This window comes from Bacillota bacterium (assembly GCA_012842395.1).
GTDB lineage: Bacteria > Bacillota > SHA-98 > UBA4971 > UBA4971 > UBA6256.
Genome location: DUSX01000004.1, coordinates 173,015 through 227,463 on the forward strand (window position 1 = coordinate 173,015; position 54,449 = coordinate 227,463).

The following is a 54,449-nucleotide window of genomic DNA, read 5'->3' on the forward strand; positions in this document are numbered from 1 at the left end:
TTGACCTCGCAGCCCATAACCGCAACTCTAAGAGGAGCGTCGATTGCCGCCACCCTTGCCTCAACCTCGCGGACCATGCGCAACAAATCCCCGTGGCACCGGCCGCAGGTGGGACAGGATACCACCTCCACGCCGAACCGGCGGACCCCCACGGACGAGAGAATGTCCCTCGCGACCCTCACTTCCTCCTCGGGCTCCGCGGTGAGGGAGACGCGGATCGTGTCGCCGATCCCCTCCAGCAGCAGCGCGCCGATGGCCACGGCGCTCTTGATCGTGCCCGACCTCGGGCTGCCAGCCTCGGTGAGGCCAACGTGGAGCGGATAGTCGGTCTCCCTCGAGATGGCCTCGTACGCTTGCACAGTGGTGGCCACGTCGGAGGCCTTTATGGATACGACGATGTCGCCGAACCCCTCGTCCTCGAGCAGGGCCGCGTTCCGCTTCGCGCTCTCCACCAATGCCTCCGCGCAGGGCGCCCCGTATCTTGCGAGCAAGTCCCTCTCGAGCGACCCCGCGTTCACGCCTACCCTGATGGGCACGCCTCGCTCTTTCGCAGCCCTCGCGACCTCCCTGACCCTCTCCCTGCCCCCGATGTTGCCCGGGTTTATGCGCAGCTTGTCGGCACCAGCGGCCAGCGCCGCGAGGGCCAACCTGTAGTCGAAATGAATGTCCGCCACGAGAGGCAGCGGCGATCTCCTCTTTATCTCCGCAAACGCCTCTGCCGCAGCGGCATCGGGGATCGCGCACCGTGCGATCTCGCAGCCCGCCTCCGCGAGGCTGTGCAGCTGGCGCACGGTCGCCTCCACGTCACGGGTATCGGTCTTCGTCATCGACTGCACCGTGACGGGCGCGCCTGCGCCGATCCTGATGCCGCCCACCACGACCCCTCGGCTTTTCCGTCTCTCCAACATCTATCGCCAAGCCCCCACGCCATCCCCTGTCATTCGCGGCGGCGACTCAAGCGCACCCTGTGGTGCGGCCGCTGCACGGCCACCGCAGCCAGGTGGATCCGCACGCCCCAGGCTGTGTGCCGAATCACCACGGCGACGCCGCGCCTCGACCGCAGCCTACCCTAGCCGCGTGCCGAGCCGCGCGATGTCCGAGAACGTCGCGAACGCGATCAGCAACGCCAGGATGGCCATGCCGACCATTCGTGCGAACGCTTCCTGCTCCTCGTTGAGCGGCCGCCTCCGCAGCGCCTCGATACCTAGAAGCACGATCCAACCGCCGTCCAAGACCGGTATCGGAAGGAGGTTGAGGAGCCCGAGGTTCACGTTGAGAAGCGCCGCCAGATACAAGAGGTTCACCATTCCAAGCCGGGCTGTCTGGCTCACAGCTTGCGCTATGCCGATCGGTCCCGCCACCTCAGGCTTCACCCGTCCCGTGATCATCCGGCCCAGCATTACGAGCAGGCCTTTTGAGATGTCCACGGTGAACGTCGCCCCGGCGCGAAGCGCACGGAACACGCTGGCTCGCTGCCACGGCTCCGAGAGCAACACTCCGATCATGCCCTGGCCTGTCTCAGGATCCTTGGACGGCGTCACCTGGAGCGTCACCCGCGCCCCATCGCGCTCAACCGTGATGTCGATGGGTTTCCCCGGGTTGGCCGAGATAGCGTCCCTGACCTCTGCCACCGTCTCAGTGGCGGTCCCTCCCACCGCCACCACCTTGTCGCCTGCCCGCAGGCCCGCGGCTTGGGCAGGCATGCCCGGGTACACCTCGGACACAACCGCCACTGGAACGCCCGCCGCCACAAAGACCACACTGAAAAGGAGGAAGGCCATCACGAAGTTCATGAACGGGCCGGCAAGGATCGTCGCTATCCTCCATCTGAGAGGTTTCGCCCTGAAGCTCCTGGGGTCGCTCGCGTCCACATCGTCTTGGGGGTCGTCAGGGCGGTCCAGGCCAGCGAACTTCACAAAGGCGCCGAGAGGCAGCGCCCGCAGGGAATACGCTGTCTCACCGCGCTTCCTCCGCCACACCAACGGGCCGAAGCCCACGGCGAACTCGTACACTTTCACCCCCGCGGCCTTGCCTACGATGAAATGTCCGAGCTCGTGGGACAAGGCAAATGTCGCGAAGACAAATGCAAATGCGACCACCGTAACGACAACGGTTTCAACCACTGAAGCGTCCTCCTCTTTCAGCCACACGCCGCGTCACACGCCGTGCGACATGCTCCCTTGCCCACCTGTCGGCTTCGAGGACGTCCTCGATCGTCCGCGGCTCTACGGGGTCGCAGCTCGCCATGGCATCCTCCACCAGAGCGGGGATGTCCATAAAGCCGATCCGGCCCTCCAGGAAGAACCTGACTGCCTCCTCATTGGCCGCACTCAAGACGCAAGGAACCGTCCGGCCCGCGCGTATCGCTTCGTATCCCAAACGCAACGCGGGAAACCTCCTCACATCCGGAGGCTCGAAGGTCAAGGCGCCGAGCCGGGCCACGTCGAGCGTCTTCGCGCGGCTAGCCCCGCGGGCAGGGTATGTAAGGGCGTATTGGATGGGGAGCCTCATGTCGGGCGGGCCGAGTTGGGCGATGATCGACCCGTCCACAAGCTCCACCATCGAGTGCACGATGCTCTGGGGATGGATCACAACGTCGATCCTGTCAGGATCCACGCCGAAGAGCCACCTCGCCTCGATGACCTCAAGGGCCTTGTTCATCAGCGTCGCCGAGTCGACGGTGATCTTCGCGCCCATGGACCACGTGGGGTGACGGAGGGCCTGCTCCGGTCGGACATTCGCCAGCTCGCCTTCATCAAGCGTGCGGAACGGCCCGCCTGACGCGGTGAGGATGAGCCTCGCCACCTCGGAGGCGTCGCGTCCGGCGAGGCACTGGAATATGGCAGAGTGCTCGCTGTCCACTGGGACGATCCTCGCCCCGTGACTCGCGGCCTGCTCCATGACAAGCCTGCCCGCGGCCACGAGGGTTTCCTTGTTGGCCAGTGCTACGGTCTTGCCCAGTGCAACAGCGGCTAAGGTCGGCACGAGCCCCGCGATGCCCACGATGGCCGACAGCACCACATCTGCCTCCGGATGCGTGGCAACACGCTCCGCCGCTCGCGGGCCGGAGACGACCTCAACATGAAAACCGCCGCCGCGAAGCCGCTCCCGCAGCGCCCGGGCGGCGTCCTCGTCCACCACGCCGACGATGGACGGCGTCCACCGCCTGATCTGCGTCTCGAGCAGATCGATATTCTGCCCTGCGGCCAGCCCCACCACCCGCACGAAGTCGCCGAGCCACCCTGCGACCTCCAGAGCTTGGGTGCCGATGGACCCAGTGGACCCCAGGACCGCGAGACCACGTTGCAATTACCCCACTCCCTTGCGCGCGGGAGGTGCCTCGCCCCTTTATCGCCGAACTGCGCCCGGACGAACACCCGGCCCGAGCGGCCAAAACCGGCTCCAAACCGCCGCCTCGCCCGCACATTGACGGCGGCAAGCCGTCTCTTTCCGCGCTCGCACGATGCTCGCGACGTGCGACTGCTTTGACGTCATTCCTTGGGCGTGAGCGGTAACAAGCCTCCGCGCGCTATCGCCTTGACTATGATAACGATCAACGGGCCGATTATTATCCCGCTCGCTCCGAAAAGGCGCATCCCTACGTACACAGACACGAGGATCGCGAGAGGGTGGACTCCCACGTTGGCGCCGACCACTCTCGGCTCCGCGCCCTTGCGCAGCAGAAACTGCACGGCCATCAGCGCCGCTATGACCACGGTCTCGAAGAGCCGCCTCTTGAAGAGATAGTATGCGATCATCGGCACGTAGAGCGTGCCTGGCCCCACCACCGGGATGAGGTCGAGGATGCCGCAAATGATGCCAAGGAGCCACGCGTACCCGGTGCCGGCGATGCTGAACCCGACGATACTCACCACGGTGGTGATCATGATCAGGATCAACTGCGCCCTTATGAACCCCAGAGCCGCTGTCATCACCTCGGCCCTCATGGCCTTCGCCTTCTCGCGCCACCTGACGGGGGTCAGGCTCACAAGGAAGTCAGATATCTCTTTCTTGTCGCGGCTCATGAAGAAGGCCGCGAAGAAGCTCACGACAAGGACGACCCCGATGTTGGGAAGCGCGGTGACGATCCCCGTTACTCTTGCCAAGATGGCCTCGATAGCGAGGTACAGCCTGTACTGGTTGTTCCTTATAGCCTCGATCACGGGCGCGGGAAGCTCGCGGTAAAACCTCTCCACGTCCTGCACGATCCTTGAGAGCATCTCTTCAAGGCTGACGTTGTACATGGGCAAGGCTCGCGAGAGCTCCTGGATTTCCAGGTAGATCCGGGAAACGCCCACGACGATGACAACACCGAGCACCATCACGAGGAGGCAAAGCATAAGCAAGACCGCGCCGCCCCTCGACAGCCTCGTCCGTCTCACGAGAAACTCGACCGGCGGGTCGATGATCGCCGCGATCACGAAGGCGATGATGAACGGCACGAAATACGTCAGCACGTATTTCACTATGAGGAAACACCCGACAAGGACAGCACCCCACGCGAGGAAATGCTTCCATGTCGCCGAAAGCCCGTGCAACCCCAATCACCCCGTAGCTCCGTCGTTTGGAAGACGAGGGAGGGCGCCAGCAGCGGAGCACCTCCAGACCGTCGCTCGAGGCCTCGCACATGACTCACATATGAAAAGCCGTTACGTAATAGTACGCTACGGGAATAGCAAACAACACACTGTCAATTCTGTCAAGCACGCCGCCGTGCCCTGGCAAGAAGGTGCCTGAATCCTTCACGTGAGCGTTCCGTTTCATGGCGGACTCAGCAAGGTCCCCTGCTTGGCCGGCCAGCCCAACCGCTAGGGAAAGCGCCACCGCGTGCGCGGTCGGCACCTGGGGCCACCACCCGAGGGCCACCCCGAGCGCCCTCGCTCCCACGCCCACGCACACTCCCGCCGCGAGGCCTGCCAGAGCGCCTTCCACGCTCTTGTTGGGACTCACTTCCGGCATGAGCTTGTGCCTTCCGAACGCGCTTCCGACAAAGTATGCCCCGATGTCGTTGGCCCAGACGGTCAGGAGGACGGTCATGACATGCCCAAGGCCGGCCGACGCCCCGCCCACCTCTCGCAAGAGAAGGATGAGGCCCACAGCCCACCCGATGTAGGCCGCGCCGAACACTGTCACGGCCGGGTTTGCAATTGCCGACTCGCGTCCAAGCTCAAGGGTCTGAAAGACAAGGCTCGCTATCACCATCCCGGCCAGGACCGCCCCGACCGCTATGCTCGAACCCGTGTAGCCTGCGGCAGCAAACGCCACCACTCCCAAGACCCCCACGGCTCGCGCCGGCTTGAGGCCCGCGGACCTGGCAAGCCTGTAAAACTCCAGAACGCCCCAGATGCCCACGGCCACGACCATCAACGCGAGCCACGGCCCGCCCACCACGACTACGGCCACCACCACCGGCACCGCGATGAGCGCGCTCAAGACCCTCTCCCGCACCATGCCATCCTCCTTCCACGGCGCATCCCTAGATGCCCCCGAATCTGCGAGCGCGGGCTTCGTACGCCCGAATGGCCTTCACGAACTCGTGCCGGGTGAAATCTGGCCACAGCACCGGGGTTACGTACAACTCAGCGTACGCAACCTGCCAAAGGAGGAAGTTGGAGATCCGCATCTCTCCTCCCGTCCTAATGAGCAAGTCAGGGTCAGGCAAGCCGGCAGTGTACAGCCGGGACTCAAGGGCACGCCCATCGATGTCGCTTGGGTCGAGAAGCCCTGAGGCGACTTCCTCGGCCAATCGCCTCGCTGCCCTGACGATTTCGTCGCGCCCGCCATAGTTGATGGCAAGGTTCACGAGAATGCCGCCGCTCTGCCTGGTCGCGTCCTCGACGTGCTCTATCGCGCGCACCACCTTTGGGGGCAACCCTTCCCGAGCTCCGATCACGCGAATGCGCGCACCGAAATCAATGAGGGCCTCGAGCCTCTTCTCGAACATCTCCACGAGGAGATTCATCAGGTTGTCCACTTCCTCCGCGGGGCGCTTCCAGTTTTCCGTGGAGAAAACGTACAGCGTCACGATCTCGATGCCCGTTTCGGAGGCGGCCCTCACCACATCTTCAGCTCTCTCCGCGCCGGCCCTATGCCCTGCCCACCTCGGGAGATTGCGTCTCGTCGCCCACCTGCCATTTCCATCCATGATGATCGCTACGTGCCGGGGCGGCCCGCCGGCTTGGCCCGTACAAGGCGGGCAGCCTGCCTCCTCGAGCGCTTCGCATGTGCCCCGCACTTCCTGATCCGTCGCATCAACTCGGACACGAGTCACAAGAGGCGTCACTCCCCCCGAAACCACTTCAAGGGTTCTCCAGGTTTTCTCCTTCGGAAAGGCGTCAAGGGGAGGGCCACCTCGCTGCGACCTCCCCTTGACCGTGTATCCCTGCGGGATTCACTCCTCTTCCACTATCGCGCCCGAGGAGCACTCCTCAGCGCACATACCGCAGTCAGTGCAGACCTCAGGGTCAATCACAAACTTGTCCTCTCCCTCGCTAATCGCCTCAAAGGGGCACACTTCTGCGCATGAACCGCACTTCGTGCAGTCATCAGTGATCACGTGGGGCAACGCGGCCACCTCCCTTCAGACTTCCATGATCTCGGCCTCCTTGGCCTCGAGGAGAGCATCGATCTCCGCTATGAACCTGTCGGTGAGCTTTTGGATGTCCTCCTGCCCTTTCTTGAGGTCGTCCTCGGTTATCTCCTTGTTCTTCTGCTTCGCCCGCAGAGCATCTATGGCCTCCCGCCTCGCGTTGCGGATCGCAACCCTCATGTCCTCCGCGACCTTTTTCGCGACCTTCACGAGGTCTCTGCGTCTTTCCTCCGTCAACGAAGGTATGGTTATTCGGAGAACAGACCCATCGCTCACCGGGGTCAGGCCAAGGTCAGACTTCAAGATCGCCCGCTCGATGTTGGGAAGCACTTTCCGGTCCCATGGCTGGATGACGAGAAGCCTCGCCTCGGGCACAGAGATGCTGGCGAGCTGGTTGATGGGGTACACGTCACCGTAAGCCTCGACGGTTACCCTGTCGAGCAGGGCAGGATTGGCTCTGCCCGTCCGGATCTGCGCGAACTCCCGCCGCGTCGCCTCCACTATCTCCTTCATCCTTTGCTCGGCCTTGGCGCGTTCATCGCCTGTCATGCTGCTCCCCCCCGACCTGAGTACCTATCTCCTCACCGAGGACCGCCCTCTTGACGTTGCCCTTCTTTGTCAGGTTGAAGACGACGATTGGGATGCCGTTGTCCATGCAGAGCGAGGCTGCCGTGGAGTCCATCACGCCTAGCCCTTGGTTGATGACATCTCTATAGGTCAGGCGCGCGAAGCGCTTCGCCGAGGGGTTCGAGCGGGGGTCGGAATCGTAGACCCCGTCTACCCTCTTCGCCATCAGGATTACCTCGGCCTCGATCTCGGCCGCCCGCAATGCCGCCGCCGTGTCAGTCGAGAAGTACGGGTTGCCCGTTCCGCCTGCGAAAATCACCACCCGGCCCTTTTCGAGGTGCCTGATCGCGCGCCTCCGGATGTACGGTTCGGCGATCTCGCGCATCTCGATCGCGGTTTGAACGCGCGTGTCAACCCCAAGCTTTTCAAGGGAGTCTTGAAGAGACATCGCGTTTATTATGGTGGCGAGCATTCCCATATAGTCGGCGGTGGCACGATCCATCCCGGCTTTCTGAGCCTGGACGCCGCGCCATATGTTCCCACCGCCGACCACCACGGCAACCTGCACGCCGAGCTCATGTATCTCTCTGATCTCCCCGGCGATGTGGTTCACCACATCAAGGTCGATTCCAAAGCCCCGGGACCCTGCTAGAGCCTCTCCCGACAGCTTCAGCACGACCCTCTTGAACCGAGGGCCTCCCCCAGTGTCGCCCATCGCGCCCCAACCTTCCTCGGGCTTTCCGCCAGCCCTAATCACCGTCAGTCCCGGCTAAGTATGTGGCCAAAAGTTCGCGCTCCCTTTCGACGGAGGGGTGCTGCTCAGGGTTCCCGGTGTTGCCCTCCGGGGACGGCGCGCTTGCGGCGCTCCTCGCTCGAATTCGGCGCGCAAGCCTGCCGAATTCTCCACGCCCCGTCGTGCAAGCACCGACAACCCTAGCGCCGTCAACAAAGGAGACGAAAACTTATGGTGCCATACTTAGAGCCTGTTGCATGCCGTTCGCCCTGCCCGGTTGCAGACCTCGGTGAAGATGGTCAGGCCTCACAGGCGCACGGCTTCTCGATGCCCTCTCCCAGCTCGAATCTGGCGAACCGTCGCACCTGGACCTTCTCCCCAGTCTTCGCTGACACCTCGGCCACGAGATCGCCTATGGTCTTCTCAGGGTCTCTGATGTAGGGCTGCTCGAGCAGGCAAACCTCGGTGTAGAACTTCTTGAGCCTGCCCTCAACGATCTTAGCGACGACCGCCTCAGGCTTTCCCTCGTTCAGGGCCTGCGCGCGGTATATAGCCCGCTCGCTCTCAAGAACCGATTCCGGCACATCAGCGCTGGACACGTAGAGGGGCTTGCTCGCGGCGACCTGAAGCGCGACTTCCCTTGCCAGGTGCCGGAAGTCGTCCGTGCGCGCCACGAAATCCGTCTCGCAATTGACCTCCACCAGCACGCCGATCTTGCCTCCGAGGTGGATGTATGCCTCAACCACGCCCTCGGCCGCGATCCTGCCCGCCCTCTTATGCATCTTCGCGAGGCCCTTCTCGCGCAGGTACGCGATGGCCTTCTCCATGTCGCCTCCGGTTTCCTCCAGGGCCTTTTTGCAGTCCATCATTCCGGCCCCAGTTCTCTCCCGGAGTTCCTTGATGTCCTCGGCTGTCACAGCCACAAGCGCTACCTCCTCGCAAGTCTACCGCTCGGTGTCGTCGTCGCGCACCGTGGCGTGATCGTCGTTGTCAACCTCTGCGACCTCGAGGTCCAGGGGCATCTCGACGACGTCTGTTGCGTCATCGGCATACTCGCCTTCAAGCTCGTGTTCGTGGATCTCCCCGGCCACCGAACCCTCCTGCGCCTCGGCCGCAAGCGCCGCGTCACGACCCTCAAGGCCCTCTATGACCGCGTCAGCCATCTTCCCGCAAATGAGCTTCACGGCGCGGATAGCGTCGTCGTTCCCAGGGATCACGTAGTCGACCTCGTCGGGGTCGCAGTTGGTGTCGACGATCCCCACGACGGGTATGCCAAGCTTCCTCGCTTCCTGCACTGCTATTCTCTCCTTACGCGGATCAACCACGAAAACGGCTCCCGGCAGCCCAGACATCTCGCGAATGCCACCGAGGAACCGCTCGAGCTTCGCTTTCTCCTTCATGAGGTGCATGACTTCTTTCTTCGGAAGGACCTCGAACGACCCATCCGCCTGCATGCTCTCCAGCATCCGGAGACGCTCGATTCGCTTTCGAATGGTCCGGAAGTTGGTGAGCATCCCACCGAGCCAGCGTTCGTTCACGTAGAACATGCCGCAGCGTTCGGCCTCTTCCTTGACAGTGTTCCGAGCCTGTTTCTTCGTTCCCACGAACAGGATGGTGCCGCCCTCTTGCGCCACGCGCTTCACGAACTCGTAGGCCTCGTCGATCTTCCTGACTGTCTTCTGGAGGTCTATAATGTAGATGCCGTTGCGCTCGGTGAAGATGAAGGGCTTCATCTTGGGGTTCCAGCGCCTGGTCTGATGGCCGAAATGAACCCCAGCCTCGAGCAACTGCTTCATGGTGACTACTGCCATTATCTCACCTCCTCCCCCACCGGTTATCCCTCCGCCCCGTTCATCCCCCGACAGAACCCGTGCAAACGGGCACCGTTGTCGGGATCCGGGAGCGTGCGTGCTCACACCAAGTCGTAGTATACCACACGACCATATCCATATCAACGAAGGCTCCCACGAAATTTGCAGGCCTGAATACGTGACGGCGGGCGGGGAATACCTAAATTACGAGTGCCGGTTGGGGCATGCCTGTCCACCAGTGCACCGTGTTTTCCATAAGGGCTAGCGGGGCCGTACGGCCAGTGGAAGCGGGCCAGGCCGCTCGCCTCGCTCGCGAAGTCTCGGCGACCACTGCCGGTCGGGACACCACCTTCGACCAATGTGAAGAAGGGCTCCGGCGCACCGGCAACTATCGGCACCGCTGGCAGGATCGGCGCAGTCACGCGCAGGGTGGCTTTCTTTGGACCGGAGGCCTCCGACGTTGAGCTTTCTTCGGAACATCTTGAACGAGATAGTGTCCCTCCTCTCCTTCGAAAACCCCGCACGCGAGGAGGAGTTTGTCCTCGACACGCAGCCGAAGCTCCCCGGGCTCACATCTGACGCGCCGCGGACCGGCGGCGCATCTCCAGGCGCGTCCGCAGGGCCGGACACGGGGCAGGGCAAAGCCCAGGGGCGGGAGCAAGGTACAGGCCAAGTCGGGAGGCGTGCGGCCCGCCGCGACCGGGCTCAACGGCTCTCGGCGGTCACAGCCCTCGGAGCAGCCCCGGAGCGCACCGCACGGGGGTTCCTGAGGCCAAAGAAGCTCTCCGCGGTCAGCGTCGGCGCCGACGCAGGCCGTGCCACCCTTCGGCGACGAGCGCGGAGCCCTCTTGAGATTCATGGCCCCGACGCCTTCCACGAAACGTCCGAGGAGATCCCTCCGTCGGTGAGCGGCGCGACACCGTCTCCCAAGGGGCAGCAGGAGGGTTCCTCCGAGGCCCAAGGCGCCCAAGGACAGAGCGGCGGGCAAGGGCAACAGGAGGGGGACAAGGCTGATGAGCTGAAGCCTCTCGCAGAGAACCTCCAGGCGAACCTCGGCGCGCTCAAAGAGGTCCTGCATTATGGTTTGAACTCTGATGTGATCGTGAGGGAGTTCGAGATACCTACGAGCCCGCCCACGAAGGCCGCCATCGTGTTCATGGAAGGCCTGGCGAGCAAGGACATCATCGACCTTGCGATCCTCCAGCCGCTCATGCTCATATCCAACCTGAACAAAGACCTTCGGGCCTCTGATGTCCTGGAGATCGTGGAGCGCCGTCTCCTGCCGGGCAATCAGGTATCACGCAAGCACAATCTGCGTGGCGTCGTCGAAGGGGTCATTGCCGGGACCACTTGTTTGCTCATCGAAGGATGTGCCACCGCTCTCGAAGTCGAAACCAAGTCGTGGGAACACCGGGGCGTGAGCCAGCCCACGGCGGAAATGGTGGTGCACGGCCCGCAGGAGGCCTTCAACGAGACGCTCAAGAACAACGTGGCGCTGGTTCGAAGGCGGATGCGCACACCCGACTTGGTTAGCGAGATTCTGAAGGTGGGCACGCTGTCCAGGGTGGACTGCGCTGTGCTCTATGTGGAGGGCCTCACCAATCCCAAGTTGGTAGCTGAGGTGAAACGACGTATCAACGCCATCACGGCCGACCACATACAGGACACGGGCGTGCTCGAGCAGTTCATCGAAGACCGACCCCTCGTGCTGGTGCCGCAAACGCTGTCGACCGAGCGCCCCGACAGAATGGCGGCCTTCCTAGCCGAGGGGCACGTCGGGCTCCTCCTGGATGGAAGCCCGTTCGGCCTCATCGTCCCGGTCACGTTCTGGTCGCTGCTACACGCCGCGGAGGACCATTTCCTGAGGTGGCCCTTCGGCACGTTCCTCCGCATCGTCCGGGTGGCTGCGCTTGGAGCGGCGCTGCTGCTGCCCGCCGTGTACATAGCTGTAACGAACTTCCACCCGGAGATGATCCCCACCGATCTCCTTCTCGCTATCGCGGCAACCCGCGAGAAGGTACCCTTTCCAACGGCGGTCGAGGTCATCATCATGGAGATGTCCTTCGAGCTCATTCGAGAGGCGGGGATCCGCGTGCCCGGCGTGATAGGACCCACGTTGGGGATAGTAGGCGCGCTCATTCTCGGTCAGGCCGCCGTCGCGGCGTCCATAGTCAGCCCGATCCTTGTTATAATCGTCGCCCTGACAGCCCTTGGTTCCTTCGCTATACCCAACTTCAACATGGCGTTCGCCGCGCGCATCACGCGGTTCGCCTACATCGCGCTCGCAGCGGCGTTCGGATTCTACGGCATCGCGGCGGGAGTGTTTGTTCAGATGCTCATATACGTGAGCACGAGATCTTTCGGCGTACCGTTCATGTCCCCCGTCGCCCCGTTCGCCCAATCCAGCGGCGACGTAGTCCTCCGGTACCCTTCGTGGAGCATGGAGCTGCGCCCGCCGTTCCTCCAAACCAGCCCGAGGGAGCGCCAACCCGAGGTTGCACGTGGATGGACCCAGGCCGGAGGAGTCGACGCACCCTCGCCAAGCCCGCCCCCCGTGCAACCTTCGCGAGGGGCCCGCACGAAAGCTGCGGGAACGCCGGCCCCGGCGGCCGAGCCAGGGCCGCAGGACAAGGGGGGCACGGGGCGTGCTTGAGGAAGGCAGGATAGGCACGAATGAAGCCGTGGCGGCCACCGTATACTTTCTCGCATCGAAGCTGTTCATCTCGTTTCCGCAGCAGATGGCGACGGTGGGCCTCACGGCCGCTTGGGTGATCCCAATCATAAGCTTCAGCACCGGGGCCCTCGGATTCCTCATCATTGCCGCCCTTCTGAAGCGATACCCCGGGAAAAGCATAGTCGAGATCAGCGAGCAGATAGCCGGCCCCGTGTTCGGGAACCTCGCCACGCTCGGCTACTTCGCATTCTTCTTCGCAGCCACCATCCTTGTCATGCGGCAGTTCTCCGAGACCGTGGGCACTGCCCTCCTGCCGCGCACGCCCCTGTCGGTGATCACGGCCATATTTGTGCTCGCGACCCTAATAGCGGTTTACCTGGGCGGAGAGGCGATCACGAGGGCCGCCTTTCTCGCAGCGCCGCTCATAGTGATCACCCTCGTTTTCCTGAACATCCTGTCGCTTCCTCAGGCCAACCTCGACGCGATGTTCCCAATCTTCGGCCCTGGGCCGGGCAAGCTCCTGTACCACGGGGTCATCCACTCGGCCATCGCAGGCGAGGTCATGTTTCTGGCGGTCGTCGCCCCACAGCTCAGGGACGGCCACAAGGTGAAGACCATGGGGCTCATCGCCATAGCCATAACAACCTTCTTCACCAGCGTGTCGGTGCTCGTCTTCGTCACCGTGTTCCCATACCCGCTGTGCTTGCATATCCCGTATCCAGGGTATGAAACGAGCACCCTCATATACGTGGGCCGGTTCTTTCAGCGCGTTGAGGTAGCGTTCGTGTTCCTATGGGTCATAAGCGGGTGCATCGAGTTGGCGCTCGGCGCTTACACTTCAACGATGATCCTCGCCCGGATGCTCAAACTTCCGATATATCGGCCGATCGTGCCCGCGGTTGCAATCATCGGCTATACGCTGGCATTCACGCCCCCGGACGTGCCGACTGCGACCAGGCTCGACTTCGAGCTCGTGAGGACGTTCGGGGGCATCGCTGTTTTCGTTGTCCCGGCACTCTTGCTCCTCGTCGCACAGGTGAGGGAGGCCCGGGGAACCAGGAGGGGGGAGCCGACGCGCGGTGCGTGATCTGGGAGGGCGAGGCACGGGACGCGTCAGGCTCGCGTTGTCGCTGCTGGTCGTGCTCGCGGTGGCGGCGTGCACCGCGGGATGCTGGGACAGGACCGAGGTGGACGACCTCGCGTTCGTCATGGCGATCGGCCTCGACGACGCGCCCAACGACATGCTCGCCGTGACCTTCCATATAGCCGTCCCCAGGGCTGTCGCGGGCGCGGGCGGGATCGGCGGAGGCTCCGGAGGCGGAGGGGGAGGGGGAGCGGGCCAGCAGTCGAGCCTCATCACGACGCTCGTGGGCCGCTCGGTTCTGAGCCTCCTTAACCTCCTGAGCACGCACGTGGACAGGCGCCCGAGCCTGGTTCACGGCAAAATGGTGGTCATCGGAGAGAAGCTCGCGAGGCGCGGAATAGCTCCGTACATAGGTGAGCTCGTCAGGTTCCGCGAGACGCGGAGGACGATGTTCCTCGTGGTGACCAGGGGCACCGCGAAGGAGTTCATCGAGAAGAACCGGCCTGTCCTCGAGCAGAACCCCGCGAAAAACCTGGAGCTTCTCGCGCTCGCCAATAGGCAGACGGGTTACATCCCGCCGTCCCAGATCCACCGGTTCCTCGTTGAGATGCAGTCCCTCGGAGAGGAGCCAGTCGTGATCCTCGCGGGCGTGAAGCAGGAAACGCCCGGCGGCAGGACCGAGGAGTCGCGGACAGAGGCACCTGGCGGTGCCTCCGGGGGCACGAAGGGTCAAGGCTCTTCAGAAACGGGATCCGGGGAAGGGCCCGTGAACGCGGCGAAAATGCTTCCCGTTGCCTCGCGAAGTGATTCCGACTACGTGGCAGGCGAATCCCCGTCAGTCGGCGGAAACCCAGTGGAACTCTTGGGCGGAGCGGTGTTTAGAGGCGACCGCATGGTCGGCGAGATAACGGGGCAAGACGTCCGGGCAATGCTGCTCCTGCGCGGCACGTTCAAGAGAGGCATCATCTGCGTTGAAGACCCGTTCGTGAAAGGCAAATACGTCTCGTGCGATATCCGCCTTGCCAGGCCTACCGAAACCACGGTGCGCAGGAACAAAGATGGGTTTCAAGTCAACGTGAAGATGATGCTGGAGGGAGAGGTCATCGGGAGCCAGAGTCTCAAGGACTACTCCAACCCCAAGAACCTTCACGCGCTGGAAAAACGGGTGGCGGACGACCTCAAGAGAGGCTGCCGCGACCTCGTGACGAAGGCCCAGACCGAGTTCGGCGCGGACATCTTTGCGTTCGGCAACAAGGCGAGACACCTCACGAGAACATGGCGCGAGTGGGAGGAGCTCGATTGGCCGAAGAGATTCCCGCAAGCGCAGGTGAATATCGACCTAAAGCTCGACCTGCGGCGCACCGGCCTGCTCTTCAGGCCGCCCAAGCCGAGCACAGATACGACATAACTTGCTGAAGGGGGGCCTCGTCGTGCGAATGAGCGTCATCCTCACCACCATGCCGGTTCCGGTTGCCGTGGCGATATACACCGCGAGCTTCGGGCTGTGGCTCTTGCGGCACGGCAACACGCGCGGAGCCGTCGGCGTCTTCATACTCGCGATATGCTCTGTGGCCGCGCCGCTCGTCTTGCTCTTCGCCGGCGGGTAGTCTCGGTGGGGAGGCTACCCGCGCGACGCTTAATGTCGTCTGCCGGGCTACCTCGCCCGCAATCTCTCGAGCTCGTCGAAGAGTTTGTCGTTGAGGACCCTGATGTACGTCCCCTTCATGCCCAGGGAACGTGACTCTATGACCCCGGCACTCTCGAACTTGCGCAGGGCGTTTACGATGACAGACCTCGTGATGCCGACCTTGTCGGCGATCTTGCTCGCAACAAGCAGGCCCTCGTCGCCGCCGAGCTCCCTGAAGATGTGCTCAACCGCCTCTTGTTCCGAGAAGGACAAGGTGTCCAGGGCCATTTGGACCGACGCCTTCTTCCGGGCCTCCTCCTCGATCTGACCAGTCCTCGAGCGAAGGATCTCCATCCCGAAGACCGTGGCGGCATACTCAGCTAGAACGAGGTCGTCATCGGAGAACTCTCTCTCGAACCTGGCCAGGACAAGCGTCCCCATCCTGTCCCCGCCCGCGTAAATCGGGACGACAGTCAGGAACTTCTCGGGGAACCCGCACTTCACCTCAGCCCCGAGGAAGCACTTTCCCGGGTCATGGCGGATGTTCTCGGACGCCTCTATTATCCTGAGGAGCCAGTCCGCGCACTCCTTGGGAAACGTCCCGCCGTTCCCCACATACCCGGCCGCAACGTCGCAATCAAAGCCCTCCATGAACCCGTATCCTAGGAGCTTCCCTCGGCGCGCAACCACGTACACGTTGGCCGCGACCTCTTCGGATAGCACCTTCGCAAGATCATTGAAATCGCTGGGAAAACCCGTGGACTCCTGTATGAACCGACTGATCCTTCGTGTCTTCTCCAGTAGCTCGCTCATCGATGTATCCTCCTTCAGTTGCCTTAACTTGCACAGTGAGGCTTCCCCCGCGCTGCGTCCTCACCTAGCGAAGACCCGTACCATTCGGGCTTGTCCCACCGCGAGTCCATCACCTTCAGGAGCCCGTTCCTCGTGGCAGGCGTCGCTGCGTGCCTGGCCTGCCCGCGGGCGGACCCCGGACGCGTGAGACTCTACAATATGAACCTGCTAAGGTCCTTGTCGCCCACTACGTCTTGCAGCTTCTTGCGAACGTACTCCCTGTCAATCTCCACCCTCCCCTTGGGCATCTCTGGCGCATTGAACGAGATGTCGTCCAACAGCCGCTCCATGACCGTGTGGAGCCTCCGTGCGCCGATGTTCTCCATCTCCTGGTTCACCCTGTCAGCGATCGCCGCGATCTCGTCGATCGCATCGGGCAGGAACTCGACCTCGACACCCTCTGTAGCAAGAAGGGCCTTGTACTGCTTGACAAGAGCATTCTCAGGCTCGAGCAGGATGCGTTTGAAGTCCTCCTTCGTGAGGCTGTCGAGCTCAACCCGTATCGGGAAGCGCCCCTGGAGCTCAGGAATCAAGTCCGATGGCTTCGCCACGTGGAAGGCGCCTGCGGCGATGAAGAGAATGTGGTCGGTCTTCACCGGGCCGTGTTTCGTGATCACGGTGGAACCCTCGACGATGGGCAGAATGTCGCGCTGGACGCCCTCGCGCGACACGTCAGGCCCCACCCCGCGCTCCCGGCCAGCTATCTTGTCGATTTCATCTATGAAGACTATGCCGGACTGCTCCGCTCGCCTCACGGCCTCCTGCTCCACTTCCTCCATATCTATGAGCTTTTGGGCTTCCTCCTGGGCTATGATCTTTCGGGCCTCCCTCACCGGCACTTTCCGGCGGCGCTGACGCCGTGGCAACAGTCCTCCGAAAAGGTCCTGCATGTTGATGCCCATTTCCTCGACGCCGGCCCCGCTGAAGACCTCGAGCATCTGCGGGCTCTGGTCCTCCACCGCAACCTCGATGATCATGTCTTCAAGCTCTCCGGCGGCGAGCCTGGCCCGAAGCTCCTCCCGCCGGGCCCTGGCCTCAGCCTGCTTCGCCTGAAACGACTCATCGTCCCGCACCAGACCCAGGCCTCCCATCAGGACGCTGAGCGGGTTTTTCTCCCCCTCGCGGCTGGGCATGGGCGCGATTATGTCCAGGATTCTGTCGTCCACCACGGCCTCCGCTCGATGGTAAACCTGCACCATCTTCTCGGCCTTGACCATTCTGATGGAGGTTTCCACGAGGTCCCGAATGATGGAGTCCACATCACGGCCGACGTACCCCACCTCGGTGAACTTGGTGGCCTCCACTTTGATGAACGGCGCGTTGACGAGTCTTGCCAGTCTCCGCGCGATCTCGGTTTTGCCTACCCCGGTCGGACCGATCATGAGGATGTTCTTGGGAACAACCTCGTCACGCAGGGACCCGGGCAGCTTCAGCCGCCGGTACCTGTTGCGCAAAGCGATAGCCACGGCCCGTTTGGCTTTGGCCTGGCCGACGATGTACTTGTCAAGCTCCTCAACGATGGCTCGGGGCGTCAGATCGTCCACCCTCGCGCCTCCTCTCACAACTCTTCGCAAGTGATCTCCTCATTCGTGTATATGCAGATGGATGCGGCGATCTTGAGCGCCTCCGTGGCGATCTCCTTACATGAAAGGTCAGTGTGCCGAATGAGGGCCCTCGCCGCCGCCAACGCGTACGGCCCGCCGGAACCCACCGCGACCACATCATCGTCGGGCTCGATCACATCGCCGCTTCCGGATATGACCAACAGGTGAGAGGCATCCGCCACCACCAGCAACGCCTCGAGTCGGCGCAACGCCCTGTCAAGCCTCCACTCTTTGGCCAGCTCGACAGCGGCCCTTGGAAGGTTGCCGTGAAATTCCTCAAGCTTCCCTTCGAACTTCTCGAAGAGCGCGAACGCATCAGCCGCCGCTCCAGCGAAGCCCGCGAGGACCTTGCCGTCGTGTATCCTCCTGACCTTCCTCGCCCCGTGTTTCATCACGGTGTTCCCGAACGTAACCTGTCCGTCACCGGCTACGGCCACATGGTCGCCGCGCTTCACGGCAACCACAGTCGTGGCGTGAAACATACGGTTCCCTCCTTCACGTCAAGCGCGGGGGTGGGCCCTGTCGTACACCAGCTTGAGCTTCTCCCTCGTCACATGCGTATAGATCTGTGTGGTCGAAACGCTCACGTGGCCGAGCAACTCCTGCACGGCCCGCAGGTCTGCCCCATGGTCGAGGAGATGGGTGGCAAAGGAATGCCGGATGGCGTGGGGGCTAACTTTCTTGTCGATGCTCACTTTCTTTATGTACCTGTCCAGCATCAGCTGTACAGCCCTGACAGAAAGCCTCTCCCCTCTATAGTTCAGGAAAAGCGCGCCCAGGTCGCATCGCGCATCGGAACGTGCCCGAAGGATCTGAGGTCTCCCCTTCTCCATGTATTCGCTCAACGCAGCCCTTGCCTGCGCTCCTATGGGAACGACACGTTCCTTACCGCCCTTCCCGAACGCCTTCACGAATCCGTGCGCAAGGTCGACATCCTCCACGTCTAGCCCGACAAGCTCGCCGACACGCAAGCCCGCGGCATAGAGCGTCTCGAGTATGGCTCTGTCTCGAAGCCCGAGAGGCGTGTCCTGCGGCGGCGCCTCCATAAGGCTTGCGACGTCCTCCTCATGGAGAAAACGCGGAAGCACCTTCGCGAGTTTCGGCGCGCTCACGCCTCGGGCGGGGTTGGTTTCGCATATTCCCTTCCTACACAGATACGCAAAGAAGGAACGTACAGCTGCGAGACGCCGAGCTATGGTTCGCCGCGAGTACTTGGCTTTCTGCAGGCTGGCGAGGTACGCTCTTATCTCAAGATGCCCCACTTTGGCAGGATCGTCGACCCTCTCAAGGACCTCGGCCAGAAAGTCAAGGAAACACCGTATATCGTGACCGTACGCCTCGACAGTGTTCGGCGAGACGCCCTTCTCCAGCTCAAGCTGCTTTAAGAACCCCTCGACCTCCGTCGCGAGCAACAGTGGCACACCCCCACGCCGGCTCAAGTGGCGGACCCACCCTCCCCGCGCCAGCCAGGCCGTTACCAACGGCATCTCCCGTCGCGGCGACGCGGCGGCCGCCTGCGGGCACGCGTTCGAAGGTCCTGCACCGAGTGGGTCGTCGTGCCCACCCAGCGCGAAATTGTAACATAATTATAATATTCCTTCAACCCCGGCGTGGAGTGTTTTCTCGAAATGTACCGCCGCCAGGAGGGCGCGGGTCGCAATTTGGCGCCTTGCGGCCCTGCCCTTGTGCTCTCCGCTTGGGCGTGGCATGATCCCGAAATTCGCGTTCATGGGCTGAAACCCGCTCGGGTGCGGGCTGCTTATGTAGCGGCACAGGCTGCCGTGGACGGTTTCCTCTGGAAAGACCACAGGCTCCGCGCCTAGGGCAACCCTGGCGGCGTTTACGCCAGCAACCAGGCCCGAGGCTGCGGACTCGAGATATCCTTCAACGCCGGTAAGCTGGCCGGCAAAGAAGAGCGTATCGCGCCGCCGGAACTGCAATGTGGGCTTAAGGAGCTCAGGCGAGTTTATGTATGTGTTCCTGTGCATCACTCCGTATCTCACGAATTCCGCGTGCTCTAGCCCGGGAATCATCCGGAAAACCCGACGTTGCTCCTCCCACGCGAGACGCGTCTGAAAACCCACCATATTGAGAAGCCGCCCGGCATCGTCTTCCCGCCTGAGCTGCACCACAGCGTAAGGCCTCTCCCCGGTTCGCGGGTCAACGAGCCCAACTGGGCGCAAGGGGCCGTACGCGAGGGCTTCCCGTCCCCTTTTCGCCAGGACCTCCACGGGCATGCACGCCTCGAAGACCTTGGTGTCCTCGAACCCGTGCACCGGCGCACATCTGGCGGAGACCAATGCGTCGTAGAAGCGGTCGTATTCCTCCTTCGTCATGGGGCAATTGAGGTAGTCAGCGCCCCCCCGACCATAACGGGATCCCCAGAAAGCCTTCGACATGTCACACGACTCTGCCGTCACTATCGGCGCAACAGCGTCATAGAAGTAAAGGTGCTCGGTGCCGGCCAGGCGCGCTATGGCCTCGGCCATTGCCTCCGACGTGAGTGGGCCGGTCGCAACCACGAGCGGTGCGCCATTGGGAAGCGAGGACGCCTCCCGCCTCACCACGCTGATGCTTGGACACCGCTCGATGTAAGCGGTCACGAGACGAGCGAAACGCTGTCTGTCGCACGCCAACGCAGACCCCGCGGGAACCCTCGACGCTTCGGCGCATCTCATGATGAGAGAGCCGAAGATGCGCATCTCCTCTTTCAACACGCCGGAGGCGTTGTCAAGACTGTCTGAGCCGAGGGAGTTGGAGCACACGAGCTCCGCGAAGTCGCCGGTGGTATGTGCAGGGGTCATCACCGCGGGGCGCATCTCGATAAGGGTGACCCGCGCACCCGCTCTTGCCGCCTGCCAGGCAGCCTCGCTTCCAGCGAGACCCCCGCCCACCACTATCACGTCAGCTAGCCCTGCATCTACCATGCTTCCCTTGCGCTCCTCGAAGCGCCCTTGCGGCGTACAATTGAATGAAGCAGAGCACGGAGGCTGGCCACGGCGAGTGAACTATGCTATGCTTGCTCCGGAGCCTCTCCCCCGCCGCGCCCGGGCTCGGCTTTCCCCTGCGCCTCCTCACGATAGTCGCACGTTTCCCTCACGCATGTGAGGACCCCGGTCCCCCTCCCTCGCTTCACGAGAAACGCTCCGCACTTGGGGCAGGTCGTGCCCTTCGCGGGAGTATACCACGTGGTGAACCGGCATTCAGGATACCTGCTGCACCCATAGAACTTCCTTCCCTTCTTCGTCCTTCGCTCTACCACGTCCGCGCCGCAATCGGGGCACTTCACCCCCGCCAGGCGTACCATCTTTTTCGTAAAGGTGCACTCCGGGTAACCTTGACACCCAAGGAAAGTCCCGAACCTACCGTGTTTCACCACCAAAGGGCGGCCACACTTAGGACACTTCTCATCCGTCACCTCGTCCGGGATCTTCACGCGCCCCATGTTCTCCTCGGCAGCGCTCACGGTCCTACTGAATGGTACGTAGAAATCGTCTACGACCCTCACCCAGTCCAGCTCACCCTCGGCGATCTTGTCCAGCTGGCTCTCCATTTCCGCGGTGAACGCCACGTCCACAACCTGAGGGTACACCTGTCTCAAGAGGTCCACCACCACGAATCCCAGCTGAGTCGGGTGGAACTTCTTGTCCTCAAGGACGACGTACCCACGTCTCAAAATCGTATCGATTATCGGCGCGTAGGTGCTGGGCCTGCCAATGCCGTTTTCCTCGAGGGCCTTTACGAGAGATGCCTCTGTATATCTCGGAGGCGGCTCCGTAAAATGTTGCGCGGGCTCCAGCCGCACAAGGGCCAAGGCGTCCCCTTCACTCAGCTCGGGCAGGCTCGCCTCGTCCTCTTTGTCGGCGTTGTCAGTGGCTTCTTGGTAAACGAGGATGAATCCGGGGAACACGATCCTCGAGCCGGTGGCCCTGAACGTGTATGCTTTCGCCTGCACGTCCACGCTCACAGCGTCCACAACTGCCGACTCCATCTGGCTTGCGATGAACCGCTCCCAGATCAACTTGTAGAGCTTGTACTGGTCTCGAGTGAGATGGGATTTCACCTGGTCAGGCAGCCTGCTCACCGAGGTCGGTCGTATCGCCTCGTGTGCGTCCTGGCTCGTGGCCTTCGCGCGGTACCGGCGTGGATGATCAGGCACGAATTCCGACCCGTACTCTTTCGCGATGAACGCCCTTGCAGCCTGCTCCGCCTCGACGGCGACGCGCACCGAGTCAGTGCGGATATAAGTGACGAGCCCGACGCTCCCCTCGTCTCCAAGGGGCAGACCCTCATATAGCTGCTGGGCCACCTGCATCGTCTTTCGAGCTCCGAATCCGAGCCTCCTCGACGCTTCCTGCTGCAATGTGCTGGTGGTAAAGGGCGGCGCTGGATTTCGCCGCCGCTCCTTACGCACGACGCGTACCACCTGGTAGGCAGCACCAGCGAGGTCATCCAAGATGGACTTTGCCTCGCCCTCATTGCGGACCTCGATCTTCTTCCCGGCCCGGAGGACCAACTTCGCGGGGAATTCAGGTCCGCCGCCGGAAGGCCGAAGGTGTGCGGTGATGGACCAGTACTCTTGCGGCACGTGTGCCTCGATCTCTTTTTCCCTGTCGCACACGAGCCTAACCGCGACCGACTGCACCCTTCCGGCCGACAGGCCCCTTCGGACCTTCTTCCACAAGAGTGGGCTCAAGCTGTAGCCCACGAGGCGATCGAGGACTCTCCTCGCCTGCTGGGCGTTCACTCGGTGCATGTCGATGGGCCTTGGTCTCCCGAGCGCAGCCTCGATCGCACTCCGAGTTATCTCGTTGAACTCGATGCGGCAAGGTTCGCCCGGATCTATCCCGAGCACCTCGGCGAGATGCCAAGAGATCGCCTCGCCCTCCCGGTCGGGGTCGGTCGCGAGAAGCACGCCTTGCGCAGACTCCATCGTGCTCCTCAAATCGCGGATGACGTCGTCACGATCCTTGATCACCACGTACTGCGGCTCGTAGCCGGCTTTCACGTTCACTCCGAGCTTGCTCTTGGGAAGGTCGCGCACGTGCCCTCTAGACGCTTTCACCATGTAGCCGGGCCCGAGGAATTTCCCTATCGTTTTGGCTTTCGCAGGCGACTCAACTATGACAAGTGATTTCGGCATTCTGACACTCCTCACCCATCCCGCCCCCGATTCAACTGGTGAATCAGTGAAGGAGGCGAGGCTCCGGCATCGAGTCTTCGTCTTCCTCCTGTAACCCTTCGCTATCTTTCTCTCGGTCCATGGCCCCCGCGCGTCCCAGGATCATGGCGACCCTCTCCTTGTCGCTGATTACGCTGGAGAGCACAAGGGCCATGTCGGCTGCGTCCACTTCGCCGCCTTCCAAACCCGCCACGAGAAGCAGGGCCTCCTCCAGCTCGTCAGGCCGCACTAGACCCGTGTCCTGTAGAAAGGCGACAAGCCCCCACGCATCGACTGTTAGCTTCTGTCGCTCCTCAGCGTTTAATACTCGCCGCGGGCCGGGCGCAGGCCGGGATGCGCGGCGCGCGAGTGTGCGTTTCCCGTTTGTCACCTCAACCACCTTCTTTCGAGCGTCGCACGTAACCCCCGAAAGAGCGCTCCACGAGGCCTCGGAGTTCCAAGGACCCGAGAGCGGCGGCCACGTCCTGTGGCGCAAGCCCCGTCTCGTGTACTATACCATCGGCGGAAGTTGGTGAGAAGCCCAGCGCCTCAAGCACCCTCTTCTCCGCGACCGGGAGACACGCGCCCCCCGTCGCTCCTTGACGTCCCAGGCGAGACGGGTCTATCCCAAGCTCGTCAAGGATGTCATCCATGCCTTCCACCAGCCTAGCGCCGTCTTTGATGAGGCGGTGGGTCCCGCGCGAAAGTGGATTCGCGATGTCTCCCGGAACCGCGAAGACCTCACGCCCCTGGTCGGCTGCGAACCTCGCCGTGATGAGGGCTCCGCTGCGCTCGCCGGCTTCCACCACAACGACGCCTAGGGCAAGCCCGCTTATGATCCTGTTCCGCGCCGGGAAGTTCTGCCCGAACGGACGGGTGCCTAGAGAGCGTTCGCTCACGAGAGCCCCATTTCCTGCAATCTCATCCGCGAGTTTTGCGTTCTCCGGCGGATAGGCCACGTCCACCCCGCACCCGAGCACAGCTAGGGTGCGCCCACCCCGCTGGAGAGCGCCGCGGTGTGCTTCAGAGTCGACGCCCCGCGCCATTCCCGAGACCACCGTGAAGCCGGCCCCCGCAGCCTCGCCCGCGAGGTGACGGGCAACGCGGCGCCCGTATGTCGTTCCCCGTCTCGATCCCACGACAGCCAGGGAGAGCTCGTCGCACGGCAGGATCGCCCCCCTGACATACAGGACGGGCGGGGGATAGTCGATCGTGCGAAGGCGCTCCGGGTACTCCGGGTCGAGGAGGGTGAGTATGGTCACCCCGAGCTTCGATGCCTTGGTCAGCTCCTCGGTCAGGAGCTTGCCGTCGCGCACCGCCGCGATCCTCTCGGCGGTCACGGGACCGATCCCGCCAACGTCGCGCAGTGCGCTCCCGCTCGCATGCAGGGAGTCGCGGGCCGACCCGAAGCGCTCCATGAGAGCGGCCATCTTCATGCCTCCTATTGTGCCAACGAGGTTGAGGGCTATCATGGCCTCCCGCTCGTCCACGGTCCGTAGCACCCCATTCTCAAGAACCGCTGAGATGTCAAGTGTATTCCGGTCGCCCCTGACCTGGAGATGGGCAGGAGCGACCGGGTGCGTCGCCATACCCCGTCAAAGCGAAGGCTCTGTAGCTCAAGGCCTCGCTTATATGTGCCTCCTGCACGAGGTCGCTACCATCGAGGTCCGCGACGGTCCTCGCAACCTTAAGTACCCTGGCGTACGCCCGCGCCGAAAGCCCCAGCCTCGCGCTAGCCGCATACAGAAGGGTCCGGCCTTCCCTGGACGCGACACAGAACTCCCGAATCTCCGCGGGCCTCATCTCGGCGTTGGTGCGAGTGACCCGCCCCGCGAACCTGTGTTCCTGCAGCGACCTTGCATTCGTTACCCTCGCCCGTATCTCGGCTGAGCTTTCGCCGACTCTCGTCTTCGCGATGTCGTTCATGTCCACTTTGCCCACGTGGATGTGAATGTCGATTCTGTCGAGGAGGGGAGCCGAAAGCCGCGCGAGATATCTCCGCACCTCGGCTGGGGTGCACGTACATGCGCCCGAGCCAGGTCCCCGCCCGCAGGGACACGGGTTCATCGCCCCCACCAACATGAACCGCGCAGGAAAGGTCGCGGTCCCACCCGCCCTGGACACGGTGACGAACCCGTCCTCCAAGGGTTGCCTCAGCGCCTCCAGCGCCTGCCCCTGGAATTCGGGAAGTTCGTCGAGGAAAAGGACCCCGCGGTGGGCGAGGGAGATTTCGCCGGGCCTCGGCGCGCGCCCCCCACCGATGAGGCCCGCCAGGGATATGTTGTGATGAGGATCCCTGAAGGGCCGTTCCGATACGACGCTGGCACCGGCGGGCAACACGCCCGCAGCGCTGTGGATCCTCGTCACCTCCAACGCCTCATCCCACGTCAGAGGGGGCAGCACCGAGGGCAGCCTCCGGGCAAGCATGGTTTTGCCAGCCCCAGGCGGACCCACCATGAGCACGTTGTGCCCGCCAGCCGCGGCTACTTCGAGAGCCCGCAACGCATGGTCCTGCCCCACGACGTCCGCGAAGTCGAGACCGTCCCGGGCAGTCCCCCAATCAGTTGCACCAAACGCCTCAGATCTGGTCCTCGCAATGCACGCCGCCCCTGACAAATGCCTTGCAGCCTCGAGGAGCGTGCCAACTCCGTAAACCTCGAGACCGTCCACGAGGGCGGCTTCCCCCGCGTTTGCCCGCGCGACCATCATGCTCGTGAACCCGGCGGACCTCGCAGCGAATGCGATTGAGAGCACGCCGGATATTCTCCTCACCTCTCCATCCAACGAGAGCTCCCCTACGGACACGCAACGTTCCACGGCTGACGCCGGAACCACGCCGGTCGCGGCCAGAACGCCCAAGGCTATCGGGAGGTCGAAGCATGCCCCTTCCTTGCGGATCATCGCGGGCGCCAGGTTGACGGTGATCCTCTGCAGGGGGAACTCAAACCCCGAGTTCCTAAGGGCGGCCCTCACGCGCTCACGCGACTCGCGAATGGCTGCGTCGGGCAGTCCAACTACTTCGAACGCCGGCAGCCCCCCGGACACGTCCACCTCAACGTACACGGGGTATCCCTCCACCCCCAAGAGCGCCCCGCTTGGGACCTTTGCCAGCACCCCTCATCACCTCCCGCACTCGAAGGCGCCCCTCACCAGCGACACTCTCGGAGCACCTTGTCGTGGCACGTCTATGGCCACCACGTCGAATCTGCACTCAGCGCCTTCCAGCCCACGGTGGGTGATGTAAGCAAGCGCGGTTCTCGCTATTCGCCGCTGCTTTACGCGGGTGACCTGCTCTGCCGCCGCACCAAACCGGCCACCCTGCCGTCTTGTCTTGACCTCAACGAAGACCAGCGTCTCTCCATCGAGTGCCACGATGTCGATCTCGCCCGCCCTCGACCTGTAATTCCGCTCGAGCACTTTGAAACCGATGGATTCCAGGTACATGGCGGCAATATTCTCTCCCTGGGCTCCTAAGTCGTGGGCATTCTTCGTCACAGAGAGCACTCTCCTGTCATGGCTTCCCAGGAATGTGTTCTCCATTAGCGTGGGTTTTCCTGCCATCAATGGAAATATACGTAAGACACGACCCTACAGCCCGAGGTCAGGGCCGAGGCTCGTCTGGTGCGGGAGGATCTTTCTGAGGAAGGTCTTTCTATGCAGTGGACACGGCCCGTATTTCAGTATGGCTTCCACGTGCTCTCGAGTGCAGTATCCCTTATGAGACCTGATGTGATACTGAGGATACTCGGCGTCCCAGACATCGCACATTCTATCCCTTGTCACTTTGGCGATGATCGATGCCGCGGCGATCGCATGACACAGCGCGTCTCCGTGTACAATGGCGCCCTGCGGGATGGAGACAGGCACCACCTCGGCGTCCACCAGAAGATAGTCCGGCGTAACGCTGAGGTTCTCAACGGCCTGCTTCATTGCGAGCCTGGCGGCCTGCTTCACGTTCACCCGATCCACGGTTTCCGCGTCCGCGACCCCGACCCCGACCGCGAGAGCTCTGTCCATGATCACGTCGTACAGCGCCTCGCGTCTCCTCGGAGATATGGCCTTGGAGTCGCGGACCCCATCCAGCGCGGTGCCGGGGCTGAACACGACGGCCGCTGCGACCACAGAGCCGACGAGAGCCCCACGACCGGCCTCGTCTATCCCTGCCACGGCCACGTAACCCCGGCTCCAAAGCTCACGCTCACGACTGAGGAGGTCGCCGGCCACCCCGCCAGGCTGCCCGAACGCACGACGGGCTGCCCTCATCCCCCGTCACCGCCCACCGGCGCCTTGTCGAGCGTCACCCTTCCGAAGAACCCCTTCCGGAAATCCGACAGCACCACGGCGCCCGCGCGTGCGAGATCCACGACCCCTCCCGGCCCGAGGCATCCGCGCTTGCTGCCCACTAGCTCTAGAAGCTCGCGGCCGCCCAGTGCCCTCACGTCCTCGGCTTTCAAGCGAGACGCCAGAGAGCCTGGGACCTTTTCCTTGAGCGTGTCCAGAAGCCGCTCGGCCACGTCGGCCGGGTCGAAGCTCTCATCGCTGATGGCGCCGGTCGCGGCGAGCTTGAACATGGCGGTAGGGTCCTCGGCGCGTGGCCAGAGGACCCCAGGAGTATCGAGAAGCTCTATGCCCCTTCCCACGGTTATCCACTGACGCCCCCTGGTGATGCCGGGGCGCGCTCCGGTCTTCGCGGACCTTCGACCAGCTATCCTGTTCACAAGCGATGACTTCCCCACGTTGGGGATGCCCACCACCATGGCCCTGACAGCGCGCATCTTCCGCCCCTTCGACGCCAGCCTCAGCATTATCTGGCCGGCCACCGAAGAGCAGGCCTCCACGACAGCCTCGACGCCTTCGCCGGTCTCAGCATTCACCGCATAGCAAAACGGCTCGCGGGAGCGCAAGGCAGCGAGCCATTTGCCGGTTTCCACCGGATCCGCCAGGTCCTCCTTCGCCAGCACAACCACCCGAGCCCGCTCTCCGACGATCCACGAGATCTCGGGGTTCCTGCTGGTACTGGGGATCCTCGCGTCCAGGACCTCTATGACCACATCAATGCCCGCCAGGTTTCGCTTGATGGCTTGCCTGGCCTTAGACATGTGACCCGGGAACCACGACAGCATCATTTCGCACTGACCCCGGCCCAAGGCTCGGGCCTCCGCACGAGCCCGATCTCTCTGGGCGGCCACCACGTCACGAAAGCCTTCCCCACGATGTTGGCTCTAGGGACAAAGCCCACATCAGGGAAGCGGGAGTCATCGCTGTTGTTCCGGTTGTCTCCCAGCACGAAGTAGTGGCCTTCGGGCACGACCTCCGGGCCAAACATGCCGTATGTGAGATCCATAGTATAGTCTTCCTCAAGGACTTGCCCGTTCAAGATGACATGGCCATCCCGTATCTCCACCACGTCACCTGGCACGCCTATCACGCGCTTGATGAACTTGCGCTTCGGGTTGGCGGGGTACCTGAACACCACCACGTCGCCCCTCTGGGGCTCCCCGAACCGGTACACCAGCTTGTTCACGAGCAGCCTCTCGCGGTTGTGAAGGCTCGGTTCCATGCTCGAGCCCTCGACTACGAAGGACTGAGCAATGAAGGTTATGATGAACGCCGCGAGGACGATAGCGATGGCGAACGCCTGAACGTACTCGAGGATCTCCGCCTTCACCTCCGGCGAGAGCAGCGGCCTCGCCACGGGCGCCTCCGGCTGGTACGACGCCAGACCTGAGCACGGTTCAGCAGACACGGCTGACCCGGACGCCCCATCGAAGCAACCGCAGCCCCCAGCACCCCCGGACCCGTCGCCCGCCTCGCCGTGAGACGGGAGATCGCCCATGTCCGCCTCGCCAACCCCCTGCTCGGCACACGCCACATCGTCCGGGTGCTCGGCCCCGGCCGCGGCGCGCCCGTCTACGGCGCGTAGGCCGTCTCCGGCATCACAGCTCTCTGCGAGCTGCGGCGTGCCCCCGGGTGGTGGTGCATCAGAGCACGGCCCGCGCCCCGCATCTGCGCCCTCGGCAGCCGGCGGAGAGCCGTTCGCGGCCTTCTCCTCTATGCGGCCGTTCTCGGATGTCACTTTTTGCCCGCCTCTTTTACTCTGGCAGCCTTGCCCACACGCTCTCTGAGGTAGTAGAGCTTGGCGCGTCGAACCTTGCCTTCGCGCACGACCTCGATCTTGCCAAGCCTCGGCGAGTGAAGTGGGAACGTTCTCTCGACACCTATGCCTGCGGACACCTTGCGCACTGTGAAGGTCTCCCGGATGCCGCTGCCCTTGCGTGCAATCACTACGCCTTCAAACACCTGGATCCTTTCTCTGCCGCCCTCGATGACCTTTACGTGGACCCTCACGGTATCGCCGGGTCGAAACTGGGGGATATCGTCGCGCATCTGCTCGCGCTCGATAACATCTATGATGCTCATTTCCAGGGATCCTCCCTCCAGAGTGGACGCGCAAGGCGGTGTGCTGCCTGCGTTCGTTCAACAACGAGGATTATACCATACGGCTCGAGCCGGGTTCAACATCGGGCTTCGCGGTGCTCATGGTGCCCGAGCCCCTCTCCCGCCTTACCTCATCGAGGAGTCGCAGGTCCTCCGCGGTCAAGCTCGCCTTGGCGAGAAGGTCCGGACGCCTCTCGAGGGTCCTGGCAAGCGCCTGTTTTCGCCTCCAGAGCCTCACCTTCTCATGGTCGCCCGACACGAGAACCTCCGGCACGGCCATCCCTCTGAACTCGCGAGGCCTCGTGTATTGAGGGTAGTCGAGAAGCCCGCTCGTAAACGACTCGGCCGCCACAGACTCCTCATCGAGCGCACCCGGGATGAGCCTCGTCACCGCGTCAATGACGACCATCGCGGGCAGTTCGCCTCCGGTCAGAACGTAATCCCCGATGGAGATCTCCTCATCGACGAGAGCCTCCCTCACCCGCTCGTCAACGCCCTCATAGTGCCCGCATATGATGACGATGTGCCGCTCCCGCGCGAGCCGGGCCGCCGTGTCCTGCGTAAACACGGTCCCCTGGGGGCTCATCAGGATCACAAGGCCCGGCTCGGGCACCTGGCCCATAACGTGCTCGACCGCCGCGAAGATCGGCTCCGGCTTCATCACCATGCCGGCGCCTCCTCCGAAAGGGTAGTCATCCGTGACCCTGTGCTTGTCCCGGGTGAACTCCCGTATGTCGTGCACGTGGATCTCCACGAGCCCGCGTTCCCGGGCCCGCGCCACAATGCTCTCGGACAGCGGACCCGAGAACATCCCCGGGAAGATCGTAAGCACATCGACCCTCAACACCAGCCACCTACTCCAAGCCGGGAATGAGCTCGACGGTCATCTCCCCGCGCTCGAGATCTATGTTTTTCACAAACTCCCGCACCGCGGGGACAAGGACGACCCTGCCTCGGCGCCGGCACCGGGACGGCTTCTCCACCTCGTACACATCATTTGCCACCCCGCGAATCACGCGCGTCACCTTTCCGAGATAGCGGCCGTCCGTGGTCACCACGTCGAGCCCTTCGATCTCATGGAAGTAGTAGCGCCCGGGCCCGAGCGGCACAAGCTCCGACCGTGGTACCTCCAGAATGGCGCCGCGGAGCTTCTCCGCGGCCTCTATCGAGTCGACCCCCGCGAACTTGACGACCACAAAGCCCCTGTGCGGGCGCGCCCGCTCGACCTCCAGGGTCGCAACCTCGCGGCCCTTGCGCACCCGAAGCCGCAGAGGCGGCTTGAACCGGTCCGGGAAATCAGTGAGCGGCAGCGCCCTGACCTCTCCTCGAAGCCCATGGGGAGCGGTCACCTCGGCTACCGCAATGAAGTCAATGTCCATCTCGCCCGAATTATCTCCTGGAGTCGCGATCGTGCGGGCGCGCAAAACCAGGCTACACGATCTCCACCGTGACTCTCTTGCCCTGCCGCGCGCCCACCGACCTTACGACCGTCCTCATGGCCTTGGCGGTCCTACCCGCCTTCCCAATGAGCTTGCCCTTCTCTTCCGGGCCGCACGATACCTCGTACACGGTGTACCCGTCCGCGCTTGGGACGTCCTCCACCCTCACCGAATCTGGGTCATCCACCAGACTCTTCGCAATGAACTCAACGAGCTCTTTCATACGGCATTCGCCTCACCGGACGCGGTCTGCCCCGCCACAGCAACACCCGCCCTCGCGAGCAGGGCTTTCGCGGAATCCGTCGGCAGGGCCCCTTTCTTCAGCCACTCGCTGGCCTTTTCGCGGTCGATGTGGATCGTCTCGGGGTTCGTCCGGGGGTTGTAGTACCCAAGGATCTCGATAAACCGGCCGTCCCGCGGGTAGCGGCTGTCAGCAACGACGATCCTGTAAGAAGCCTGCTTCTTCGCGCCGGTCCTCATGAGCCTTATCCTTACTGCCAAACGTGTCACCTCCCACTGTGTGGTCGTCTGTGGCCATCTATTTGACAAACGGGAACGCACCTTTTCGCATAGCGCGACGGGCAGCTTTGTCGGTGCCCCCGAATTGCCGAAGCATCTCCCTGACTTGCTCGAACTGACGCAGCACGCTGTTCACGTCCTGGATCCGCGTGCCGCTTCCCCGCGCGATCCTCTTGCGCCGACTGCCGTCGATGATCGCTGGGTTCCTTCGTTCCTCAACGGTCATGGAATTCACTATGGCCTCAACCCGTTTGATCTGGCCCTCGTCAACCTTGAGGTCTGACAGTCCCCGCACCCGGCCCAGCCCGGGGATCATCGATAGTATCTCATCAAGAGGGCCGATCTTCCGCATCTGACGAAGCTGATCGGCGAAATCCTCGAGGGTGAAGTCGTTGGTCCTGATCTTTTCAGCCAGCTTGCGGGCTTTCGTCTCGTCGTACGCAGCCTCCGCTTTCTCGATGAGGCTGAGCACGTCACCCATGCCAAGTATGCGCGACGCCATTCTGTCAGGATGAAACGGCTCAAGCGATTCTATCTTTTCACCGACACCCACGAACTTTATGGGCTTCCCTGTCACAGCCCGGGCGGACAGCGCCGCACCGCCGCGCGCGTCTCCGTCGAGCTTAGTAAGGATGATCCCTGACAGGCCCAGGCGGTCGTTGAATGCGCTCGCGACGTTCACGGCATCCTGGCCGGTCATGGCGTCGACCACCAGCAGCACCTCAGACGGGCTCACCTCGCCCTTCATCCGGGCGAGCTCGTCCATGAGCTCGTCGTCGATGTGAAGCCTGCCGGCGGTGTCGATGATGACCACGTCCCGACCGATGGCCACCGCACGCGCAACCCCCTGCTTCGCTACGCGTACTGCGTCGTCCCCCTCACGAGTTGCGACCACATCCACTCCGATCTTCTCGCCAAGCACCTGCAGCTGGCGAATGGCGGCTGGACGCCTCGTGTCGGACGCGACCAGAAGCGGGTGCTTACCCTGCTTCTTGAGGAGGTTCGCAAGTTTGGCCGCGGTCGTGGTCTTGCCGGAACCTTGCAGCCCAACGAGCATGATGACGGTCGGAGGCTTGGAGCTGTACTGGATCTTGCTCTCCTGCCCTCCCATCAGCTCCGTGAGCTCGGAGTTCACGATCTTGATGACCTGCTGGCCGGGGGTGATGCTCTCCATTACCTCCTGGCCGCGAGCCCGCTCGCGCACCCTCGCGATGAAATCGCGGACAACCTTGAAGTTGACGTCGGCCTCGAGAAGGGCTATGCGCACGTCGCGCAGGGCCTCGTCCACGTCGCGGTCGCTGAGCTTCCCTTTGCCGCGCAGTCTGCGGAACGTCTCTTGCAGCCCCGCTGTCAGATTCTCAAACACGAGACCCCACCTCCTCTCGACTCACGCAAGTAGTATACACTGCGCCACTACCGGAGTCAATTCGCGGGCTGCCAGGTTTCGCCGGCCGCCGCGTAGATCGCCATGGAGCCACCGAACTCCCAGGCGTTATACCGGCTCGGCCCGGTTGAAGTCCGCCGAGCCGCCGGTGCATTCCGAAGATCGAGGCGCGCCCGCATACGCAGCGCCAGCGCTCACACGGAGAACAAGGCCTCCGCAAACTCTGTCGGGTTGAAATCGCGCAGGTCGTCCGCGCCCTCCCCGATGCCCACGAGCTTCACAGGGATACCGAGCTCCTCCCGGATCGCCAGCACGACCCCACCCTTGGCGGTGCCATCCAGCTTTGTGAGGACGATCCCCGTTACCTCGACCGCATCCTTGAACGTTCGTGCCTGGGCAATCGCGTTCTGTCCAGCCGTGGCATCGAGCACCAATAGCACTTCGTGGGGCGCTCCCGGTATCTCCCTCGCGACGACCCTGCGGATCTTCTTCAGCTCCTCCATTAGGTTGACTCGCGTGTGGAGCCTCCCCGCAGTGTCGAGGATGACGTACTCGGCCTTGCGCGCCTTTGCCGCCTGACACGCATCGTAGGCCACAGCACCGGGATCGCCTCCTTCCTCGTGCCTTATCACGTCGACGCCGGCCCTCTTCCCCCATATCTCAAGCTGGTCTATGGCGGCGGCCCTGAAGGTGTCGGCGGCACCCAGGATCACTCTCGCCCCTTGATTACAGAACCTGTAACCCAGCTTTCCAACGGTCGTGGTCTTTCCGGTGCCGTTCACGCCGACCACCATGATGACGCTCGTTCCCGCCTCGGCCTTCCTAAGCGGCTCTTCAGGCCCCAGCATCTCAAGGACTTCCTCCTTGAGATACCCCATGAGCTCCTTGGCGTCCGCCGCCCCGCGGCCTCGGGTCGCGCCCACTCTTTCCTCGAGTCCTCGCAGGAGCCGCTCCGTGGCCTTCACTCCCACGTCCGCCTGAAGGAGAATGGCCTCGAGCTCCTCAAAGAACTCCTGGTCGAGGGCGGCCTTCCTGCCGAAGAGCGACTCCATCTTGAGCACCAACCCGTCCCTTGTCCGGGCGAGCCCCTCCTTGAGCCGCGCGAACGCTCCCTTCGCCCCTCCGGCCCCGCCTTTGTCGGCACCGGTGCCGCCGCCGCCAGCGCCAGGCAGAGTGCCGCCCGCAGCGGGCTGCTCCGATACATCGCGACTTCCCGGCCCATCCTTCCCGAATAGTCTCTTCACGAACACGCCAATGCCACCTGTCTCACCCATGTCCCAGAGTCACGCCCTTCTCACAACTCAGCAGGTCACGCGGTCTCCTCCCGGCGCGCGGCCTGACTCGCCTCCCCTATCTTAACAGAGATGATCTTCGATACGCCCGACTCTTCCATCGTGACACCGTAGAGCGCGTCCGCCGCCTCCATGGTGCCCTTCCTGTGAGTCACCACTATGAACTGGCCCTTCGAGGCGGCTTCCTGCAATACCTCAGTAAACCTACTGACATTTGCCTCGTCGAGCGCGGCGTCGACCTCGTCGAGGACACAGAACGGGCTCGGCCTCACCTCGAGCAGAGCAAACACGAGGGCCGTTGCCGCGAGCGCCCTCTCTCCTGCCGACAGCAGGCTAAGGCTCTGAAGCCTCTTGCCCGGGGGCTCCACGACGATCTCGATCCCCGGGCTGGATCCGGCCCGTTCCGCCACCACGAGATCGGCTCTGCCACCACCGAAGAGCCGCGCGAATTTCCTTCCGAAGGCAGCCCTTATGGCCCCGAGGGTCTCGCGGAAACACCTCTCGCTCTCCCGGTCCGCGCCTTCGATGACCTCAGCAAGAAAGAGCCGTGCCCTCACGACGTCGTCGAGGCCGGATGCGAGCTCGGCACGCCGCGCCCTGAGCGACTCGTACACATCAATGACGCGCGGGTCAACAGGCCCCAAGGCCTCGATCTGCAGCCTGAGCGACCTCGCCCGCGCCGACGCCTGGGCTGCGTCCGGTATCTCCCTCGCCCGCGCCCTCGCCTCGTCGATGGTCAGACGATGTGTGCGCGCGAGCTCCTCCTCTATGTGATTTGTCCTCTCTGCAAGCCCCGCCTCTTCTGCTGTCAAGGAAGCCCTAGCCTTTTGAAGGTCCTCAACCTCTCCCTGACACAGCCGTAGTCTGGCCTCTTTCTGAGCTACCCTCCGGATGAGCTCACGCCTGGCCTCCTTGGCTGATTCGAGAGCGCGATCCACCTCGGCCTTCTCGCGACTCAGCGCGTCGAGTTCGCCACGAGCCGCAGCCACGTCCCCGGCGGCCGACCTCGACCCTTCCGCGATTCGGGCAAGCTCGGCTTCTCTGGCATCGATCTCGATGGCAAGCTCCCGCCCTCGAGCCTCGATGGCTTCCAACTGCTCCCGAAGCCCCGTGGCCTCCTGCGTGAGCGAGGCCATTCGCACCCGCAGGTTAGTGATTCCCTCACCGATCTCCTGCCGTCGCCCCGTGATCTCCCGGATGTCCCTGGCGAGCGCTGCCTGGGCATCTGAGAGGTCGCGCCCCGCGGCCTCGAGATGCGCGCGTTTGTCTTCAAGTTGCCTCCGCAGCTCACCCCGGGATGGATCGTCCCCTCCCCCGGCGTCGACTTCCTCGCTTAACAGCCTCGCCTTTGCCCGCGCCCTCTCAGCATCTCGCGCGGCTTGCAAGTGCGTGGCCTCGCACCTCGCCAAGTCCAGCTCGAGCCCCTGCTTTCTCGATCGTGCCTTCTGGAGCGCGGTCTCAAGACGTGACACCTCTTCCTGGGCGGACGCCACGGCGAGCTCGGCCTTGTCGCTGGCCGCGTCGAGCGCGGCAAGGCTTTCCTCAAGCTCGGCCAACCGACGCCTGAGCGACAACGGCGTCTCCCGCTGCCCTTCGCGGCGGCTGCCGCCCGAGATCGCTCCGCCGGGCAAGACCAGGTCTCCGTCGAGCGTCACCACTTTGAGACGCGTTTCCGTGGCACGCGCCACCTGAACCGCGACGTCCAGGTCCTCCACAACCAACGTGCGCCCGAGGAGGTGCTCCACCGCCGTCCTCACACGCTCGTCACACCGCACGAGCGCCGACGCCTGCCCTATGACTCCGACCATGGACAGGACCGCCTTCTCAGTCTTCCCAAGCTCGCCAGGCCTTACGAGGTCAAGAGGGAGGAATGTGGCTCTCCCCAGGCCCCGTTTCTTAAGATACTGAACGGCCGCCCTGGCGTGCTCGTCTCCCTCAACGATAACGTCGGAGAGAGCTTGTCCTAGCGCCGACTCTATAGCACGCTCGTGTTCCTTGGGCACGGCAATGCACTCGGCCACCGCCCCGACCACCCCGGCCAGCTCGCCCCGGCGCGCGGCCGCGAGCACCGCTCGAGCGCCATGAGGATACCAGTCGCCGGCCGAGGCAACCCTCCTCAGCGCGTCAGCCTGCAGCGAGATCTCGCGCGCTCGTGCCTGCACCTCTTGGCGCTCCGCCGTTAGCCTCTTCAGAAGGTCCCTAGACGCACTCAACTTGCGCTCAAGGTCCTGTATCTCAGAGGAGGCCGCACGGACCTCGCCCGCGAGCTCTTGCTGCCTACGCGCCTCGCGTGCCGCGAGCTCCTCCGCGGCCCGGAGCTCGGCAAGCGCGGCATCGAGCTCGCGCTTCTGCCGCTCAAGCTGCCGGGCGTGGGCAGCATCCTCAAGGGCTATCTTCGCCAATTCGTTCTTGACCTCGGCGGTAGCGGACAGCAGCTCGATGATGTCCGCTTTAACCTTCTCGGCGGCCTCCTGGCAGAGCCGCTGTCTCTCGGCCAGCGCCGCGTCCTCCGCCTCGAGCGCCTCGAGCTCCTGAGACGCAGCGGCGAGCTCCGAGGAGATCTGGGCGAGCCTTGCGGACTTAGCGACCTTCTCGTCGGCCCACGCCGCCTGCCTGTTCCTATCCTTCTCGATGCTCTCCAACAACGCCTGGGCCTGCGCGGCCTGCGTCTTTTCACGTTCCTGGGCGAGGGAGATCTTGCCCTCGACCTTCTTCATCTCGGCGCCAAGAGAAGCCGATCGCTCCTGCAGCAGATCGCGCTCTTCCTCGATCGAGGCAAGGGCCTCCCTCTCGCGCGAGAGTTCAGCCGAGAGCGACTCTCGTAAGCCTCCCTCAGCCCCCAGCTTCTCGTCGATGTCAGAGATCGCTTTGTTGAGCTCCGATCTCTTCGCCGCCACGGCATCGAATTCCCGGACCGCAAGGCTCACCTCAAGCTCTTCGAGTTCCCGGCTGCACTCCCGGAACCTCTTTGCCTCGTCGGCCTTAGCCTCGAGCGGCTCGATCTGTCTTACGACCTCGCCCAGCACGTCGCGGAGACGCGCGATGTGACCCTCCACGACTGCGAGCCGCCTCGCGGCCTCAACTCGCCGGGCCTTGTACCTATGTGTGCCGGCCGCCTCTTCGAAGAAAGCCCTGCGCTCGTCGGAGCTCGCGCCCAGGATGGCATCGATCTTGCCTTGCTCTATTACAGAGTAACCTTCCCTGCCTGCCCCAGTGTCCATGAACAGGCTCTGGATGTCCCTCAAACGGCAAGGGACGCCGCAAATGGCGAACTCGCTCTCGCCGGACCGGTACGCGCGTCTCGTCACCGAGACCTCCATGAACTCCAAGGGAAGCTCTCCATCGGCGTTATCGAAAACAAGCGTCACCTCGGCAAAGCCCAGGGGTTTCCTCCCCCCTGAACCTGCGAAGATGACGTCTTCCATCCGCGTCCCACGGAGTATGCGCGCGCTTTGCTCTCCGAGAACCCATCTGATGGCGTCCGCGAGGTTGCTCTTGCCGCTCCCGTTCGGTCCGACAATGGCGGTCACGCCTGGCGAGAATTCGAGCTCAGTCCTGTCAGCGAAGGACTTGAACCCGTAAAGCTCCATCCTCTTAAGGTACAAGCCACATCCTCCCTGGGCCGGTCTCCCCGTCCCGTCACGCCTTGTCCTGAGTAAACCGCCACGAGTTCGAAGTTCGCGCTACTTTTCAGCGCGCAAGTCTTGGCCGCGGTTGCCGGCCTTGCCCTTGGGGGACGGCGCGCTTGCGGCGCGCCTCCTTCGAATTCGGCGCGCAAGACAGCCGAATTCCCCACGCCCCGTCGTGCAGGCACCGGCAACCCTGCCGCCGTCAAGACAAGAAAGGAGACGAAAACCTATGGCGCCATGCTTAGATGAACGCGGCTCGTGCGTCGCTTTCGCCGACCCGAATCGACACCGCTCGCCCCGTCTTGCACTGGTATTGTATCATAGCCCCAGCCAAAAGAGAATCATCCAGGAAAAGGCGTGATCCGACAGCCCGGCGCAAGCCTCACATGCACTTCCATGCACAGGTCGCGTCGCTTGCGCACCTTCTCGGGGATCTCGGGATGGACCAGGGACCCGTACCTATGGAGGAGACGCCGCAGCTTGGTCTTGACCCGGGTACGCGCGTTGTCCACAGACTTTGCGTCGAGCCCCATCGCCCTTCCAATCTCCCCAGTGGTGTACCCACGCAAAAGCAGCGCGGTGACTGCGTACTCCAGCATGGACAGGTGGCTCCGCAGCACCTGGTCCACGCGGGCGCTCGCCCACTCGTTCTCGACGACAGCCTCCGGGTCGATGTAGTCGCCGGCCAGGACGTCCATGATGGTCCTGGTCTCCTCCCTGTCCACGTACGAGTACAGCGATATCGCCTGGTTCAGGGCCCTTTGCTTGCTGCTGGTCTGACGCCGAAGGCTGTTGTATATCTTCCTCACGATGCACAGGTAGGCGAAGGAGCTGAACTTCACCCCGGGTTTGCCGGGATCGTACTGGCGGATGGCGTCGAGCAGGCCCAGAAGCCCGTCTTGAATGAGGTCCTCGAACTCCGTTCCGGGCAGGCCCGGTGCCGTGGTCCGCACTATGTGCTTCACCATGGGCACGTACTTCCGTATGAGGTCGTCCCGCGCCGTCTCCTGCCCCGACCTTGTCCGCCTCAGAAGTTCGAGGTCAAGCTCCTGGTTGGCGTCGGACATACCTCATCCCCCTCGACACGCCTTCTGCGCACCCGCTAAATATATACTGCTGGCCAAGGGGGAATATGATCTCTCAATGGGACAGGTCGCCCAAGGGCGTGGGTCAAGTCCTCGGAAGCCGCAAGCCCTTTCTTTTCACGTGGGCCGACACGAGCGGACGAAGCCACCGGGCATGTCAGGTCCGCTCCGAGCAGCAAAAAACAGCCCGGGCGCGGCCCTGCCGCGACCGCGGACTGCGGGACGTCCACCATCCGTTATGAAGGAATCAATGAATGCGTGAGAACACGCCGCGCCAGCATCACCTGGGCTCCACGATGAACTTTATGGCCGTCCTTTCCTCCCCATCTATTTGGATCTCGGCGAAAGCTGGAATGGTCACAAGGTCGATCCCGTTCGGCGCAACAAATCCTCGCGTGATAGCAATTGCCTTGACAGCCTGGTTCACGGCTCCCGCCCCGACCGCCTGAACCTCCGCGGACCCCCTTTCCCTGAGCACCGCGGCAAGGGCGCCTGCCACCGACTTGGGCTTTGATTGCGCTGACACCTTTAGTACCTCCACGCCTTCTACCTCCCGTTCCCAGGTTTTGGATGATGCGCTTCTTGCCATATGTATATTCAACGTGTTACCAGAAGATCCTCCGTTGGGCGTAATTTCTCGCTATTTCGGTATAACCGGTCGAACGCGTGGCCTTCTCGGCTCATACAGCCGGGGCATGAAGGGCGGGGGCTCGCCCTTCGCCTCCCTGATCGCCTCGCTCTTCCACACCAGCAGCCTCCGGTTGATCGCGTCCATGGTCGCCCGAGCCACAGCGTCCGTCTCATAGGTCCGCACGGGGGCGGTGCCTATGAGCCTCTCCTCTCCTTGCATGCCTACGGCGCTGATAGACACGAGCACCACATCCTGGTCGAGCATCTTGACGACCCTCACCTCACCGGCTGAGAGCATGCTCCGGGTTCGGAGAAACGCCTCCACCGCCGCGATGGTCGCCTGGGCCACCACTTGGTATTGGCCGTACCTCGTGGCGGGCCCCACAGCCGTGCCCGTGTACACCTTCCCTTGGAGCCCCAGCTCAACGATGGAGTCGGCAGTGTTCTTGTCGAGGTTGAGGTACACGCGCTCGATCTTGAGCCTGTGGCCCATGAGCGCCTCGAGCTCCATCTGGGGCATGTCCTTGAACACGCACACCCCTATGCGCCTGTGGTCTATCTTCAAGCCCCATTTCGCATAGAGCACCGTCTCTATATCCCGCACAAGCTCCTGGGGAGAGCGGAGCTCGACCGACGTACAGTGGACCTCGGTTATCATACGCTTGCCGTCCACTATGACGCGCACGGCGTTTAAGCCCGGTATCTGCGAAAGCACCTCGTTTACATCCTCGATGTCGACATCCTCGGGCACTATATCGTTGTAAGGTATTTTGCGCCATTCTGGCCCGAGCTCATGCCAGGCCATGCGGCGGCGCGGTATTCGTCTCTCCCTAGTCTCGCCGCGCGTGTCAGTCACAAGCTTCCCCTCCCTCGGCACGTGCGTTCTCGGCCGCTGGCAGCATACCCATCCGGACGAGCGCGTCCGCTGCAGCGGCTTGTTCGGCCATTTTCTTCGTCTTGCCGCTTCCCCGGCCCACGGGCCCCCCGCCAAGCCTTACCTCAACTGTGAAGGTCTTGTCGTGGTCAGGCCCCTCCTCGCGCACGACTTCGTACTCGGGAATAGATTTCTCCCTTTTCTGAAAGAACTCCTGCAAGATAGCCTTGTAATTTCGCGTCTCGCGCCCGTTCGCACCGCGGTCGGGCTCGCTCCCCGGGCGCAGCTCCCGCACCACAAGACGCCTCGCGGCCTCCAATCCCTGGTCAAGGAAAACCGCACCAAGGACGGCTTCGAATGCGTCCGCAAGCACTGAGGGCAAACGCCGACCACCGGTGGCCTCAAGGCTCCGACCCACGCGCAGGAAGTCTGCGATCCCGAGCCGGTCTGCGGCCTCAGCGAGCGACCTCTCGCTCACCGCCCGTCCGAGCATGTCTGAGAGTTCGCCCTCGGACGCGCCCGGATGCGTGACATATAGATGCCAGGCGGTCACAAGCTTGAGCACGGCATCACCGAGAAACTCCAACCGCTCGTTGCTTGCGAGAGGATCAACCCCCTCGCATGAGCTGTGCGTCAGCGCCTGCACGAGAAGGCGCAGGTCCTTGAAGTGAATGTCAAGGAGCTTCTCCAGTCTCGCCGTCTTGTCGTCCGACCGCGCGCCGTCCGCCGCGTGTCCCCGTTCGTCGCACGCGTCCCTCCCGGGCTTAAGTCCCCCCATGATGGTTCACCCTCTTCGTTTGAGAAAAAGGGAGGCCAGAGCGTCTCCGGCCTCCCCCGCTTCTTCCCCTTGTGCGCCCGCGCGCCCACGACGCGCGGCGTGCCGCGGCCACTTAAGCGTCGCAGCGCTTGAGGACTATGACGCCGTTGTGACCTCCGAACCCGAACGCGTTGGACATCGCCACGTCCACGTCCGCCTTGCGCGCGACGTTCGGCACATAGTCGAGATCGCACTCGGGGTCCGGCTCCTCGTAGTTGATCGTTGGAGGAATGACCCCAATGGAGATGGCGAAAACGCACGCCGCCGCGCCAACGCCCCCGGCCGCACCGAGGAGATGTCCGGTCATGGACTTGGTGGAGCTTATCGGGACTTTCCCAGCCTTCTCGCCGAACAACCTCTTTATCGCGAGCGTCTCGCACTTGTCGTTGAGGGGCGTGGAAGTCCCGTGCGCGTTGATGTAATCCACGTCAGCGGGGCGGAGCCCCGCGTCGTCCAGCGCTCTCTGCATCGCAAGCAGCGGGCCCTCTCCAGTGGGATCCGGCTCCACTATGTGGTGCGCGTCGTCGCTCGCTCCATAGCCCGCAACCTCGGCGTACAGAGGCGCACCACGTCTCTGGGCGTGGTCCAGGCTCTCGAGAACTAGGACCACGCTGCCCTCCCCCATCACGAAACCATCTCGGCCCTTGTCAAACGGCCGGCACGCCCTTTGCGGCTCGTCGTTCCTACGCGACATGGCCCTCAGGGCGCAGAACCCGGCGAATCCTGCCGGCGTGATGGCCGCCTCCGCACCGCCTGCGAGCACCACGTCGGCGTCGCCCCTTTGGATCGTGCGGAAGGCCTCGCCTATCGCGTGCGTGGCAGCTGCGCAAGCCGTTGTTACCGTGATATTGGGCCCCCTGGCGCCCGTCAATATGGCCACCTGACCAGAGGCCATATTGGGGATCATCATCGGGATGAAGAACGGGCTCACCCTTCTCGGCCCCTCAGCCCGGAGCATTCCCACCTGCTCCTCGAATACCTCCAGGCCCCCGATGCCACACCCCATCACGACCCCCACCCTGTCGCGGTCCACCGCATCCAGGGCAAGGCCGGCGTCAGCCAGCGCCATCCGCGAGGCCGCCACCGCGAACTGGGCGAATCTTGCCAGCCTGTGCGCCTCGCGATCTGTCATGTAGTCCGTCGCAACGAAGTCGCGCACCTCGCCCGCCATCTGCGTCCTAAAAGGAGACGGATCGAACCTCGTGACCCTTCCTATGCCGTTTCTCGAACTCCTCAGCCCTTCGAAGAAGGCGTCCTTACCCACCCCGATGGGGGTGACGGCGCCGAGGCCGGTCACCACCACTCGCGCTCTCATTCCCTCACCCCACACTACACGCCGCCTGGCGGCCCTCCCTCACGAAAGCGCACGCTGGGTGCATGCGCTCACTCCTCGTCAGCCACCCTCTCGAGGATGAAGTCAACGATGTCCTGGACCGTCGTGTCTTCGGCGATCTCCACATCAAGGGTCCCGAGGTCGAATTCGCGGTCGAGCTCGTCGCCGATGCTCATCCTCGTTGCAGAGTCAGCGTACAGATCGTTCATCGTGGCGTCCCAGGTCACAAGCGATTCGTCAACCTTAGCCTCACGAACGATTATCCTCTTGACCTTCTCAAAGATCTCCTCCGCTTTCGGACTTGCTTCGCCCATTTCATTCACCTCCAATGGATCATGCTTCGAACGGCTCTCAGGCCGCCCGCTACATAGCCATGCCCCCGTCAACGCAGAGGACTTGGCCGGTTATGTAGCCTGCTTCATCGGACGCAAGGAAAACGCACGCAGCCGCCACCTCATCAGCCGTGCCAAGGCGTCCGAGCGGAACGCCCGCGAGCAGCTTCGCCTTGACGTCCTCCTTCAGCGAAGTGGTCATTCCCGCATCGATGAGCCCCGGAGCGACGGCGTTCACCGTCACGCCCCGCACCGCGAGCTCGCGGGCTGCGGCCTTGGTAAGCCCGATGACGCCGGCCTTGGCGGCAGAGTAGTTGGCCTGGCCGGCGTTGCCCATCACGCCCGCGACGGATGAGATGTTTATTATCCTTCCGGACCGCTGACGGAACATCCTCCTGCCGACCGCCCGCGTGAAGTTGAAGACCCCCCGAAGGTTTACGCGGAGCACGTCGTCCCACTCCTCGTCCGTCATCCGGATGAGGAAGTTGTCCCGACGTATCCCGGCGTTGTTCACCAGGACGTCCACACGGGAGAAGCGCTCCCAGACGCGGTCGCAGACTTGCTCCACGGCCTCGGGGGACGACACATCGCACGCGAGGACCATGGCCTGCCTGCCCATGCCCTCAACCTTGCGGGCCGCCTCCTCGGCCAAGGCTAGGTTACGGCCAGCAACGAGCGCCACATCTGCGCCCTCGCGAGCAAACGCCTGGGCACACGCCTGTCCAATTCCGCCGGACGCCCCGGTCACAAGCGCGACTTTCCCCGCCAGCCTCATCTTACAGAACCTCCTTGAGGAATTCAAGCGTGTCTTCCAGAGGAGTGGAAGCCTCCGCCGCGAACACAGCGGCCTCTGGCACGATGCGCCTCACCAGGCCGGTGAGAGTCCTGCCCGGGCCCACCTCAACGAACGCTCTCACGCCCGCCTCCCACATGAACCTCACCGACTCTTCCCAAAGCACCGGCGAGCAGATCTGCCGGGCGAGCATCGCCTTGAGCTCCGCGACGCTCGACAAGGGCCTGCCCGTTACGTTGCCCACCACAGGCACGACCGGCGCGCGCATCGCCACCTTCTGGAGCTCTGGCTCGAAGGCCGACGCCGCGGGGGCCATCAGTCTGGAGTGGAAGGGCCCGCTCACATTCAGCGGAATGACCCGCCGCGCACCCGCTTCGCCGCAGAGCTCACCCGCCCTTTTCACCGCCGCGGCATCGCCCGAGATCACTATCTGGTCCGGCGAGTTGAAGTTTGCAGGCTGGACTTCGCCCACCCCCGTCAGGCGCGCTTGCCGGCAGCACTCCTCGACCGCGCTTCGTTCAAGCCCTATCACAGCGGCCATCGCACCGACGCCCGGCGGCACCGCTTTCTGCATTAGGTCACCGCGCACCCTCACGAGACGCAGTGCGTCCGCGAACCCGATGACGTCCGCGCTGACGAGCGCGGAGTACTCCCCGAGGCTGTGACCAGCGACGAAGTCCGGCCGCGCGCCCATCGCCTTCAGGGCCTCGAACGTCGCCACGCTCACGGCCAGCACGGCAGGTTGGGTGTTCCTCGTAAGGGCCAGGTCCTCAGGCGAACCCTGGAAACAGAGCTCCGACAGGGAAAACCCCAGGGCCTCGTCGGCCTCCTCAAACACGCGGCGAGCCTCAGCGTACCGTGATACGAGGTCCCGGCCCATGCCGGGATACTGTGCCCCCTGACCTGGAAAAATGAAGGCCACTTTACCCACGAAACTCATCCTTGCACCAACGGAGTATGGCTGCGCCCCACGTGAGGCCCGCGCCGAAAGCGACCAAGAGCACGCGGTCTCCGGTCCTGAGCCTCCCTGCCCTCGATGCCTCGTCGAGCGCTATCGGAATGGATGCGGCAGAAGTGTTCCCGAACCTCGCCACGTTGGAGTACACTTTTTCGGGAGCGCCGAGCCGCTCGGCCGCGAGGTCCAGGAGCCTCTGGTTCGCCTGGTGAGGGATCACTAAATCGATGTCGTCCTCGGCGAGCCCGGCTTTCGCCAGCACCTCTCGGGTGGCATCGACCATTATCCTCACGGCGAACCTGTACACCTGGTTCCCTTGCATGTGAATGTAGTGAAGGCCCCGGTCCACCGTGTCGTGAGAAGCGGGATGAGCCGATCCCCCGCCCGGCAGCGTGAGCAAGTCGCCCCGAGTGCCGTCCGCCCCAAGGATGGAGACCATCACGCCGTCGTCGCCGTGCTCGAGCGGTCTTACGAGCACGGCACCCGCCCCGTCTCCAAAAAGCACGCACGTGTTGCGGTCCTTCCAATTCACGATCCTCGAGAGCGTCTCGGCCCCGATGACCAGCACGTTGTCGTACATTCCCGCCGCGATAAGGCTGTGCGCGACGGAAAGCGCGTACACAAACCCGCTGCAGCCCGCACCTATGTCAAACGCGGCAGCCTTGGACGCGCCTATCTTCCCCTGCACGTTGCAGGCGCACGACGGGAAGGGCATGTCAGGAGTGACAGTCGCCGTGATGATGAGGTCCACGTCTTCCGCAGACATCCCCGCGTCCTCCAGCGCGAGCTGGGCCGCCCGAGCAGCGAGGTCGGACGTGGTCTCTCCCTCGCGCGCGATCCGCCTTTCCCTGATGCCCGTGCGCTCCACTATCCATTCGTTGCTGGTATCAACCATCTTCTCGAGATCGTAGTTGCTGAGGATGCCTTCGGGAACAGCAGCACCGGTTCCAGCGATGCCGGCCCCGCGAAGGACCCGCGCGTTACCTCCCACTCTCACCGTCTCCCCCTTCATATGCCTTCGCCTCAAGCATCCGCGCGATGGAGCTCACAACCCCCCCGTCGCACGCCAGCTTCGCAGCACGTATCGCGTTCATGATCGCCTTGGCCTTGGACCGCCCGTGGGCGATGACGGTCACACCGTTGACGCCCAGGAGCATGGCGCCCCCATACTCCGAGTAATCCATGCGCGTCGCGAGGGCCTTCAACGCTGGGCGGGCGAGCAACGCTCCGACCTTGTACACGGGACTCTTGGCTATGGAGTCCTTGAGCATGCTCACGATGGCCTCCCCAACCCCCTCCGCCAGCTTGAGCACGACGTTCCCTGTGAACCCGTCGGTCACGACCACATCGGCCTTCCCGAAGGGGATGTCCTTCCCCTCAATGTTGCCGATGAAATTCAAGCCTGCCTTGCGAAGGAGTGCGTGAGCGGCGATGACGACCTCCGTGCCCTTGCTTTCCTCTTCGCCATTGCTCAGTAGGGCGATCCTCGGCTGCGGCCTGCCCATGACGCTCGCTGCGTAGGCGGCCCCCATCTGCGCAAAGGTCACAAGATGATGGGGCCTGCACTCGGAATTGGCCCCCGCATCGACGAGCAGGCAATACCCAGTCGTTGTGGGGAACACGGTGGCTATAGCTGGCCGGTCCACACCGCGGATTCGCTTTTGCCTCATGAGCGCCGCGATCATCGCGGCTCCCGTGTTGCCGGCGGACACCATCGCGCTGGCTTCACCCCTGGCCGCGAGGTCCGCAGCCACTATGACGGACGCGTCGCGCATCCTCCTGAGCGCTTCCACGGGATGGTGCTCGTCCATGGGGATGACCCCTCCAGCGTGAACCACCGAGACATCAAGCCCCTGCGCACCGCCGAGGGCCGAGAGCCTCTCCTCTATCTTTTCTTTGTCACCGACGAGCATCACACCCACGCCGAGCTCCTTCGCCGCCATCAGCGCACCTGCGACCGTTTCCGCCGGAGCGAAGTCGCCCCCCATGGCATCAAGGGCGATCCTCATGCGCGCCTCCCTCCCCGACCTCGACTCTGTCCCCAGCCGGCGAGGGGTCCAAGGCGAACACCACGAACTCCCCCTTGAACACGTCCTCGCCTCCGACCTGGGACACCACGTTCACGCGATACCTCCGGCCACTGCGTTCAGTGACCTTTGCCGTTGCCACAAGCCTGTCGCCCGCTCTCACGGGCTTTAGGAACTTCACGGTCGCAGACCCCGTGACCGCCACCTCGGCGTCAACGAGCGCGACCGCAAGCGAGTTCGCCTGCGCAAAGATGTGATGCCCCCTCACGATGCCGCTCCGCTTGAACGCCATCTCAGCCGTGGGCTCGAGGATGGACACGCCCTCCTGCCCAAGCGCAACCCGAACGAGGTCCCCTATGACCTCCCCCGTCATCACAGACCGCACCTTTTTCGTGGCTTCCTCAGCCACCCTCCTGGTACGCTCCCGGGATTCCGGGATCCCGAGCTCCAACCTATCAAGCCGGATGGTCTGGACGCTTACGCCCAACCTTGCCGCAAGCTCCCGGTCAGTGACAAACGGGTCCGACTCGAGCAGTTCTCGAAGACGGCTATGGCGTTCAGGTTTGGACATGCTAGGAGCCAACGTGCGATCGCTCCTTGCTAGACACCGCTGGAGGCCGTCCACGTCAGCGGGCTCCCTCGCACGAGCCGCAGATAGGAAACAGTGCGGGCCGAACGTAAGGAAACCTAGACATAACGACGCCTCCGGCTCGTTCTTATGACCTCGTATTAGTATCTGCTGCTAACTCAGTATACACCGGCGGCGCGGTGTTTGCAAGCTCACGCGGACCAGGACCATCAGGCACGCGCCCGCGCATCGCCCATCCCCGCGCCGCCGCGCAACTCGGCGATCAGCCAAACCCCAGACAAAAAAGGGCCGCTCCGACGTGCAAGCCCGTCAGGGCGGCCCGAAGGTGGCCAGCATACTCGAGGCCATCGCCCGGCGCAGCCTATGAGGAGGCTCCCGCCCGCGTCGCGGCAACGAAAGAAAACGAACAGACAAAAAAGCGATGGCCCACGAACGATCCTCAGCCTATGCTTCCTTTTTTCTCTTCTCCTCCTCGATTTTTATGACCTCGCGCCCGTCGTAATAGCCGCACTCAGGACACACACGGTGAGGCATCCTCAGTGCATGACACTTGGGGCATTTGACGAGCGTGGGCCCATCGATCTTCCACGTCGCCCGGCGCTTCCTCGTTCTCGACTTTCCGAACTTACCTTTGGGATTGGCCATTTCCGCTCCACTCCTGTCACGAAAGGTTGATGCCTGTAACTCAGTCTTTATCCGATCTTCGGTCTATCTTTGTGCGAAGACCTAGATCGGCCAGGGCCGCCAGACGGACATCGTACGATGTCACGGGACAATCGCACGGCCCCTCGTTGAGGTTCTTGCCGCACGACGGGCAGAGCCCCTTGCACTCATCCGCGCACACGAGCTTCATCGGCATGGCAAGGGAAAGGCTCTCCCTCACATCTGGTCCGATGTCGACGACGTCCCCTTGATACTCGCGTACATCATCCCCTCGGCCCTCGCCAGCCGGGGAACGGGAAGACTGCCCGCCCTCGGGTCCCCTCACGTATTGCCGCTCAAAGTCGGAGATGATCTCGAGCTCAAACGGTGTGAGACACCGGTCGCACGTGGCCCGGACACGGGCCTTCGCCTTTCCCTGGACCAAGAGGGTGCCGTGGCCCGTGTTCGTAACGCGCACATGCACCTCGGCGGGCTCGGAGAGCTCAAGCTCCCTGCCGGCAGCGCCCACGCTGCCAACCGCCCCGCGCAAGTCGGCCTCGATGGCCGCACCCTTGATATCCCTGATCGTCGAGACGTCGACGCGCACGGTGAACATGCCTCCGCACAACAAGACAAATTATAAGCCAGGGTCCCCCTGGCGTCAAGAAAAACCCCCGGAAGGCCGAGAGGCCTGGCCACCAAGTATGGCGCCATGTTTTCGTCTCCTCTGTTCAAGGCTCCAGGGTTGCCGGCGCTTGGACGACGCGGCGTGAAGAATTCGGCTATCTTAAGCGCCGAATTCGAACGAGGCGCGCGACATACTTAGTCGCCCGCCGCGGCATCCTGGACACACGCCTGGTGAGCGCGATCGACCTTGCCGGAGTTGTGAAGCCGGCTGCCCGCGAAATGAATGCAAAAGTGCCCAGGGAATCCGTTGCCGCGGATAGTTTCGCCACCGTGAGGCATTCCGTTCATGGAGGCGGCGATCCGCCTACCCGACAGCTCAACGATTATGGGCCTTCGGTCCCAGCTCCACGCGCCGCCGAACGCCCTCTTCATGACCGCAGTGTCTTCCGACGTCACGGGCTCAACATCGGCGTGGAGATGGCCACCACGCCTCTTCACGCGAAACGAAAGGCCCGTGCGAACGTCCACGACCGTGGCATACGAGCGAAACAGGCCGTTCACCTTGTCCCATTGAAGAAGCTCGACGGGTCCGCGCCCGCCTCTCGACGGGACCTGCGCCGAGCCCGGGATCTGCAGCTCCTGGCCCGGCTTTACCAGGGACGGGTCGCTGATGCTGTTGGCTCGCACGATGTCCTGCACACTGACGCCGAATTTCCTGGCTATGGACCACAGGCTGTCGCCCGGAGCGACGACGTACGTCTTCGCCCGCGCCTTGCGGAGCTCCGCCTCCAGGCGCTCTCGCGTCAACGTGCCCACCATGCCGTCTGCGGGGAGCCCGCACTCGCGCTGGAAAGCTTTGACCGCACGAACCGTGCGGTCGCCGAAGATCCCGTCCACTTCGCCGGTATAGAACCCAAGGTTCGCGAGACCCTGTTGGAGCCAGGCAACATCATCGCCCCTCATGCCAGCCCTGAGCAAGCCGGAAGGAGCACCCGTCGCGGCCTCAGCGGCAAGCGTACACGGCGCGCACACGATCAACCCTGCAAGCGCAGCCAACGCAGCAACTGCGAGCGCGCGTCCGAGCGTATCCAGCCTCAAGGCACCCGCCCCCTGTCGTGTGCGCACCCCGCGGCATCCCGCGAACCGAGCGATGCCGCGTCCTTGCCAGGAGGCATCACCAGATGCGCCAGGTCGCCAGCGCTGCGCCGTCTCTTCCATTCAGATCGTACTTGTATTATTCTCCAACAGTGCCATTTCCCCTCCTTGCAATCTTATCCAGTGCGTGCAGAGCCTCGTCGATGTCTCGCACGGGGATTACCTCCAGGCGTGTCGCGGCCTCCCTCGCTGCCCGTGCGTTTTCAGCGGGCACGAGGAAGTAGCGCGCCCCCGCACGCTCGGCGGCTGCCACCTTTTGCTTGACCCCGCCGACCGGGCCCACGGTCCCGTCCAGACTGATAGTGCCGGTTCCCGCGATGGTCTGGCCTGCCGTGAGGTCTCTCGGGTCAAGCTGGTCCAAGATCTCGAGGGTGAACATGAGCCCCGCCGAAGATCCCTTGATCTCGTGGGGGTTGATGGTGATCTCCACAGGTAGATCCTCAGTGACGCTCGGGCTCACAAGCACTCCAACCGCCGCCTGGGTGCGGTCCTCGGGGTGCGGAACCGTGGGGACTGTGAAATCCAGCGTCCGGCCTCCTCTCAATATGGTGAGATCAACCGGCGTTCCCGGGTGCCGCGCACCGATCCTTTTGACGACCTCCTCAGCGGTCCCCACAGGCTGCCCGTCCACGGCGAGGATCACGTCGCCTTCCTCGAGCAACCCCTGTGCCGGGCTGTCCTTTAACACCTCCTCGATGCGCACCACTGTTTCCACGTGGACCTCGTACCCGAGCTTTCGAAGGGCCACCGCCCCGGCCACCACCTCACTCTCGCGCATCATGCCCTCCATGATCTTTAGGTACTTGTTCGTGTCCATGCCGCGAGGGATCTCCTGGCTTCTCGGCACGAGATCCACCACGGGGGACACCGCAGCCGCAACGCACGACGCGAGGCTCGCCGGGCGGCTCGTCACTGCAGTGAGAAGGAAGTCCCCCTTCGCATCGCGGACCCCTCCCTCGACCCTGACCATCGTCGCCAGGCTCTCGGCCGGGCCCGGGCTGATGACAACGTAGTTTCGTGCAAGGTAGGCCTGGCTCGTGCCCGCGAGAAGGACGATTCCGATGACCATACCCCAGCGCCGCCCACGCGCTAACACACCGGTGCCCCCTCCAACCTCTTCTGTATGCCCGCGAGCGCTGCCCGCGCAGCCGTCCTTCCCCGCTCGATGATCTCCGCTGCTCGATCAAGTCTCGTTGGGCCGATGTCCGACAGGTCCGGCGCGATCACCACATCAGCCTCGATTATCCGCTGGCGGAGTATGGCGAGTTGCATGAGCTCCACGGCGGTCGTGATGACCTCGAACACGTTGGTCACCGGTTCCCTCCTGCGCCTGTCAGGAACTCCCGCCACGTTGCCTCCTGCGGACACGGCGATGACGAAGTCGGCGCCCATCCGCCGCGTCAACCCAGCCGGGACCCTGTCCAGGACCGCGCCGTCCACAAGCAAGCGACCCCCGACCCTCACCGGCGCCACGATGCCCGGCACCGCTATGCTCGCGCGGATGGCCAGCGCCACCTCGCCTTCGGTCAGGAGGACTTCCTCACCTGTCTCTATGTCAACAGCGGTCGCGCCGAAAGGAAACGGAAGGTCTGCGAACGACATCCCTCGGGTCAGGACCCTCAGAAACTCGTGGATTCTGTCTCCCGCGATGAGCCCCATGCGGGGAAAGCAGAAGTCCACGAGGTGATCCCATTTGATGCGTGTCGCAAGGCGCTCCATCATGCCGAGGTCGCGGCATGCAGCATAGACGCCGCCTACGAGCGCACCCGCGCTCGACCCGACTATCACGTCGACGGGCACACCGTGCTCCTCTAAGACCTGCAGGACACCTATGTGGGCAAGCCCTCGCGCCGACCCCGCGCCGAGGGCCAAGCCGATCTTCGGCCGAGGGCTTCCGGTGAGTGCCATCCGACCACCCCACAGAATAGGTTTACTAAGCGGGCAAAGCCCATATTCCGCTGGCCTAGGGTTTAGGTAGGGCCTTTCAGGCCTACCGAAAACGCCGCCGTCGGCGCGACCGGGCGGCCCTGACGGGGTCGCTGCCCTTTGCTTTGGCCGCGGCTTAAGGAAGGGACGCGGCGCTTTAGCATAGCACTTGCCCACTCTCAATATACATATAGGGACAACCGGAGAACAACGCGGCGTGTATCGGGAGCTTGGCTCGGTTACGCCGCGAGAGGTCGCGGAGGTAAGCACGCCATGAGTGGTCGAACCCCCACAAGCCGGCGGGCAGTGTATCTCGTAGCCGCGTGCGCTCTTTTCGTCAGCGCGGCCATACTCCTTTACCCTCACGTCGCATTTGAGGCTTCGGTGCAGGGCCTGCGAGTCTGGTGGCAGATCGTTTTCCCGGCGCTGCTTCCGTTCTTTGTCGCAGCCGAGGTGCTCATGGCGCTCGGCGTCGTCCACTTTCTCGGCGTGCTCCTCGAGCCGCTCATGAGGCCGCTGTTCGACGTGCCGGGGGTGGGAGCCTTTGCGCTGGCAATGGGGCTTACAGGGGGTTATCCAATCGGGGCTCGCATCACCGCGAACCTCAGAAAGCAGAACCTGTGTAACCAGATTGAAGGAGAGCGTCTGGTAAGTTTTACCAACACGGCCGACCCGCTTTTCATGGCCGGCGCAGTAGCGGTAGGCATGTTCGGTGTGCCGTCCCTCGGCCTCACCATCTGCGCAGCTCACTACATTTCCGCGGTCATCGTTGGGGTACTCCTGCGTTTCCACGGGGGACCCCAGCCCCGTCGCGTCCCGCCCCAGGGCAAACGGGAGAACATCCTCTCAAGGGCGCTCGCCGAATTGTACCGCGCAAGGCAGGCCGACGGCAGACCTTTCGGGCAGGTTTTTGGTGACACGGTGAGGGATTCGGTGAACAGCATGCTTCTCGTGGGTGGATTCATAATCATGTTCTCGGTGATCATCCGTGTGCTCACGGTGGCCAAGGTGATAGAGCTGATAGCTGCGCCTATTTCATTCCTGCTGAGCCCGCTCGGGCTTGACCCCACCTTGGTACCAGCGTTCGTGAGCGGGTTTTTCGAGATCACCCTGGGCTCTGAGCTTGCTAGCAAAGCCGCCGCACCGCTCCTACACCGTGTCGTGGCGGTAAACGCCATCATCGCGTGGTCTGGCCTCTCGGTATTGGCCCAGGTCAGCACGATGTGCACCGGAACGGACATCCGAATGACGCCCTACGTAGTCACACGGATAGCCCAGGCCGCCATCAGCGGGATCCTCACGTTGGTTCTAATGAGCCCCGCGGGGCAGCGCCTCGCCCGAATGGTCACGCCCGCGTTCGTAGCGCGCCTGGCCTCCGGGCAGCCCTCGTTCCTTGCACGCCTGGGAGCCTCGTCGCTCGCGCTTGGACGCATATTGGCACTCATGATCGCTGCATCCCTCGTGGTCTGGTTCTTCAGAAGGACGCAGCTCATCGTGGTCCGCGTGAAGGCCAACCGGCCCTCTAGCTTTTCTTCTTCAGCTCCTCGACGCCGCGTCTGACGATCTTGAGGGTTTTCTGGAGATTGTCCTCCATTTTTAGAAGGGTTTGCGCTGCGTACTCGTCGGCGCCGCTCCTTATCTCGTTCGCCTGAGCTTTCGCTTCCTCGAGGATCCGCGCAGCTTCCGCCTCCGCGGCCTTGACGACCTCCTCTTGGGAAATAAGCGCCCTCAAGTGATCCTTCGCCGAGGTTTTCAGCCGTTCGGCCTCGGCGGCCGCCTCAGCGAGAATGCGATCCTTTTCGGCGAGAATCGCCTCGGCGCGCTTCACCTCGTCGGGCAGAGCGATTCGTATCTGGTCGAGCAGCTCCAGGATCTCGTACCTGTCGGCCAGCACCCTGTTGAGGAGCGGCACCTTCCGGGCTGTCTCGACGGTTTCCTCGAGTCTGTCCAAAAGGTCAACGATCTTGGTCTTGCCCACCACAGCTCCCCCTTGTCACGCCCGGCTCACCTTGCAGGGCGGAACTTCTCGGCAAGGCGGCGCGCCACGTGATCTGGGACGAAACCTCTCACGCACCCGCCGAACCGCGCTACTTCCTTAACCATGCTCGAGCTTAGAAAGGCGTACTCGTTAGCGGTCATCATGAAGACCGTTTCGATACCCCCTCCTATCTTGCGGTTTACGGAGGCCATCTGAAACTCGTACTCAAAGTCGGAAAGCGCCCGTAGACCCCGAACGATCACCTGGGCACCGTGCTTCCGTGCGAAGTCCACAAGCAGGCCGGAGAAGTGAGCGATCTCAACGTTCGGCAAGTGACCGAGAGCCGTCGCCAGCATCTCCGTGCGCTCGTCCACCGTAAAGAGCGCGTCTTTGGCCGGGTTCGTGAGCACTGCCACAACCAACCTGCCGAACACCTTCGAGGCGCGCTCCGCGATGTCGATGTGGCCGTTAGTGACCGGATCGAAACTTCCAGGATACACCGCCGTGACTACGTCAACCACCTCCATCGCCTGGTTCATAGAAGGACACCACGGTGTCGCCGAATCCTTCCTGCCTTACCAATCTTAGATTCGCGCAGAGATGAGGCATTTCCTGCCTCCGCTCGTGCCGCACCACCACAACCCCGCTCTCGTCCACGAGGCCGTGCCGGGCAACGAGTTCCAAGGCTACCGGAGCAAGGCCATGCCCATACGGCGGGTCTATGAACACGACATCGAACGGTGCCTCTCGACCGGCCAGTACTCGCACAGCCCATCTCACATCTGCGTGCATCACGTTCCCTAGCTCACCAAGGGAAGTGGCTTCCAGGTTCCGCCGTATGACGCCCACCATTCTCGAGTCACACTCGACGAACACAGCAGTGGCGGCTCCCCGGCTGAGCGCCTCTATGCCGAGCGCTCCGGTGCCCGCGAAGAGGTCCAGACACCTCGCCCCTGCAAGGCGCCACGCGAGGATGTCGAACACGGACGCCTTGACGCGGTCAGTGATAGGCCGGGTTTTCATTCTGGGTGCGGCGAAGAGGCGCCTGCCCTTAGCCTTGCCTGCAATCACTCGCATCGTCTATAGCGTCCCCTAAAAGGCCCGGGATATGGTGTGAATTACCAAGAAAGAAGTTGAATAAGAGCCTCATCCGCGCGCAAACTATGACCGAAAGAAGAGCCGAGGAAAACGGCACCTGGACGGTGCCGGGGTTCCAAAACCCTCCCCCATAAGCTCTTCCTCCGGTTTCTCCTCTCCCACGGGATGACGGTCGCAAGACCGTC

General features: G+C 63.3%; 56 protein-coding genes (1 of these 56 cut by a window edge). 5 read left to right on the forward strand and 51 right to left on the reverse strand.

The window, feature by feature from the left end; all coding sequences use genetic code 11:
- The 11 genes from ispG to rpsB all read right to left on the reverse strand — a co-directional run.
- Window positions 1-908, reverse strand: the 5' portion of a protein-coding gene (ispG, locus tag GX515_02975) for a flavodoxin-dependent (E)-4-hydroxy-3-methylbut-2-enyl-diphosphate synthase (GenBank protein ID HHY31978.1). The gene continues 163 nt to the left of window position 1, outside the view; the window shows 908 of its 1,071 coding nt (coding positions 1-908); it begins with the start codon at window positions 906-908; the stop codon falls past the left edge of the window.
- A 156-nt stretch (window positions 909-1,064) separates the two neighbouring features.
- Window positions 1,065-2,123 (reverse strand): RIP metalloprotease RseP, encoded by a 1,059-nt coding sequence (rseP, locus tag GX515_02980; GenBank protein ID HHY31979.1) that lies wholly within the window; start codon window positions 2,121-2,123, stop codon window positions 1,065-1,067.
- Window positions 2,116-3,309 (reverse strand): 1-deoxy-D-xylulose-5-phosphate reductoisomerase, encoded by a 1,194-nt coding sequence (locus tag GX515_02985; GenBank protein ID HHY31980.1) that lies wholly within the window; start codon window positions 3,307-3,309, stop codon window positions 2,116-2,118. The genes rseP and GX515_02985 overlap by 8 nt, the downstream gene beginning before the upstream one ends.
- Before the next feature lie 182 nt (window positions 3,310-3,491).
- The gene (ytvI, locus tag GX515_02990) at window positions 3,492-4,538 is read right to left on the reverse strand and encodes a sporulation integral membrane protein YtvI (GenBank protein HHY31981.1); all 1,047 of its coding nucleotides are present in this window, start codon (window positions 4,536-4,538) and stop codon (window positions 3,492-3,494) included.
- A gap of 94 nt (window positions 4,539-4,632) precedes the next feature.
- The gene (locus tag GX515_02995) at window positions 4,633-5,448 is read right to left on the reverse strand and encodes a phosphatidate cytidylyltransferase (protein ID HHY31982.1); all 816 of its coding nucleotides are present in this window, start codon (window positions 5,446-5,448) and stop codon (window positions 4,633-4,635) included.
- 28 nt (window positions 5,449-5,476) lie between these two features.
- Entirely contained in the window at window positions 5,477-6,145 is a 669-nt protein-coding gene (gene uppS, locus GX515_03000; protein HHY31983.1) for a di-trans,poly-cis-decaprenylcistransferase, read from the reverse strand.
- Between the two features lie 246 nt (window positions 6,146-6,391).
- On the reverse strand, window positions 6,392-6,565 hold the full coding sequence (locus GX515_03005; protein HHY31984.1) for a 4Fe-4S binding protein: 174 nt from the start codon (window positions 6,563-6,565) through the stop codon (window positions 6,392-6,394).
- Between the two features lie 15 nt (window positions 6,566-6,580).
- Window positions 6,581-7,138, reverse strand: a complete 558-nt coding sequence (frr, locus tag GX515_03010; GenBank protein HHY31985.1) for a ribosome recycling factor — start codon at window positions 7,136-7,138, stop codon at window positions 6,581-6,583.
- Window positions 7,125-7,871, reverse strand: a complete 747-nt coding sequence (locus tag GX515_03015) for a UMP kinase (protein ID HHY31986.1) — start codon at window positions 7,869-7,871, stop codon at window positions 7,125-7,127. Before GX515_03015 ends, frr begins: the two co-directional genes overlap by 14 nt.
- Before the next feature lie 317 nt (window positions 7,872-8,188).
- On the reverse strand, window positions 8,189-8,812 hold the full coding sequence (tsf, locus tag GX515_03020) for a translation elongation factor Ts (GenBank protein ID HHY31987.1): 624 nt from the start codon (window positions 8,810-8,812) through the stop codon (window positions 8,189-8,191).
- Between the two features lie 21 nt (window positions 8,813-8,833).
- Window positions 8,834-9,700 (reverse strand): 30S ribosomal protein S2, encoded by an 867-nt coding sequence (gene rpsB / locus GX515_03025; GenBank protein ID HHY31988.1) that lies wholly within the window; start codon window positions 9,698-9,700, stop codon window positions 8,834-8,836.
- Window positions 9,701-10,160: 460 nt separating this feature from the next.
- Between rpsB and GX515_03030 the strand changes: the two genes are divergently transcribed.
- Genes GX515_03030 through GX515_03045 form a run of 4 tightly spaced genes read left to right on the forward strand, consistent with a single transcriptional unit; the run spans window position 10,161 to window position 15,065 of the window.
- On the forward strand, window positions 10,161-12,353 hold the full coding sequence (locus GX515_03030; protein HHY31989.1) for a spore germination protein: 2,193 nt from the start codon (window positions 10,161-10,163) through the stop codon (window positions 12,351-12,353).
- A complete protein-coding gene (locus tag GX515_03035) occupies window positions 12,346-13,461 on the forward strand; it encodes a GerAB/ArcD/ProY family transporter (protein HHY31990.1) in 1,116 nt (371 codons plus the stop codon). Before GX515_03030 ends, GX515_03035 begins: the two co-directional genes overlap by 8 nt.
- Window positions 13,454-14,866 (forward strand): Ger(x)C family spore germination protein, encoded by a 1,413-nt coding sequence (locus tag GX515_03040; GenBank protein HHY31991.1) that lies wholly within the window; start codon window positions 13,454-13,456, stop codon window positions 14,864-14,866. Before GX515_03035 ends, GX515_03040 begins: the two co-directional genes overlap by 8 nt.
- A 22-nt stretch (window positions 14,867-14,888) precedes the next feature.
- The gene (locus tag GX515_03045; GenBank protein HHY31992.1) at window positions 14,889-15,065 is read left to right on the forward strand and encodes a hypothetical protein; all 177 of its coding nucleotides are present in this window, start codon (window positions 14,889-14,891) and stop codon (window positions 15,063-15,065) included.
- 47 nt (window positions 15,066-15,112) lie between these two features.
- Here GX515_03045 and codY read toward each other — a convergent pair whose 3' ends face one another.
- From codY to GX515_03230, 37 genes are all read right to left on the reverse strand, one after another.
- On the reverse strand, window positions 15,113-15,898 hold the full coding sequence (gene codY / locus GX515_03050) for a GTP-sensing pleiotropic transcriptional regulator CodY (protein ID HHY31993.1): 786 nt from the start codon (window positions 15,896-15,898) through the stop codon (window positions 15,113-15,115).
- A 191-nt stretch (window positions 15,899-16,089) separates the two neighbouring features.
- Window positions 16,090-17,481, reverse strand: a complete 1,392-nt coding sequence (gene hslU / locus GX515_03055) for an ATP-dependent protease ATPase subunit HslU (GenBank protein HHY31994.1) — start codon at window positions 17,479-17,481, stop codon at window positions 16,090-16,092.
- A 14-nt stretch (window positions 17,482-17,495) separates the two neighbouring features.
- A complete protein-coding gene (gene hslV / locus GX515_03060; protein HHY31995.1) occupies window positions 17,496-18,023 on the reverse strand; it encodes an ATP-dependent protease subunit HslV in 528 nt (175 codons plus the stop codon).
- Between the two features lie 18 nt (window positions 18,024-18,041).
- Window positions 18,042-19,028, reverse strand: coding sequence for a tyrosine recombinase XerC (gene xerC, locus GX515_03065; GenBank protein HHY31996.1), 987 nt, complete (start codon window positions 19,026-19,028; stop codon window positions 18,042-18,044).
- A 99-nt stretch (window positions 19,029-19,127) separates the two neighbouring features.
- Window positions 19,128-20,468 (reverse strand): methylenetetrahydrofolate--tRNA-(uracil(54)-C(5))-methyltransferase (FADH(2)-oxidizing) TrmFO, encoded by a 1,341-nt coding sequence (locus tag GX515_03070; protein ID HHY31997.1) that lies wholly within the window; start codon window positions 20,466-20,468, stop codon window positions 19,128-19,130.
- An 86-nt stretch (window positions 20,469-20,554) separates the two neighbouring features.
- The gene (gene topA / locus GX515_03075) at window positions 20,555-22,684 is read right to left on the reverse strand and encodes a type I DNA topoisomerase (protein ID HHY31998.1); all 2,130 of its coding nucleotides are present in this window, start codon (window positions 22,682-22,684) and stop codon (window positions 20,555-20,557) included.
- A gap of 43 nt (window positions 22,685-22,727) precedes the next feature.
- On the reverse strand, window positions 22,728-23,093 hold the full coding sequence (locus GX515_03080) for a DUF494 family protein (GenBank protein ID HHY31999.1): 366 nt from the start codon (window positions 23,091-23,093) through the stop codon (window positions 22,728-22,730).
- Between the two features lies 1 nt (window position 23,094).
- Entirely contained in the window at window positions 23,095-24,174 is a 1,080-nt protein-coding gene (gene dprA, locus GX515_03085) for a DNA-protecting protein DprA (GenBank protein ID HHY32000.1), read from the reverse strand.
- 55 nt (window positions 24,175-24,229) lie between these two features.
- Complete coding sequence (locus tag GX515_03090) at window positions 24,230-25,816, reverse strand: YifB family Mg chelatase-like AAA ATPase (GenBank protein ID HHY32001.1); 1,587 nt, start codon at window positions 25,814-25,816, stop codon at window positions 24,230-24,232.
- Between the two features lie 6 nt (window positions 25,817-25,822).
- Window positions 25,823-26,242, reverse strand: coding sequence for a YraN family protein (locus GX515_03095; GenBank protein HHY32002.1), 420 nt, complete (start codon window positions 26,240-26,242; stop codon window positions 25,823-25,825).
- Between the two features lie 48 nt (window positions 26,243-26,290).
- Window positions 26,291-26,965 carry a ribonuclease HII gene (locus GX515_03100; GenBank protein HHY32003.1) on the reverse strand — a complete coding sequence of 225 codons (675 nt, stop codon included), beginning with the start codon at window positions 26,963-26,965 and terminating at the stop codon, window positions 26,291-26,293.
- Window positions 26,962-27,828, reverse strand: a complete 867-nt coding sequence (gene ylqF, locus GX515_03105; GenBank protein HHY32004.1) for a ribosome biogenesis GTPase YlqF — start codon at window positions 27,826-27,828, stop codon at window positions 26,962-26,964. Before ylqF ends, GX515_03100 begins: the two co-directional genes overlap by 4 nt.
- Window positions 27,825-28,538: a signal peptidase I gene (gene lepB / locus GX515_03110; GenBank protein HHY32005.1), complete on the reverse strand. Its 714-nt coding sequence runs from the start codon at window positions 28,536-28,538 to the stop codon at window positions 27,825-27,827. The genes ylqF and lepB overlap by 4 nt, the downstream gene beginning before the upstream one ends.
- A gap of 236 nt (window positions 28,539-28,774) precedes the next feature.
- Entirely contained in the window at window positions 28,775-29,122 is a 348-nt protein-coding gene (rplS, locus tag GX515_03115) for a 50S ribosomal protein L19 (protein ID HHY32006.1), read from the reverse strand.
- Between the two features lie 70 nt (window positions 29,123-29,192).
- The gene (gene trmD, locus GX515_03120) at window positions 29,193-29,987 is read right to left on the reverse strand and encodes a tRNA (guanosine(37)-N1)-methyltransferase TrmD (protein HHY32007.1); all 795 of its coding nucleotides are present in this window, start codon (window positions 29,985-29,987) and stop codon (window positions 29,193-29,195) included.
- A gap of 7 nt (window positions 29,988-29,994) precedes the next feature.
- On the reverse strand, window positions 29,995-30,519 hold the full coding sequence (gene rimM, locus GX515_03125; GenBank protein ID HHY32008.1) for a 16S rRNA processing protein RimM: 525 nt from the start codon (window positions 30,517-30,519) through the stop codon (window positions 29,995-29,997).
- 52 nt (window positions 30,520-30,571) lie between these two features.
- The gene (locus GX515_03130) at window positions 30,572-30,802 is read right to left on the reverse strand and encodes a KH domain-containing protein (protein HHY32009.1); all 231 of its coding nucleotides are present in this window, start codon (window positions 30,800-30,802) and stop codon (window positions 30,572-30,574) included.
- On the reverse strand, window positions 30,799-31,080 hold the full coding sequence (gene rpsP / locus GX515_03135) for a 30S ribosomal protein S16 (GenBank protein HHY32010.1): 282 nt from the start codon (window positions 31,078-31,080) through the stop codon (window positions 30,799-30,801). The genes GX515_03130 and rpsP overlap by 4 nt, the downstream gene beginning before the upstream one ends.
- A 37-nt stretch (window positions 31,081-31,117) precedes the next feature.
- Window positions 31,118-32,464, reverse strand: coding sequence for a signal recognition particle protein (gene ffh / locus GX515_03140; protein HHY32011.1), 1,347 nt, complete (start codon window positions 32,462-32,464; stop codon window positions 31,118-31,120).
- Between the two features lie 212 nt (window positions 32,465-32,676).
- Window positions 32,677-33,756, reverse strand: a complete 1,080-nt coding sequence (ftsY, locus tag GX515_03145; GenBank protein ID HHY32012.1) for a signal recognition particle-docking protein FtsY — start codon at window positions 33,754-33,756, stop codon at window positions 32,677-32,679.
- A gap of 35 nt (window positions 33,757-33,791) precedes the next feature.
- Window positions 33,792-37,379, reverse strand: coding sequence for a chromosome segregation protein SMC (gene smc, locus GX515_03150; protein ID HHY32013.1), 3,588 nt, complete (start codon window positions 37,377-37,379; stop codon window positions 33,792-33,794).
- 365 nt (window positions 37,380-37,744) lie between these two features.
- The gene (locus GX515_03155; GenBank protein ID HHY32014.1) at window positions 37,745-38,470 is read right to left on the reverse strand and encodes a sigma-70 family RNA polymerase sigma factor; all 726 of its coding nucleotides are present in this window, start codon (window positions 38,468-38,470) and stop codon (window positions 37,745-37,747) included.
- Window positions 38,471-38,768: 298 nt separating this feature from the next.
- Complete coding sequence (locus tag GX515_03160) at window positions 38,769-39,029, reverse strand: stage V sporulation protein S (protein ID HHY32015.1); 261 nt, start codon at window positions 39,027-39,029, stop codon at window positions 38,769-38,771.
- A 99-nt stretch (window positions 39,030-39,128) separates the two neighbouring features.
- A complete protein-coding gene (locus GX515_03165) occupies window positions 39,129-39,974 on the reverse strand; it encodes a hypothetical protein (protein ID HHY32016.1) in 846 nt (281 codons plus the stop codon).
- Window positions 39,967-40,770, reverse strand: a complete 804-nt coding sequence (rnc, locus tag GX515_03170; GenBank protein HHY32017.1) for a ribonuclease III — start codon at window positions 40,768-40,770, stop codon at window positions 39,967-39,969. The genes GX515_03165 and rnc overlap by 8 nt, the downstream gene beginning before the upstream one ends.
- Before the next feature lie 112 nt (window positions 40,771-40,882).
- Complete coding sequence (gene fabF / locus GX515_03175) at window positions 40,883-42,124, reverse strand: beta-ketoacyl-ACP synthase II (protein HHY32018.1); 1,242 nt, start codon at window positions 42,122-42,124, stop codon at window positions 40,883-40,885.
- Window positions 42,125-42,192: 68 nt separating this feature from the next.
- Window positions 42,193-42,456, reverse strand: coding sequence for an acyl carrier protein (locus GX515_03180; GenBank protein HHY32019.1), 264 nt, complete (start codon window positions 42,454-42,456; stop codon window positions 42,193-42,195).
- A gap of 49 nt (window positions 42,457-42,505) precedes the next feature.
- Window positions 42,506-43,249: a 3-oxoacyl-[acyl-carrier-protein] reductase gene (gene fabG, locus GX515_03185; protein HHY32020.1), complete on the reverse strand. Its 744-nt coding sequence runs from the start codon at window positions 43,247-43,249 to the stop codon at window positions 42,506-42,508.
- A gap of 1 nt (window position 43,250) precedes the next feature.
- Window positions 43,251-44,198 (reverse strand): ACP S-malonyltransferase, encoded by a 948-nt coding sequence (gene fabD / locus GX515_03190; protein HHY32021.1) that lies wholly within the window; start codon window positions 44,196-44,198, stop codon window positions 43,251-43,253.
- On the reverse strand, window positions 44,191-45,234 hold the full coding sequence (locus GX515_03195; protein ID HHY32022.1) for a ketoacyl-ACP synthase III: 1,044 nt from the start codon (window positions 45,232-45,234) through the stop codon (window positions 44,191-44,193). The genes fabD and GX515_03195 overlap by 8 nt, the downstream gene beginning before the upstream one ends.
- Entirely contained in the window at window positions 45,203-46,231 is a 1,029-nt protein-coding gene (gene plsX, locus GX515_03200) for a phosphate acyltransferase PlsX (protein HHY32023.1), read from the reverse strand. The genes GX515_03195 and plsX overlap by 32 nt, the downstream gene beginning before the upstream one ends.
- The gene (gene fapR, locus GX515_03205; GenBank protein ID HHY32024.1) at window positions 46,215-46,832 is read right to left on the reverse strand and encodes a transcription factor FapR; all 618 of its coding nucleotides are present in this window, start codon (window positions 46,830-46,832) and stop codon (window positions 46,215-46,217) included. Before fapR ends, plsX begins: the two co-directional genes overlap by 17 nt.
- Before the next feature lie 450 nt (window positions 46,833-47,282).
- On the reverse strand, window positions 47,283-47,483 hold the full coding sequence (rpmF, locus tag GX515_03210; protein ID HHY32025.1) for a 50S ribosomal protein L32: 201 nt from the start codon (window positions 47,481-47,483) through the stop codon (window positions 47,283-47,285).
- A gap of 40 nt (window positions 47,484-47,523) precedes the next feature.
- The gene (locus GX515_03215) at window positions 47,524-48,087 is read right to left on the reverse strand and encodes a DUF177 domain-containing protein (protein ID HHY32026.1); all 564 of its coding nucleotides are present in this window, start codon (window positions 48,085-48,087) and stop codon (window positions 47,524-47,526) included.
- Window positions 48,088-48,302: 215 nt separating this feature from the next.
- On the reverse strand, window positions 48,303-49,325 hold the full coding sequence (locus GX515_03220; GenBank protein ID HHY32027.1) for a LysM peptidoglycan-binding domain-containing protein: 1,023 nt from the start codon (window positions 49,323-49,325) through the stop codon (window positions 48,303-48,305).
- 16 nt (window positions 49,326-49,341) lie between these two features.
- Window positions 49,342-50,358, reverse strand: coding sequence for a PDZ domain-containing protein (locus tag GX515_03225; protein HHY32028.1), 1,017 nt, complete (start codon window positions 50,356-50,358; stop codon window positions 49,342-49,344).
- Window positions 50,352-51,170 (reverse strand): patatin family protein, encoded by an 819-nt coding sequence (locus tag GX515_03230; GenBank protein HHY32029.1) that lies wholly within the window; start codon window positions 51,168-51,170, stop codon window positions 50,352-50,354. Before GX515_03230 ends, GX515_03225 begins: the two co-directional genes overlap by 7 nt.
- A 291-nt stretch (window positions 51,171-51,461) precedes the next feature.
- On the opposite strand from GX515_03230, the gene ylbJ reads away from it, so the two are divergent.
- Window positions 51,462-52,748, forward strand: coding sequence for a sporulation integral membrane protein YlbJ (ylbJ, locus tag GX515_03235; protein ID HHY32030.1), 1,287 nt, complete (start codon window positions 51,462-51,464; stop codon window positions 52,746-52,748).
- On the opposite strand, the gene GX515_03240 is transcribed toward ylbJ, so the two are convergent.
- The 3 genes from GX515_03240 to rsmD are packed head-to-tail and all read right to left on the reverse strand — an operon-like array spanning window position 52,711 to window position 54,243.
- Complete coding sequence (locus GX515_03240) at window positions 52,711-53,166, reverse strand: ATPase (GenBank protein ID HHY32031.1); 456 nt, start codon at window positions 53,164-53,166, stop codon at window positions 52,711-52,713. The two genes, ylbJ and GX515_03240, sit on opposite strands and share 38 nt — an antisense overlap.
- 26 nt (window positions 53,167-53,192) lie before the next feature.
- On the reverse strand, window positions 53,193-53,693 hold the full coding sequence (coaD, locus tag GX515_03245) for a pantetheine-phosphate adenylyltransferase (GenBank protein HHY32032.1): 501 nt from the start codon (window positions 53,691-53,693) through the stop codon (window positions 53,193-53,195).
- Complete coding sequence (gene rsmD, locus GX515_03250; protein HHY32033.1) at window positions 53,680-54,243, reverse strand: 16S rRNA (guanine(966)-N(2))-methyltransferase RsmD; 564 nt, start codon at window positions 54,241-54,243, stop codon at window positions 53,680-53,682. The genes coaD and rsmD overlap by 14 nt, the downstream gene beginning before the upstream one ends.
- Window positions 54,244-54,449 lie beyond the last annotated feature (206 nt).

Bases quoted from the DNA above. Each gene is read 5' to 3' on its own strand.
- lepB (HHY32005.1), bottom strand. From the start codon at position 28,538: ATGGGCGATCTCCCGTCTCACGGCGAGGCGGGCGACGGGTCCGGGGGT.
- GX515_03220 (HHY32027.1), bottom strand. From the start codon at position 49,325: ATGGAAGAGACGGCGCAGCGCTGGCGACCTGGCGCATCTGGTGATGCC.
- frr (HHY31985.1), bottom strand. From the start codon at position 7,138: ATGACAGGCGATGAACGCGCCAAGGCCGAGCAAAGGATGAAGGAGATA.
- rpmF (HHY32025.1), bottom strand. From the start codon at position 47,483: ATGGCCAATCCCAAAGGTAAGTTCGGAAAGTCGAGAACGAGGAAGCGC.
- ylqF (HHY32004.1), bottom strand. From the start codon at position 27,828: ATGATGCTGTCGTGGTTCCCGGGTCACATGTCTAAGGCCAGGCAAGCC.
- ftsY (HHY32012.1), bottom strand. From the start codon at position 33,756: ATGGGTGAGACAGGTGGCATTGGCGTGTTCGTGAAGAGACTATTCGGG.
- codY (HHY31993.1), bottom strand. From the start codon at position 15,898: ATGAGCGAGCTACTGGAGAAGACACGAAGGATCAGTCGGTTCATACAG.
- rnc (HHY32017.1), bottom strand. From the start codon at position 40,770: ATGGGGGGACTTAAGCCCGGGAGGGACGCGTGCGACGAACGGGGACAC.
- plsX (HHY32023.1), bottom strand. From the start codon at position 46,231: ATGAGGATCGCCCTTGATGCCATGGGGGGCGACTTCGCTCCGGCGGAA.
- fabG (HHY32020.1), bottom strand. From the start codon at position 43,249: ATGAGGCTGGCGGGGAAAGTCGCGCTTGTGACCGGGGCGTCCGGCGGA.
- ylbJ (HHY32030.1), top strand. From the start codon at position 51,462: ATGAGTGGTCGAACCCCCACAAGCCGGCGGGCAGTGTATCTCGTAGCC.
- GX515_03130 (HHY32009.1), bottom strand. From the start codon at position 30,802: ATGAAAGAGCTCGTTGAGTTCATTGCGAAGAGTCTGGTGGATGACCCA.
- GX515_03195 (HHY32022.1), bottom strand. From the start codon at position 45,234: ATGAAGGGGGAGACGGTGAGAGTGGGAGGTAACGCGCGGGTCCTTCGC.
- hslV (HHY31995.1), bottom strand. From the start codon at position 18,023: ATGTTTCACGCCACGACTGTGGTTGCCGTGAAGCGCGGCGACCATGTG.
- GX515_03100 (HHY32003.1), bottom strand. From the start codon at position 26,965: ATGAGGGCAGCCCGTCGTGCGTTCGGGCAGCCTGGCGGGGTGGCCGGC.
- GX515_03015 (HHY31986.1), bottom strand. From the start codon at position 7,871: ATGGGCGACACTGGGGGAGGCCCTCGGTTCAAGAGGGTCGTGCTGAAG.
- uppS (HHY31983.1), bottom strand. From the start codon at position 6,145: ATGGATGGAAATGGCAGGTGGGCGACGAGACGCAATCTCCCGAGGTGG.
- GX515_03230 (HHY32029.1), bottom strand. From the start codon at position 51,170: ATGGCACTCACCGGAAGCCCTCGGCCGAAGATCGGCTTGGCCCTCGGC.
- GX515_03070 (HHY31997.1), bottom strand. From the start codon at position 20,468: ATGGTAGATGCAGGGCTAGCTGACGTGATAGTGGTGGGCGGGGGTCTC.
- topA (HHY31998.1), bottom strand. From the start codon at position 22,684: ATGCCGAAATCACTTGTCATAGTTGAGTCGCCTGCGAAAGCCAAAACG.
- rpsB (HHY31988.1), bottom strand. From the start codon at position 9,700: ATGGCAGTAGTCACCATGAAGCAGTTGCTCGAGGCTGGGGTTCATTTC.
- GX515_03155 (HHY32014.1), bottom strand. From the start codon at position 38,470: ATGTCCGACGCCAACCAGGAGCTTGACCTCGAACTTCTGAGGCGGACA.
- coaD (HHY32032.1), bottom strand. From the start codon at position 53,693: ATGGAGGTGGTTGACGTAGTCACGGCGGTGTATCCTGGAAGTTTCGAT.
- xerC (HHY31996.1), bottom strand. From the start codon at position 19,028: ATGCCGTTGGTAACGGCCTGGCTGGCGCGGGGAGGGTGGGTCCGCCAC.
- rsmD (HHY32033.1), bottom strand. From the start codon at position 54,243: ATGCGAGTGATTGCAGGCAAGGCTAAGGGCAGGCGCCTCTTCGCCGCA.
- rplS (HHY32006.1), bottom strand. From the start codon at position 29,122: ATGAGCATCATAGATGTTATCGAGCGCGAGCAGATGCGCGACGATATC.
- rimM (HHY32008.1), bottom strand. From the start codon at position 30,519: ATGGACATTGACTTCATTGCGGTAGCCGAGGTGACCGCTCCCCATGGG.
- GX515_03180 (HHY32019.1), bottom strand. From the start codon at position 42,456: ATGGGCGAAGCAAGTCCGAAAGCGGAGGAGATCTTTGAGAAGGTCAAG.
- dprA (HHY32000.1), bottom strand. From the start codon at position 24,174: ATGATAGCCCTCAACCTCGTTGGCACAATAGGAGGCATGAAGATGGCC.
- GX515_03095 (HHY32002.1), bottom strand. From the start codon at position 26,242: ATGGAGAACACATTCCTGGGAAGCCATGACAGGAGAGTGCTCTCTGTG.
- fabF (HHY32018.1), bottom strand. From the start codon at position 42,124: ATGAGAGCGCGAGTGGTGGTGACCGGCCTCGGCGCCGTCACCCCCATC.